The organism is Streptomyces sp. MK7 (genome assembly GCF_032658145.1).
In the GTDB taxonomy this organism is placed as follows: Bacteria; Actinomycetota; Actinomycetes; order Streptomycetales; family Streptomycetaceae; genus Streptomyces; species Streptomyces spiralis.
On record NZ_JAVACL010000004.1, the window covers coordinates 1 to 57,671 of the forward strand.

Here is a 57,671-nt window from a genome sequence, read left to right on the forward strand (position 1 = left end):
GAGGGTTCCGAGGCGCGGTGGGTGCGCTCGCGTCGCCTGGACCAGAGCCACTTCTGGGCGAGCAGCGTGAGCGTGCCGGCCAGGACGATGCCGAGCAGGTTCAGCAGCAGCTGCACGGTGGAACCCCAGGTCTGCCGGGGGTCGCCGTAGGCGAGTGCCACGGCCGCGTTGGCGGCGGCCGGGACGGTGGTCACCGAGATGGCGACGCCGACCAGGGCGCCGGACTTGGCCGAGGTCAGGGAGAGCGTGCCGGCGGCTCCGGCGAGGACCGCCACGACGAAGGAGAACCAGTCGGGGGCGTAGACGAAGCTGGTGTTGGGCCGTGGGGCCTCCAGCCTGCTCTCGCTGAACAGCCCGACGGCGTCCATGAAGACGCTGAAGCCCACCGTCACCGCCATCGCCAGCGCGAAGCCCACCAGCAGCGCGGTCAGCGACCGCAGCGCCGGCCGCGGGGCCAGCTGCACAAGTGCGGTGCTCAGACCCGCCAGCGGACCGAACTCCGGTCCGACGGCCATGGCGCCCACGATGAGGATCGCGTTGTCCAGCAGCACACCGCAGGCCGCGATCATGGTGGCGAGCGTGATGAACGCCAGATAGGTGACCGACAGCGTCGACTCCTCCTGCGTGGCGTCCGCCAGGTGCTCCCACAGCACCGCGTCCGCGCCCTCGCCGGGCGCCTCCTCCTCGGCCTTCTCGGCCCGCTTGGACAGCGACAGTTCGATGTTCTCCACGGCGATCGAACCGGTCTGCTCGATCCCCAGCCCCCGCAGGCCGGTGAGGAGTTCGTGACCCGCCTCGCGTGCGACGTCGCACATCACCACGTCACCGGCCGGGTCCCGGGCCGCGCCCCGCAGCACGACGAGGTGCGTGGCGCCCACCGTCCTCTCGATCAGCCGCACCACGGCATCGGTGCGCCCGGCGGGCGTGATCAGTCGCAGATGCAGCATGACGGCAGCGTAGAGGTCACAGCTTGCGCAGGCTCAGCCGCTGCACCTTGTGGTCCGGGCCCTTGCGCAGCACCAGCGTGGCGCGGCCCCGGGTGGGTGCGATGTTCTCCACCAGATTGGGCTTGTTGATCGTCCGCCACATGGTGCGGGCGTAGTCGAGGGCCTCGTCCTCCGACACCTGGGTGTACTTGCGGAAGTACGAGGAGGGGTCCTGGAAGGCGGTCCCGCGCAGCTTGCGGAACCGGTTCAGGTACCACTGCTCGATGTCCTCGGTGCGCGCGTCGACGTACACGCTGAAGTCGAAGTAGTCGGCGAGACCGACCCTGGTGCGGCCGTCCTTGCCGGGCAGGGCGGGCTGGAGGACGTTCAGGCCCTCGACGATGAGGATGTCCGGGCGGCGGACGGTGAGCTTCTCGCCGGGGACGATGTCGTAGATCAGGTGCGAGTAGACGGGCGCGGTCACCTCGCTCTTGCCGGCCTTGATGTCGGCGACGAACCGGGTCAGCGCCCGGCGCTCGTACGACTCCGGGAACCCCTTGCGGGACATCAGGCCGCGCGCCTGGAGTTCTCGGGTGGGCAGCAGGAACCCGTCGGTGGTGACCAGCTCGACCCGCGGGTGCTCGGGCCAGCGGGAGAGCAGCGCCTGGAGCAGACGGGCCACGGTCGACTTGCCGACGGCGACCGAACCGGCCACCCCGATGACGAAGGGGGTGCCGGACTGGGAGCCCTGCTCGCCGAGGAAGGTGTTCAGCGCGCCGCGCAGCCCGTCCGTGGCACCGACGTAGAGGTTGAGCAGCCGGGACAGCGGCAGGTAGATGTCCCGCACCTCGTCGAGGTCGATGACGTCGCCGAGGCCGCGCAGCCGCTCGACCTCCTCGGCGGTGAGCGGCAGCGGCGTCTTGTCGCGCAGCGCGCTCCACTCGGCTCGGGTGAGGTCGACGTAGGGAGTCGCCTCCGGCCGGGACCGGTGGGCGCTCCGGGGCATCGAGGGGACCGGAGAGATCACAGTCCATTGTTAACGGAGTTCGAAGGGGGCGGGGGGTGGGGTGTGTCACGCCGGCCCCGTTCCCCTCGTCACGCGCACGCGTGTGTGCCGCCGGTGATCACGTCGGCGTCACGGTCGGATACCGGGTGGTGAAAATGTTGATCATCTGTGCCCTGGCTGTGCGTAAAGTGCACGTAAAGCGCTGCGGAGGGGTTTCCGCAGATCCGAAGAGAAAGAGGCTTGCCCTCGTGAGTTCCCTGGTGATCCGCCGTACGGCCCTCGCCGCGTCCGCCGCCGCCCTCGCCCTGCTCGCCACCGCCTGCGGCGGCTCCTCCGACGACGGGGACAAGGGCGACGCGGGCAAGACGACTCAGGCCGACAAGACGGCGTCCGCCACGCCCGCCGTGGCGAAGCCGCTGACCGCCGCCGAGCTGGAGAAGGCCGCGCTGACGCAGGCGGACGTCAAGAGCGGGAAGGTCACCACCAAGGTCGCGGCGGGGGACAACGTCGCGCAGGACAAGGTGAAGGCGGAGGACGAGGCGTGCGCGCCGCTCGCCCTGCTCCAGGCCGGTACCTACACCGGCACGCCCTCGGCGACGGCGAAGCGCTCGTGGGCGAGCGACGCGAAGAAGCCCGAGCCGGGCGCCGACCCCGAGGACGCCATCATGACCGGCCTCGACCGGACGAAGGTCGTCGAGACGCTCTCCTCCTATGCGGACGGCGGCGCCGAGCAGGCGATGAAGGACCTGAAGGCGGCCGCGCAGAAGTGCGCCGGCGGCTTCGCCTACACGGCGCTCGGCACCAAGACCACGGTCGTCAAGGTCGCCGTCACCGACGCGCCGCAGGGCGCCGACGAGGCGCTGGCCCTGACCTCGACGGTGTCCGCCGACGGCGTCAAGTTCCCGATGAAGAGCGTCATCGTCCGCAAGGGCGCCACGCTCGCCTACTTCCCGGCCGTCAACCTCGCCTCCGGCGCCTCCGGCAAGGACTTCCCCTTCCCCGCCGAGCTCGTCGACGCCCAGCTCGCCAAGCTGAAGTGACGTGAGGTCATTCCCACCGGAGGCGTTCCTACCCCGGTGGGAATTTCCGATTTCGGGCACGGAGAGGCGGGTTTCGGCGGCTGACGGGCCGTAGGCTGCGGGCCATGTGCGGAATCGTGGGATACGTGGGGTCGCAGTCGGCGCTCGAGGTCGTGATGGCCGGGCTGAAGCGGCTGGAGTACCGGGGTTACGACTCGGCCGGTGTCGCCGTGCTCGCGGACGGCGGGCTGGCGGCGGCGAAGCGGGCCGGGAAGCTGGTCAACCTGGAGAAGGAACTGGTCGAACGGCCGCTGCCGACCGGCTCGACGGGCATCGGCCACACCCGGTGGGCCACCCACGGCGCTCCCACGGACACCAACGCCCACCCGCATCTCGACAACGCCGGACGTGTCGCCGTCGTCCACAACGGCATCATCGAGAACTTCGCGTCCCTGCGGGCGGAGCTCCAGGAACGCGGCCACGAGCTGTCCTCCGAGACCGACACCGAGGTCGTCGCCCACCTGCTCGCCGAGGAGTTCTCCGCGACCGCCGACCTCGCCGAGGCCATGCGGCTGGTGTGCCGGCGGCTGGAGGGCGCGTTCACGCTGGTCGCGGTGCACGCCGACGAACCCGGCGTGGTCGTCGGCGCCCGCCGCAACTCGCCGCTGGTGGTGGGGGTCGGCGAGAGCGAGGCCTTCCTCGCCTCGGACGTCGCCGCGTTCATCGCCCACACCCGCTCCGCGATCGAGCTGGGCCAGGACCAGGTGGTGGAGCTGCGCCGGGACGGCGTCACCGTCACCGGCTTCGACGGGCAGCCCGCCGAGGTCCGCTCCTACAACGTCGACTGGGACGCGGCGGCCGCCGAGAAGGGCGGCTACGACTACTTCATGCTCAAGGAGATCGCCGAGCAGCCCAAGGCGGTCGCCGACACGCTGCTGGGCCGCATCGACGGGGCCGGGAACCTGACACTGGACGAGGTGCGCATCTCCGCCTCCGAACTGCGCGAGATGGACAAGGTCGTCATCGTCGCCTGCGGTACGGCCTTCCACGCGGGCCTGATCGCCAAGTACGCCATCGAGCACTGGACCCGCATCCCCTGCGAGGTGGAGCTGGCCAGCGAGTTCCGCTACCGGGACCCGATCCTGGACGCGCAGACGCTGGTGATCGCCATCTCCCAGTCGGGCGAGACGATGGACACCCTGATGGCGCTGCGCCACGCCCGCGAGCAGGGCTCGAAGGTGCTGGCCATCTGCAACACCAACGGCTCGACGATCCCGCGCGAGTCGGACGCGGTGCTGTACACGCACGCGGGCCCGGAGGTCGCGGTCGCCTCCACCAAGGCGTTCCTGACCCAGCTGGTGGCGTGCTACCTGGTGGCGCTGTACCTGGGCCAGGTGCGGGGCACCAAGTGGGGCGACGAGATCCGGGCCGTCATCCGCGACCTGTCGCAGATCGGCGGCGCGGTCGAGCGGGTCCTTCGGACCATGGAGCCGGTACGGGCACTGGCCCGCTCCCTCGCCGGGAAGAACACGGTGCTGTTCCTGGGCCGGCACGTCGGGTATCCGGTCGCTCTCGAAGGCGCCCTGAAGCTGAAGGAGTTGGCGTACATGCACGCCGAGGGCTTCGCGGCGGGCGAGCTGAAGCACGGGCCGATCGCCCTCATCGACCAGGATCTGCCGGTGGTCGTGGTGGTGCCGTCGCCGCGCGGCCGCTCCGTGCTGCACGACAAGATCGTCTCCAACATCCAGGAGATCCGCGCCCGGGGCGCCCGGACGATCGTGATCGCGGAGGAGGGCGACGAGGCCGTCGTCCCGTACGCGGACCATCTGATCCGCATCCCGGTGACCCCCACCCTCCTCCAGCCCCTGGTCGCCACGGTCCCCTTGCAGGTCTTCGCCTGCGAACTGGCCACGGCCCGCGGCAACGAGGTCGACCAGCCCCGCAACCTCGCGAAGTCGGTCACGGTGGAGTGAGCGAACACGGCGGCGGCAGCCGGAGGGATCAGACCCGGTCCAGCGGCCGGTGCGGCCCTTCCGGCAGCTCCGCCTCGATCGCGTCGCCGGGGCGCACCACGCCGCCCTCTCGGACGACGCTCATGATCCCGGCCTTGCGCACGATGTTCCCGGCCGCATCGCGGCCGACGACCTGCTTCAGCAGCCCGTCCCGGAAGGCGTCGATCTGCACACAGGGGTTGCGCAGCCCGGTCACCTCCAGCACCGCTTCGTCGCCGATGCGCAGCAGGGTGCCGACGGGCAGGCCGAGCAGGTCGATGCCGCGGGTGGTGATGTTCTCGCCCAGCTGACCGGGAGCCACCTGGAACCCGGCTCCCGCGACCTCGGCGAAGAGCTCCGCGTGGATGAGGTGGACCTGGCGCAGGTTCGGCTGGGTGGGGTCCTGCGCGACACGCGAGCGGTGCTTGACCGTCACGCCGGCGTGGACGTCCCCCTCGACCCCGAGGCCGGCGAGCAGCGTGATGCTGTCCCGGTTCGGCTTGGTGAACGAGTACTCGGCATTGCTGCTGACCGCCGTCACTGTCGCGCCCATGACCCCGAATCCCCCTCTTCAGTCGGTGATACCCCCCCGGCAGCCTACGACGCGGCGCCGGGTGCCGTGCGCCGTCACGGTCCGGCGATCGCCGGAACCCGTCGGCGGCGGCACGGCCGTAGGGTGCTCGGCATGAGCATCATCGGGGTCGGAATCGACGTCGCCGAGATCGACCGGTTCGCGGAGTCGCTGGAGCGGACGCCCAATCTGGCCAAGCGGCTGTTCGTGGCGGACGAGCTGCTGCTGCCGGGCGGGGAGCGCCGGGGCATCGCCTCGCTGGCCGCGCGGTTCGCCGCGAAGGAGGCGGTCGCCAAGGCCCTCGGCGCGCCCGCCGGGCTGCTGTGGACGGACGCGGAGGTGTACGTCGAGGACAGCGGGCGTCCGCGGCTGAGGGTGAAGGGCTCCGTCGCGGCCCGCGCGGCGGAACTCGGGGTGCGGGCGTGGCACATCTCGCTCAGCCATGACGCCGGGGTGGCCTCGGCGGTGGTGATCGCGGAAGGATGACGGACCGTCACCGGCCGCCGATGCCGCTCTCCATGACGCGCATGGCGAGCACCGTGGCGTCGTCCTCCGGGTGGGGGCCGGTGAGCTGGTGGCAGGAGTCCCGGTCGAGGTCCGGGCCGCGGCGTTCGGTCAGGCCGTCCGAGTGGAGCAGGACCACGTCACCATGTGCCGGGGGCTTCTCCCTCCCCGCCTCTCGGTTTCCTCCGCATCGTCCGGTCTTCTCCTCCCGGTTCCCGTGCGATGACGGGCGTATGCGGGGCAGACTCGACCGCATGCGTACCGCGTACAGCGTCGAGACGGTCAGGACAGCCGAGCGCGCGCTCATGGCGCGGCTCCCGGACGGCGCCCTCATGCAGCGTGCCGCCGCCGGACTCGCCGCCGCATCGGCGGACCTGCTCGGGGGCGTCTACGGCCGCCGGGTGGTCCTCCTCGTCGGCAGCGGCGACAACGGGGGCGACGCCCTGTATGCCGGGGCCCGGCTGGCCCGCCGCGGCGCCGGGGTCGCCGCCGTGCTGCTCGCTCCCGACCGCACCCACCCGGGAGGCCTCGCGGCGCTGCGCCGCGCGGGCGGCACGGTCGCCCGGCCGGACGCGGCCGACCGGCTGATCGACCGGGCCGACCTCGTGATCGACGGGATCGTCGGCATCGGCGGCAAGGGGGGCCTGCGCCCCGACGCCGTACCGCTGGCCGAGCGCGCGGCGCGCTCCGGGGCCGTCGTCGTCGCCGTGGACCTGCCCAGCGGGGTGGAGGCGGACAGCGGCGAGGTGCGCGGAGCGGCGGTCCGCGCCGACCTGACCGTCACCTTCGGCACCCACAAGCCCGGACTGCTCGTGGACCCGGCCCGCGAGTACGCCGGGACGGTCCGCCTCGTCGACATCGGCCTGGGCCCCGAGCTGCCCGCCGAACCGGAACTGGAAGCCCTCCAGCACGCGGACGTCGCCGCCCTGCTGCCCAGGCCGGCCGTCGAGAGCGACAAGTACCGCCGGGGCGTCGTCGGCATCGCGGCCGGCTCGGCCCGCTACCCCGGTGCGGCCGTGCTCGCGGTGTCCGGCGCGCTGCGCGGCGGCGCGGGGGCCGTACGGTACGTCGGACCCGCCGGGCACGCGGTGATCGCGCGCTTCCCCGAGACCCTGGTGTCCGACCAGGGGCCGCACAAGGCGGGCCGGGTGCAGGCCTGGGTGGTGGGGCCGGGGGCGGGGGACGACGTGGCGACCGTCTCGGAGGTGCTGGACGCGGACGTCCCCGTCCTGCTGGACGCGGACGGCCTGCGCCTCGCCGACCGGGAGGCCGTACGGGCCCGCAGCGCGCCGACCCTGATGACCCCGCACGCGGGCGAGGCCGCCGCGCTGCTCGGTGTGGCACGGGAGCAGGTGGAGGCGGCCCGGCTGGCCGCCGCCCGGGAACTCGCCGCCCGCTACCGCGCGACCGTCCTGCTCAAAGGCTCGACCACGCTGATCGTCGACCCGGACGGCGGCCCGGCGCGGGTCAACCCGACCGGCACCCCGTGGCTGGCCACGGCCGGCAGCGGCGACGTCCTGTCCGGGCTCGGCGGGTCCCTGCTCGCGGCCGGCCTGTCCGCCCGTGACGCGGGCGGCGTGGCGGCCTACCTGCACGGCCTGGCCGGCCGCCTGGCCGCGAAGGGCGCGCCGATCGGCGCCCACGACGTGTCCGACACCATTCCCCGGGCCTGGCGCGATGTCCGGCGGACGCGGCCGGAGGCACGGGGGCGGTAGGAGCCGGTGCGAGGTGGCCGTCGGGCCGGGGCGGCGGTCTGACGAAGCCTGCAGTCCGTGGGAGCCGAGGTCCGGAGGCCGGTGGTCCGGGGGCGGTGGTTCGGGAGGCGGTGGTGCGGGGGGCGGTGGTCTGAGGGTGTCGGGGTTCGGGGGCCTGCGGGCTGTGGGAGTCGGTGGCCCGGAGGGAGTCGGCGGTCTGAGGAGGCCGGCGGCTGGAGGAAGCCCGCAGTCCGAGGAGGCCGGCGGCCGGAGGGAGTCGACGGTCCGAGGGAGTCGACGGTCCGAGGGAGTCGACGGTCTGAGGGGGCGTCGCCTCGAGGTCGTCGTGAGCCGCCCCGTCCCGGTCCCGGCCGAACGGTGCTGTGGGGCCGTCCGGGGCCTCTGAGACACTGGGCGCGATGAACGAGACAGCACACCCGCGGACGGCACCGCTGCGTGCCCGCGCCGAGATCGACCTGGCCGCTGTGCGCGCCAACGTCCGGGCGCTGCGCGAGCGGGCGCCCGGCGCGGCCCTGATGGCCGTGGTCAAGTCCGACGCCTACGGCCACGGCGCGGTGCCGTGCGCCCGTGCTGCCGTCTCCGCGGGGGCGACCTGGCTCGGCACCGCCACGCCCGAGGAGGCCCTGGCGCTGCGCGCGGCCGGACTGTCACCCGGCCGGGTGAGGATCATGTGCTGGCTGTGGACGCCCGGCGGGCCGTGGCGAGAGGCCGTCGAGGCGGACGTGGACGTGTCCGTGAGCGGGATGTGGGCCCTCGCGGAGGTCCGTGAGGCGGCCCGGGCCGCCGGCCGGCCCGCCCGCGTCCACCTGAAGGCCGACACCGGGCTCGGGCGCAACGGCTGCCAGCCCGCCGACTGGCCCGAACTCGTCGCCGAGGCCCTGCGTTCCGAGGCCGACGGGCTGGTCCGCATCGCCGGGCTCTGGTCCCACTTCGCCTGTGCCGACGAGCCGGGCCACCCCTCCGTCGCCGCCCAGCTCGACCGCTTCCGCGAGATGGTCGCGCACGCCGAGCGGAAGGGTGCGCGCCCCGAGGTGCGGCACATCGCCAACTCGCCCGCCACGCTCACCCTGCCCGAGGCCCACTTCGACCTCGTCCGGACCGGGATCGCCCTGTACGGCATCTCACCCAGCCCGGAACTCGGCTCCCCGGCCGACTTCGGGCTGCGCCCGGTGATGACCCTGTCCGCCTCGCTGGCCCTGGTGAAGCATGTGCCGGGAGGGCACGGCATCAGCTACGGCCACCACTACGTCACCCCGGGGGATACCACCCTCGGGCTCGTGCCCGTCGGTTACGCGGACGGCATCCCGCGCCACGCCTCCGGCACCGGGCCTGTCCTGGTCGGCGGCAAGTGGCGTACGGTGGCGGGCCGGGTCGCCATGGACCAGTTCGTGGTCGACCTGGGCGGCGACGAACCCGAGGTCGGAACGGAAGTCGTGCTCTTCGGCCCCGGCGACCGCGGCGAACCCACCGCCGAGGACTGGGCGCAGGCCGCCGGCACGATCGCATACGAGATCGTCACACGCATCGGAACGCGCGTTCCCCGCGTCTATGTGAACGAGGAAGAAGAACCGGAGCGGGGGCGGGAAGCGGGAGCGGAGCGCGACGCGTAGCGCGGACGGCCCACGCGGGAACGGGGCGGCGGTCCGGCCGCGCCGCGTCCCCGAACGCCAGTACGGTGCAGACCGTGACCGTCACGAGCAGCGGTACGGCACAGGACGGCACAAGGCATCAGCACGGCGCAGGACGACAGCACGGCGCAACGCGTCGGCACGGCAGCACGAGGAGGAGCGGTACGTGAGCGAGAGCAGTGCGGTGGCCGCCGCCTCCGCCGCGATGACGTCCGGCGGCTGGCGCCGGGCCACCGGTATCGCGGGCGCCGCGCTGGGCGTGGTGGCGGCGGGCGCGGCCGCCACCGTCGCCATCGAGCGGATGACCGTCGGCCGCGACATGCGCAGGAGGGCCCGGCTGGCCCTGGACTCGGCCGGTCCCTACGGCACCCTGCGCGGCACCCCGGGCAGGGCGTACGCCGACGACGGCACCGAGCTCTACTACGAGGTCGACGACGTCGACCCCGAGACCGCCGTGGACCTCGGCCCGCGCCGCCGGAGGCTCTTCGGGCGCCGGACACCCGCACCCGTCACCGTCGTCTTCAGCCACGGCTACTGCCTCAGCCAGGACTCCTGGCACTTCCAGCGGGCGGCGCTGCGCGGCGTCGTACGGACCGTGCACTGGGACCAGCGCAGCCACGGCCGGTCCGCGCGGGGAGTGGGCCAGATACGCGACGGCGTGCCGCTGACCATCGACCAGCTGGGCCGCGATCTGAAGGCCGTGATCGACGCCGCCGCGCCCGAGGGGCCGATCGTGCTGGTCGGGCACTCCATGGGCGGTATGACCGTGATGGCCCTGGCCGCCCAGTACCCCGAGCTGATACGGGAGCGGGTCGTCGCCACCGCCTTCGTGGGGACGTCCTCCGGACGGCTCGGCGAGGTGAACTTCGGGCTTCCCGTCGCCGGCGTCAACGCCGTGCGGCGGGTGCTGCCGGGCGTGCTGAAGGCGCTCGGGCAGCGCGCCGAGCTGGTGGAGAAGGGGCGGCGGGCCACCGCCGACCTGTTCGCCGGGATCATCAAGCGGTACTCCTTCGCCGGGCGTGACATCGACCCGGCGGTCGCCCGGTTCGCCGAGCGGATGATCGAGAGCACGCCGATCGACGTGGTCGCCGAGTTCTATCCGGCCTTCACCGACCACGACAAGACGGAGGCGCTCGGCCTCTTCACGGACCTGCCGGTGCTGGTCCTGGCGGGAGTGGACGACATGGTCACGCCCAGCGGGCACAGCGAGGCGATCGCCGACCTGCTGCCCGAGGCGGAGCTGGTGCTGGTCCCGGACGCCGGGCACCTGGTGATGCTGGAGCACCCGGAGGTCGTCACCGACCGGCTCGCCGACCTGCTCGCCCGCGTCGGCGCGGTCCCGGCAGGCATTACCGTGGGTGGCTATGGAAGCACCAGCAGCACCGCACAGCCCGGCTGACCGCGAGCCCGTCGAGATCACCGTCACCTCTCCCGAGCAGATGCGGGAGCTGGGCCGCCGTCTCGCCAAGCTGCTGCGCGCCGGTGACCTCGTGATGCTCAGCGGTGAGCTGGGCGCGGGCAAGACCACGCTGACCCGGGGGCTCGGCGAGGGCCTCGACGTGCGCGGCGCCGTCACCTCCCCGACCTTCGTGATCGCCCGCGTGCACCCGTCCCTCGGCGACGGCCCGCCCCTCGTGCACGTCGACGCCTACCGGCTGTCCGGCGGGCTCGACGAGATGGAGGACCTGGACCTCGACGTCTCGCTGCCGGACTCCGTGATCGTCGTGGAGTGGGGCGAGGGGAAGGTCGAGGAGCTGACCGACGAGCGGTTGCAGGTCCTGATCCACCGGGCCGTCGGGACTGCGCCCTTCCGGGGGGAGACCCCCGGACCCCCGGGAACGGACGAGGTGCGCCATGTGACGGTGACCGGGATCGGCGACCGGTGGGCGGCCGTGGACCTGGACGTCCTGACCGCCTGAGCACCGGCGGGGCGGGCTCCGGCCAGGGAGCCGGCATGCCTTGCGCCGCGCGCCCGGACGTGGTCACATGGTGCTCAGCTCGAAGTTAGGTTTACCTAACTTCGCCCGCTCCCGAGCCCAGGAGGGCGACCATGCCGACCTCCCAGCCCACCGAGCCGAACGAGCCGCCCACCGACCGCCGGCCCGGCCCGCACGCGGTCGCGGGGGTGCCCATGGCCGATCTCCTGGCCTCCTGTGCGGCAGCGGCCGCCGTCTCCCGCCCGCCACAGCCCCCGGCCCCCGCGGACGCCCGCCAGGCCGCCCACCCGGCCCGCCGCGCCGGGAAACGGCGGCGGCAAGCGGTGTAGCCCTGTCGGACGGCGTAGCCCTATCGGATGACGACGACCTTCTGGCCGATCGTCGCGAACATCCACATGGCCTCGCCGTCCGTGCGGGACTCGCGGATGCCGCCGGTTTTCACCGAGGTGTCGGGGGTGGGGGCGGAGCCCGAGCTCGAGGGCACCGCCGCGCTGAAGCCGATCACCACACCGTTGACGGTGGTGAAGCGCACGACGTGTTCGACCGGGATGCCGTCCGTGCCGGTGACCGCCTTCGAGCGCGAGGTGACCGCGTAGGTGCCCGGGAGCGGGTCGACGCTGCCCGGGCTGACCGTGAAGGTGTTCTCCACCCGGCCGCTCTCACTGACCAGCCACACCCGGTCGTCGTCCACCGAGTACACCACCCGCTCACCCGTGCCCGAGCCGGCGGGCAGTGCGGCCGGGTGCCGTTGGTCGCGGGGCGCCTTCGTGGGGGCCGGGGTGGGCGAGGCCGTGGCGCCGTGCGCGTCCCTCAGGCTCGGGGGCACGCTCGCCCGCGCCTGGTAGGCGAGGAAGCCGACCGTGGCGACGGCGGCCGCGGTGAGCCCGGCCACGAATCCCGAGCTGCTCCTTGCCACGGTCGTCCACCTCTGCGCCAGTCGCTGTACCCGTGCCGCCGCACGGCACGCTCGCGACGGTAGCAGCCGCGGCGCCCCCGACCCGGACGGCCGTGCCGACCCCGCCGGAGCCGTAGGCTGTTTGCGTGCTCTTGCTCGCTCTGGATACCGCCACCCCCGCCGTCACCGTCGCCCTGCACGACGGCACGGCCGTCATCGCCTCGTCCAGCCAGGTCGACGCCCGCCGGCACGGAGAGCTGCTGCTGCCGGCCGTCGACCGGGTCCTCGCCGAGGCCGGGCTGGGACTGGACGCCGTCACGGGCATCGTGGTCGGCATCGGCCCCGGCCCCTACACCGGGCTGCGCGTCGGCCTGATGACCGCCGACACCCTCGGGCTCGCGCTCGGCGTCCCCGTGCACGGCGCGTGCACACTCGACGGCCTCGCCTACGCCGCCGACGTCCCCGGCCCCTTCGTCGTGGCCACCGACGCCCGCCGCAAGGAGGTCTACTGGGCGCGTTACGCCGACTCCCGCACCCGTCTGACCGACCCGGCCGTCGACCGGCCCGCCGACATCGCCGACGAGGTCAAGGGGCTGCCCGCGGTCGGCGCGGGCGCACTGCTCTACCCGGACACCTTCCCGCAGGTGCACGAGCCGGAGCATGTGTCGGCCGCCGCCCTGGCCCGCCTGGCCGCCGAGCGGCTGGCCGCCGGCGAGGAGCTGCCCGCGGCCCGGCCGCTGTATCTGCGCCGGCCGGACGCCCAGGTGCCCAAGAACTACAAGGTGGTCACCCCCAAGTGACGGATCAGACGAAGAACGGGAACGGGACCGCGGCCTGCGCCCTGCGGGAGATGCGCTGGTGGGACATCGACCCGGTGCTGGTGCTGGAGAAGGATCTGTTTCCCGAGGACACCTGGTCGCGGGGCATGTTCTGGTCCGAGCTGGCGCACTCCCGCGGCGGGCAGGCGACCCGGCGGTACGTGGTGGCCGAGGAGAACGGCCGGATCGTCGGCTACGCCGGTCTCGTCGCCTCCGGTGACCAGGCCGACATCCAGACCATCGCGGTCGCCCGCGACCACTGGGGCACCGGCCTCGGCGCCCGGCTGCTGACCGAACTGCTGCGGGCCGCGAGCGCCTTCGAGTGCTCCGAGGTGATGCTCGAGTGCCGCGTGGACAACGTCCGCGCCCAGCGGCTCTACGAGCGCTTCGGCTTCGAACCCATCGGCTTCAGGCGTGGCTACTACCAGCCGGGGAACGTGGACGCCCTGGTGATGCGCCTGTCCGATCCCGCGACCCCCCGTAACCCCGTCAACGGCGTACAAGGAACTTGAGACCCATGGCTGACACCCGGGACGAGCCGCTCGTCCTCGGCATCGAGACCTCCTGCGACGAGACCGGCGTCGGCATCGTCCGCGGCACCACGCTGCTGGCCGACGCGGTCGCCTCCAGCGTCGACGAACACGCCCGTTTCGGCGGTGTCGTCCCGGAGGTGGCGTCCAGGGCCCACCTGGAGGCGATGGTCCCCACCATCGACCGCGCGCTGAAGGAAGCCGGGGTGAGCGCGAAGGACCTGGACGGCATCGCGGTCACCGCCGGCCCCGGCCTGGCGGGCGCGCTGCTGGTCGGTGTCTCGGCGGCGAAGGCGTACGCCTACGCGCTCGGCAAGCCGCTGTACGGCGTCAACCACCTCGCCTCGCACATCTGCGTGGACCAGCTGGAGCACGGCCCGCTGCCCGAGCCGACGATGGCGCTGCTGGTCTCCGGCGGCCACTCCTCCCTCCTGCTGTCCACGGACATCACCTCCGACGTACGCCCCATGGGCGCGACGATCGACGACGCCGCAGGCGAGGCCTTCGACAAGATCGCGCGCGTGCTGGACCTGGGGTTCCCCGGCGGTCCGGTGATCGACCGGTACGCGCGTGAGGGAGACCCGGAGGCGATCGCGTTCCCGCGCGGCCTGACCGGCCCGCGCGACCCGGCGTACGACTTCTCCTTCTCCGGCCTGAAGACGGCGGTGGCCCGCTGGATCGAGGCCAAGCGGGCGGCCGGAGAGGAGGTCCCGGTGCGGGACGTCGCGGCCTCCTTCCAGGAGGCGGTGGTGGACGTCCTGACCCGCAAGGCCGTACGCGCCTGCAAGGACCAGGGCGTGGACCATCTGATGATCGGCGGTGGCGTGGCCGCCAACTCCCGGCTGCGCGCCCTGGCCCAGGAGCGCTGCGAGGCGGCCGGCATCCGGCTGCGCGTGCCGCGCCCCAAGCTGTGCACGGACAACGGCGCGATGGTCGCCGCGCTCGGCGCCGAGATGGTCGCCCGGGGCCGGGCCGTCTCCGGCTGGGACCTGTCGGCCGACTCCTCCCTGCCGGTCACGGACCCGCACGTCCCCGGCGACCTTGGTCATGCGCACGACCATGTGCACGAGATCAGCAAGGAGAACCTGTACTCGTGACCGTCGCGCTGATGTGGGAGGCCCGGGCGGCCGGGGGCCGGGGCGCCGAACTGCTCGCCTGGGTGCGCGAACAGCGCCTGGCCCGGGAGCCGTTGCGCCGGGAGACCTTCCGCGCCGCGCAGGACCGGGTACTGGTCATCACCTGGTGGGACGCCTCCTACGACGCCGAGCTGCCGGAACTGCCCGAGCCCGACGCCGGGTCGGTCACCCGGCCCGTGCACCGGTGGCGTTTCGAGTCGCTGGGCGAGGACGCGGATCACTGAGTGGTGCGCCGGGCCGCCGATGCGCTATGATCATCACACGCGAGCGGGTGAACGAGGGCCCGCGAGCAGTGCGTTGGTGGTCCAAGGAAAGACGTCCCGCTTCCTGCGGGGAGATGCAGGTGCAAGGCCTGCCCGGCGCTCGACTAAACCCCGCTCCGGCTCTGCCGGGGCGGGGTTTTCCGTGTCCCGTACACGGCGTTCCGTACACGGCGTTCTCCCAGCGGCGTTCTCTGTGGACGTCACGTCGAAGGCCCGCCTCCCCGAGGGAGACGGGCCTTTTCCGTCCGGTGCTCGGCCGGTTCGGTGCTCGGCCGGTCCGGTGCTCAGCCCTCCTGCGAGATCTCCGTCTCGCAGCGCAGCCGCCGCTCCAGCCCGACTTCCCGCACGGGTCCGGTCAGGGTCAGGCGGGTGGTGTGGCGGACGTCCGCCGCGGAGGCCGCCAGCCGCAGTTCCAGCGCGCCGGGCTCGACCACCCGGCGGCCCGACCGGTCGGTGAACGCCGACAGGTCCGCGTGGAAGCGGAACGTCACGCGGCTCGACTCGCCCGGGGCCAGCTCGACCCGCTGGTAGCCGATCAGGCGCACGTCCGGCCGGGTCACCGCCGCCACCGGGTCGTGCAGGTAGAGCTGGACGACCTCCGCGCCCGCCCGGTCACCGGTGTTGCGGACCGTCAGCGAGAGGTCGTGGCCGCCGTCCGTGCCGATCTCCGTGCGCTCGCCGCCCTCGAAGTCCTCCCACGCGAAGGCCGTGTAGGAGCGGCCGTGCCCGAACGCGTACAGCGGTGTCGGGTCCAGGTTGCTCACCTCGCCCGCCAGGCCCAGCGGCGGCTGGAGGTACGTCCACGGCTGGCCTCCGGGGCCCCGCGGCACGCTGACCGGGAGGCGGCCGGAGGGGTTCACCCGGCCGGAGAGGACGCCGGCCACCGCGGGGCCGCCCTCCTCGCCGGGGAAGAACGCCTGCACCGCCGCGGCCAGGCGGCCGTCCCAGCGGCCGAGCGCGTAGGGGCGGCCGGTCAGGAGGACCAGGACGACGGGCACGCCGGTGCCCACCAGCGCGTCCAGCAGCGCGCCCTGCACCCCGGGCAGCGCCAGGTCGGCCACGTCGCAGCCCTCGCCGGACGTGCCCCGGCCGAACAGTCCGGAGCGGTCGCCGAGCACCGCCACGCACACGTCCGCCTCGCGGGTCCGGGCGACCGCCTCCTCGAAGCCGGAGGTGTCCGGGTCCGAGACGCCGCAGCCCTCGGTGTACGTCACCTTCGTGTCGGGGAGCTCGGTGCGCAGGGCGTCCAGCACGGTGGGGATCTCGATACCCATGGGGGTCTCGGGGTGCTGGGTACCCACGTGGGAGGGGAAGGAGTAGCAGCCGAGCATCGCCAGGGCGTCCGCGGCGCGGGGGCCGACCACGGCGATACGGGTGTCGGGGGAGAGGGGGAGCACGCCGTCGGGGTTGGCCAGCAGGACCACCGACTCCTCGGCCAGACGGCGGGCCACGGCCCGGTTCTCGGCCGAGTCCAGGTCGATGGACTCCGTGGGCAGGTCCGGGTCCCAGTCCTCGTCCAGCAGGCCCAGTTCGCACTTTTGGACCAGGACGCGGCGGGCCGCGCGGTCCACCAGCTCCTGCGGGACCGTCCCGGCCCGTACCGCCGCCGCCAGGTCCTTGCCGTAGCACTTCAGGGTGGGCAGTTCGACATCGATGCCGGCGGCCAGGGCCAGGTGCGCGGACTCGGCGGGACTGCCGGCGACCCGGTGCAGGGTCTGGAGGAAGTCGATGGCGAAGTAGTCGGCGACCACCGTGCCCGTGAAGCCCCACTGCTCGCGCAGGAGTTCGGTGAGCAGTTGCGGGTCCGCGGAGGCCGGGACGCCGTCCGTCTCCGTGTACGCCGCCATCACCGAGCGGGCTCCGCCCTCGCGCAGCGCCATCTCGAACGGCGGCAGCGTGACGTCGGCGAACTCGCGGGTGCCGGCCCGGACGGGGGCCAGGTTGCGGGCGCCCGCGGAGGAGGCGTACCCGGCGAAGTGCTTGAGGGTGGCGACGATCCCGGCGGACTCCAGGCCCCGCACATACGCGCTGCCGATGGTGCCGACCAGGTAGGGGTCCTCGCCGATGGTCTCCTCGACCCGGCCCCAGCGCAGGTCGCGGACCACGTCCAGGACGGGGGCCAGGCCCTGGTGCACGCCCACGGAGCGCATGTCCCGGCCGATCCGCGCGGCCATCGCCTCCACCAGGGCGGGGTCGAAGGTCGCGCCCCAGGCCAGCGGGACCGGGTAGGCGGTGGCGCCCCAGGTGGTGAAGCCGGCCAGGCACTCCTCGTGGGCGACGGCGGGGATGCCGAAGCGGCCGGCCTCGGCGATACGGCGCTGGGCGCGGGCCAGCGCCTGCGCGCCCAGCGCCGGGTCCACGGGGGAGGTGCCGAAGGAGCGGGTGAGCTGGCCGAGGCCCTGGGTGATCAGCTCGTCCCAGTCGTAGTCGGTGTTCATGTGCTGCTGGTGCGGGGCGACTCCGTCGCCGTCCGTGGCGGCGCCCACCCACACGCCGTACAGCTGGGCGATCTTCTCCTCGAGGGTCATCCGGGAGATCAGGTCGTCGACGCGGGTGGCGGCGGGCAGGGCGGGGTCACGCCAGGGGGCGGTGGTCATGGAACTCCTGTCAGAGTCGTCGGGGAAGGGTGCGTTCACTTGCCGCCCACGCCCATCAGTCCGCCGACGAGGGCACGCCGGGCCACCAGATAGACGGCGAAGATCGGGATTCCCGAGAGGACGACCGAGGCGAGCAGGGCGGGGATGTTCACCCCGAACTGGCTGACGTAGTTGAACAGGCCGAGGGTCAGCACGCGCGGGCCGTCGGACTGGGTGAAGATCAGCGGGAAGAGGAAGCCGTTCCAGGCCTGGAGCGCCGAGTAGATGACGACGGTGCTGATACCGCCCTTGGTCATCGGGATGACCAGCTGGAAGAGCATGCGGGTGGTGGAGGCGCCGTCCAGGGACATCGCCTCGTACATCTCCTCGGAGATGTCCCGCATGGTGCCGGTGAGGATCAGCGTGGACACGGGCATGGCGAAGGCCGCGGTGGGCAGGATGATCGCGAGCAGGCTGTCGTAGAGGTTCAGCTTGGCGATCATCAGGTAGAGCGGGACCACGACCGCCTGCGCGGGGATGGCCACGCCGAGCAGGAACAGCCGGAAGGTCGCGCCCGACCAGAAGGTGCGGGAGCGCACGGCCACGTAGGACAGCGGGACGCACAGCGCCAGCACGATCACGACGACCGCCGCCGCCACGAGCAGCGTGTTGAGCAGGAAGTGGCCGAAGCCGTTGTGCAGGACGGTGTTGTAGTTGTCCAGCGTGGGGTGGCTGGGCGGCTTGAGGGCGTTGTTGCCCAGCGCCTGGTCCTGGCGGGTCAGCGAGACCGAGATCATCGCGTAGATCGGGATGATCACCACGACCAGCCACAGCACCGACCCCGCACCCGCGAGCGGGTTGGGGCGTCGGGTCCAGTGCCGCCGGCGGCGGCCGGGGTCCGCGGCGGACGGGCGGGCGGAGGTCTTCACAGGACGCGGACGTCGCAACGTGTCGTGTGACATCTCGTCACATTCCTTCCCTGGTGCTGCGCATGTTCCCGAAGCCGGAGAGCCGCACCAGCAGCAGCGACAGCGCGGTGGCGGCGACGACGAGGAAGGACGCGACGGCGCTCGCGTAGCCGAAGTCGTAGTTCTTGAAGCCCGCCTGGTACATCAGGTACGGCAGGATCGCGGTGTCCGTGCCCGGACCGCCCTGGGTCAGGATCAGCACGGTCTCGAAGTACGTCAGCGAGCCGACGATCATCAGCACGCTGGACGTGGTCGCCGTGTTGCGCAGCTGGGGCAGGGTGATGGAGAAGAACTGGCGGTAGCGGCCCGCGCCGTCCATCGCGGCCGCCTGGTAGAGCACCTCGGGGATCTGCCGGGCCCCGCCCTGGTAGATCAGGGTGTGGAAGGGGATGAACTGCCAGCCGCCGACGAACACGATCGCCAGGAAGGCGCCGGAGGTCGTGCCGAGCGTGTCCCCGTGGATGATGCCGAAGTTCGGGTCGAGCAGGGCGTAGAACAGCAGCGAGATCGCCGTCGAGGACAGCAGGAACGGCACGAAGAAGACCGCGGACAGGAACGCGCGGTTGCGCTGGCGGCCCGCCGCCCAGACTCCGAGCAGCAGCGACACCACCGTCTGGAAGGCCCAGCTGACGAAGGTCAGCAGGACGGTCACCGTCAGCGACTGGGTCAGCCGCGGGTCGTCGAACAGCTTCTGCCAGTTGGCGAGGCCCACCGGCTCGGGGTCGCCGAGGCCGTTCCACTTGGTGAAGGAGAGGTAGAACGCCAGCGCCATGGGGGCGACGGCGAAGAACGTGAAGAACAGGACGGCGGGCAGGGCCCAGACGGCGCTCGGGCGGCCCGCCCGCACGCCCCTGCCGGGCCTGCCCTTCGCCCGGGTGGTGACCGACGAGCTCACTTCAGCCCCTTGAGCGCCGAGACGAACTGGCTCGGCGACGACTTGCCCACGAACAGCTTGTTGATCTCGGTCAGCATCGGCTGCGACACGTTCGGGTCGACCGCCTGGTCCCAGCTGAGGGTGAACGCCGGGGCCTGCCGCACCATCTGGTACTGGAACGTGGCGAACTCCGGGTTCGGGGAGGCGTCCAGCAGTTTCTCCGCGATGGTCGTGGTCGGGACGTCACCGTTGGCGATCAGATCCTTGGTGTACGCCTCGGAGGCGCAGTCGCGCAGGAAGGCTATGGCCGCGTCCTTGTTGGAGACCCGGGCGTTGACCGACCAGTAGTTGGTGGGGTTGCCGACGACGTTGCGGATGTCGCCGGCGCCGCCGTCGTAGCTCGGGAACGCGAACCAGCCCAGGTCCTTCTTGGCGAAGTCCGGGAACTTGCCGAGCTGCGTGGGGTACTCCCAGGAGCCCATCAGGTGCATGGCCGCCTTGCCCTTGGCGAGCATCGCGGGCGCGCCGCCGTTGGTGTACGCCACCGAGCTGAAGCCCTTGCCGAAGGCGCCGTCGTCGATGAGCTGCTTGACCGTCTCCGCGGCCTTGAGCACGGCCGGGTCGCCCCAGGCGGAGGCGTCGCCGTCCTTGATCTTGGCGAAGACCTGGGGGCCGCCGATGCGGTCGACCAGGTACTCCAGCCACATCAGCTCGGGCCAGATGTCGGCGCCGCCGAGCGCGAAGGGGGTGATCTTCGCCTTCTTCAGCTTGGCGTTGAGGTCGAGCAGCTGGTCCCAGGTCTTGGGCTCCTGGAGCTTGTGCTCGGCGAACAGGGTCTTGTTGTAGAACACCAGCACGGGCTGCATGCCGCGCATCGGGATGCCGTACATCTTGTTCTCGAGCGCCCCGGAGGCGAGGACGGAGGGCAGGAAGCCGCCCTTGAGGACCGAGTCGGACTGGATGGTGTCGGTCAGGTCGATCAGCTGGTTGGCTTCCTTGTACGCCTTGATCGAGCCGCCGCCCCAGTTGAAGAACACGTCGGGGGCGTTGGGCGAGCCCATCGCGGTGCGCAGCTTGGCCGGGTACTCCGAGCCGGGCACCTTCTGCAGCTTGACCTTGCCCTTGGCCGTCTTGGCCGCCGCGGAGGCGTTGAACCGGGTGACCGCCTTCTCCTGTACCTTGACGGCGTCGTCGCCGTACACCATCGCGTTGACGGTGCCGCCGCCCGAGCCGCCCGAGCCGCTGCCGGAACCGCAGGCGGTCAGTCCGGCGGCGGCGACGACGCCCGCGCCCGCACCGAGGAACCAGCGTCTGCTGTAGGACTCCATAAGGCGGCACCTTTCAAAGATCACTCGGGCAGGACGCTGTGTCGGTTACCCGAATGTTTCGGATGTTACTTCGAATGTTCCGGGAACGTAAGACGTTCTGGGGGGTTCGTCAAGAGGTCTCGCAGAGATACGATCTCGGACCATGAAGCCGATGAAGACCGCAGAAACCCGCACAGCGACACTTGCCGAGATCGCCCGCGAGGCAGGCGTGTCGGCTCCGACTGTTTCGAAGGTCCTCAACGGCCGTGCCGATGTCGCCCCGAGCACGCGCAGCCGGGTCGAGGAGCTGCTGCGCGCCCACGGCTACCGGCGCAGACGAGCCGAGGCCACCCGCTCACCCCTGATCGACCTGGTCTTCCACGAGCTGGAGAGCGCCTGGGCGATGGAGGTCATCCGGGGCGTGGAGAACGTGGCCCGGGACGCGGGCCTGAGCGTGGTGCTCTCCGAGAGCGCGGGCCGGCTCACCCCCGGGCGGACCTGGGCCGACCAGGTCGCCGCCCGCCGCCCGCACGGCGTGGTGCTCGTGCTGTCCGGGCTCGACGAGTCCCAGCGGGCGCTGCTGACCAGCCGGTCCATCCCGTTCGTGGTGATGGACCCGGCCGGCGACCCCGGCACCGACGTGCCCTCGATCGGCGCGACCAACTGGCAGGGCGGCCTCGCCGCCACCCGGCACCTGGTCGAGCTCGGCCACACCCGTATCGGCGCGCTCAGCGGGCCCTCACGGATGATGTGCAGCCGCGCCCGGGTCGACGGCTACCGGGCCGCGCTGGAGACGGCGGGGCTGCCGGTGGACCCCTCGCTGATCGTCACCGGCGACTTCCACCACGAGGCCGGCTACCGGCTGGGCCTGAAGCTGCTGGGCCGCGAGGACCGGCCGACCGCGGTCTTCGCGGGCAACGACCTGCAAGCGCTCGGCCTGTACGAGGCGGCCCGGGAGCTGGGGCTGCGCATCCCGGAGGACCTGAGCGTCGTCGGCTTCGACGACCTGCCCGTGGCCCGCTGGGTGGGGCCGCCGCTGACGACCGTGCGGCAGCCGCTGACGGAGATGGCCGAGGCGGCGGCGCGGCTGGTCCTGGACCTCGGGCGCGAGGAGGAGACGGCGGTGGCGACCCGGGTGGAGCTGGCGACGAGCCTGGTCGTCCGCAGCAGCACGGCGGCGCCGGCGGCGTGAGAACGGTGCCCGCGGAAGGCTTCGAAAGTTTCGAAGACGCGGATCGAGGGCGCGCTCACCCGTTCGGATGATCATCCGGCGTCCGGGCGTGCGCCGGTCCGCGACTTCGTAGCGTCACCGCTGTCGCTTGTGCCGTAGTGGCGCTCCCGCCCACACTTGAAGGAGGAGGCGCTTCACGATGACCGCTCTCGCAGAAGAGGTGGCCCCGGTGGTGGCAGACGAGCCGGTTACCGAGCCGGGTTCCGGCCTGGACGAGGTCCTGTGGCAGGCGTGGAAGGCCATGGATCTCCCCGAGGGCTACCGCGCCGAGATCATCGAGGGGACCATCGAGGTGTCGCCTACCGGTCGCCGTCGTCACACTGTCCTCATCGGCCGCATTCGCCGTGCGCTTGACGCTCATCTGGCGAACAGCGGCTATGCGGCTCATCATGACGGCAATGTCATCCATCGCCACAAATCCTGGATTCCCGACCTCTTCGTGGCTCCTGTCGACCTCGACGAGATCCCCGACGAGGAGGGACTCGGCGTCGACGCCTCCGGGGTCAAGATGGTGATCGAGGTCACCTCGCCGGGGCATCGCAACCTCCAGCGCGACCGCGTCCGCAAGCGCCGGGAGTACGCCCGGGCGGGGATCCCGGTGTACGTGATCGTCGACGACTTCGACGACGAGGGTGCTGTGGTCGTGCTGACCTCTCCCGACCCCAGGAAGGCCAAGTACGCCGACGAGCACCGCGTGCCCTACGGCACCGACGCGGTGATCCCGGAGGGACCGGCCAAGGGGTTCGCCGTGGGCAAGGCGATCGTGGCATCCTGACCGGTCGCGTGGCCGGTCGGGTCAGCCCGCCGGGTGCCCGAGCAGCATGGTGGGGGCGCCGGCGACGCGCGTGAGGAACACCGTCGCCACGCCTCTCCCGTGCGGCTTGGGCAGCACTTTGCGGCGCAGCTCCTCCGGCTCGACGGCCGAGCCGCGCTTCTTCACGGTCAGAGCGCCGACCTCGCGCTCCCGCAGCAGCGCCTTCAGCCTCTTGACGTTGAAGGGGAGGCGGTCGGTGATCTCGTAGGCGGTGGCGTACGGGGTGGGCCGGAGCTCGTCGGCGGTGACGTACGCGATCGTCTCGTCGAGCAGGCCGCCGTCGAGGTCCGCGGCGACCTCGGCGACGAGGTGGGCGCGGATGACGGCGCCGTCGGGCTCGTACAGGTAGCGGCCCAGCGGGCGGACCGGGGGGTTCGCCAGGCCCCGGCCGCGCAGGCTGTGCGGGCCGGGGAGCAGCGTCGCCCGCACCAGGCCCGGCTCGGTGCCGAACCACAGCACCGCCTCCTTCACGTCCCCGCCGTCGGAGATCCACTCGGCCTCGGCCTGCGGCGGCACCGCCTCGTGCGGGACACCGGGGGCGATCTTCAGGGCGGCGTGCGGGGCCTTGAGGGCGGTCTCGACCGCCCAGGAGAGCGGCGGCGAGTAGGCCTCCGGGTCGAAGATCCGCCCGCCCGTCGCCCGGCCACCGCCCCTCAACGACGCGCTGCGCGCGGCACCCGCTGGTCTGCCGCCCCTTCGGGCCGGGTCGACGAACACCGCGTCGTACGGGGCGGTGTCGACGTCCGTCACGTCCGCCTCCCGCACCTCGATCAGGCCGGAGAGCCCGAGGGCCTCGGCGTTCGCGCGGGCCGCGGCGGCCGTGACCGGGTCGCGGTCGACCGCGAGGACCCGGATCCCGGCGCGGGCGAGGGCGATCGCGTCGCCGCCGATGCCGCAGCACAGGTCGGCGAGCGAGGTCACGCCCAGTCCGGCGAGGCGCGCGGCCCGGTGGGCGGCCACGCTCGCCCGTGTCGACTGCTCGACCCCGTTCGGCGTGAAGAACATCCGCCGCGCGTCCTCGGCCCCCAGCTTCGCCGCCGCCCGCTGCCGCAGCCGTGCCTGACCGAGCGCCGCCGACACCAGTCCGGCGGGGTGGTCGCGGCGCAGGCGGGTGGCGACGGCGAGTTCGTCGGCGGGGTCGGTGTCGCGCACCTCGTCGAGGAGGGCACGGCCCTCGGGGGTGAGCAGGGCGGCGAAGGCGTCGAGCGGGGCCTGTGGGTCGTTCACGGGCTCATTGTCGGCCAGTCGGTGGACGGTGTGCCCGGCGGCCGCGGTGTCGTCGCGGGTCGGGGCCGGTGGCCTGCGAGGATCCGGCACCATGAGAGCAGTCGTACAAAACGATAAAAAGCGCCCCCCGGTGGTCCGTTCTCCCCGGCGCAGGGCGGGTGTCCGCGCCGGGCTCGCCGTCCTCGCCGTCGCCGCCCTCGCCTCCGGCTGCTCCGAGCCCGACGCACCGGTACCGCCCGCCCCGGGCCAGCAGCTCGGCCAGGCGCCCGCGGCCCGCGCCCTCGACTCCTACGCCACCCGGCTGCGCGCCTCCTACACGGCCCGGGTCGCCGCCGCCCGGCGCTGGGGCCTAAGGCAGGTCCCCCTCACACCTCCGAAGCCCCCCGCCGTGAAACCGAGGATCACCGCCCGCCCGGGCTTCGAGGTGAGCCGTCAGAAGGACTGGTACCTCCCCCCGGTCTTCACCACGGTCCCCACCGAGGACAAGGTCGTCTTCCTCACCATCGACGACGGCGCGGAGAAGGACCCCGCCTTCCTGCGCATGATGAGCGACCTGAGGATCCCCTACACGGCGTTCCTCACCGACTACCTCATCAAGGACGACTACGCGTACTTCCGGAAGATGCAGGCCTCGGGGGTCACTCTCAACAACCACACCCTGCACCACCCCTATCTGCCGGGTCTGTCCTACGAGCAGCAGCGGCGCGAGATCTGCGACATGCAGGACATCATGGAGGACCAGTTCGGCAAGCGCCCGAAGCTCCTGCGCCCGCCCTACGGCAACTACAACCAGGACACCCTGGCCGCCGCCAAGTCCTGCGGCATCGAATACGCCCCGATCTGGAACGAGGAGGTCTTCGTCGACCACTGGGAGTTCCGCGAGGACGACCAGCGGCTGCGCCGCGGCGACATCGTCCTCACCCATTTCCGGGGCCGCAAGGAGTGGAACGGCACGATGGCCGACGACATGCGCCGGTTCCTGAACTACGTGACGGCCAAGGGGTTCGCGGTGGCCCGGCTGGAGGACTACCTGTGACGCTGCGGCCGTGGCCCCGGCGCACGGCCGCGCTCCTGCTCGCGGCCGCACTGCTGCTCCTGGCCGGCTGTGCGCCCTCCGTCGACCCGATCGAACGGCTGGGCCGCAAGGCGGCACAACGGGTACGGCCCGAGACGCCGGCCGCCGGGGAGGCGTACCGCCGCTGGGGCCTCGCGGCCCCGCTGTCCCCGCCTCCGCACCCGCCGGCCCGCCCGCTGCGCCTCACCACGCGGGCCTCCGCCCTGCCCCCGGTCCTGGACCACGTCCACACCTCCGACCGGGTCGTCTTCCTCACCTACGACGACGGCGCCGAGCGGGACCCGCGATTCGTCGACATGGTCCGCGAACTGCGGCTGCCGGTCGGCATGTTCCTCACCGACAGCGTCGTCGGGCCGGGCTACGGGCACTTCGGGCGCCTGCTCTCGGCCGGCGCGGACCTGGAGAACCACAGTCTGGACCACCCGTCGCTGCGCGGCCTGCCGTACCGGGCCCAGCGCGCGGAGATCTGCGGCCAGCGCGACAAGCTCCACGGCCGCTTCGGCGTCCGCGCCCGCCTCTTCCGCCCGCCCTACGGCGCGTACGACACCACGACCCTGAGCGCCGCCGCCCACTGCGGGGTCTCGGCGGTCGTCCTGTGGCGCGCGTCGATGAAGGAGACCGACCTGCACTTCACCCACGGCCGCCACTCCCTCCGCCGCGGCGACATCCTCCTGGTCGCCGCCAACGACGACGACCTCGACGGCCCGCCCCTCCACACCCGCACGACCCGCCTCCTGCGAAGAATCCAGGAGGAGGGCCTGACGGTGGGGAGGCTGGAGGACTACCTGTGACGAAACACCCCGTCCGGGGGCTCCGGGGGGGGATCGAGGACGAGGCCGTTCAGGCCGGAGCGGGGGTCTGGGGGCGGCAGCCCCGAGGGCCGGTCACCACAGGACGCAGCACCTCGCACAGACGACTTGGAGAACGAGCCCCCGGCCGACGCGCCGCGAGGCAATTGGCACTCCGCTTGACCGAGTGCTAACGACGGTCATAGTCTCGGCTCTGGCACTCCCCCCTGGAGAGTGCCAACACAGCGACGGGCAGGTCCGGCACCCGCGACGACGGATCGACCTGGTCGCCACCTCAGACAGTTAACCCCGTGAGATCTCCGAAGGGGGAGGTCGGATCGTGACGACCGCCAGCTCCAAGGTTGCCATCAAGCCGCTCGAGGACCGCATCGTGGTCCAGCCGCTCGACGCCGAGCAGACCACGGCCTCGGGCCTGGTCATCCCGGACACCGCCAAGGAGAAGCCCCAGGAGGGCGTCGTCCTGGCCGTGGGCCCGGGCCGCTTCGAGGACGGCAACCGCCTTCCGCTCGACGTCAAGGTCGGCGACGTCGTGCTCTACAGCAAGTACGGCGGCACCGAGGTGAAGTACAACAACGAGGAGTACCTCGTCCTCTCGGCTCGCGACGTCCTCGCGATCATCGAGAAGTAATCGCCTCGATTCCTGCTCAGAGCTGCGCCCCTGGCCCCCGCGACCGATAAGAAGCCGGGCGCCCGGGGCGCAGCGCCTTTTCCACCCAGATTTCCGAGAGGGCTCCCGCTGCCATGGCGAAGATCCTGAAGTTCGACGAGGACGCCCGTCGCGCCCTCGAGCGCGGCGTCAACAAGCTCGCCGACACGGTCAAGGTGACGATCGGCCCGAAGGGCCGCAACGTCGTCATCGACAAGAAGTTCGGCGCTCCCACCATCACCAACGACGGTGTCACCATCGCCCGCGAGGTCGAGGTCGAGGACCCGTACGAGAACCTCGGCGCCCAGCTGGTGAAGGAGGTGGCGACCAAGACCAACGACATCGCCGGTGACGGCACCACCACCGCCACCGTGCTCGCCCAGGCGCTCGTGCGCGAGGGCCTGAAGAACGTCGCCGCCGGCGCCTCCCCGGCCGCCCTGAAGAAGGGCATCGACGCCGCCGTGGCCGCGGTCTCCGAGGAACTGCTGGCCTCGGCCCGCCCGATCGACGAGAAGTCCGACATCGCCGCCGTCGCCGCGCTGTCCGCCCAGGACCAGCAGGTCGGCGAGCTCATCGCCGAGGCGATGGACAAGGTCGGCAAGGACGGCGTCATCACCGTCGAGGAGTCCAACACCTTCGGTCTGGAGCTGGACTTCACCGAGGGCATGGCCTTCGACAAGGGCTACCTGTCGCCGTACTTCGTGACGGACCAGGAGCGCATGGAGGGCGTCCTCGACGACCCGTACATCCTGATCCACCAGGGCAAGATCTCCTCCATCGCGGACCTGCTGCCGCTGCTGGAGAAGATCATCCAGGCGAACGCCTCCAAGCCGCTGCTGATCATCGCCGAGGACGTCGAGGGCGAGGCCCTGTCGACCCTGGTCGTCAACAAGATCCGCGGCACCTTCAACGCCACCGCCGTCAAGGCCCCCGGCTTCGGCGACCGCCGCAAGGCGATGCTCCAGGACATGGCGATCCTCACCGGCGCCACCGTCATCTCCGAGGAGGTCGGCCTCAAGCTCGACCAGGTCGGTCTGGACGTCCTCGGCTCCGCCCGCCGCGTCACCGTCACCAAGGACGACACCACGATCGTCGACGGCGCCGGCAACAAGTCGGACGTCGAGGGCCGCATCGCCCAGATCAAGGCCGAGATCGAGAACACGGACTCCGACTGGGACCGCGAGAAGCTCCAGGAGCGCCTCGCGAAGCTGGCCGGCGGCGTGTGCGTGATCAAGGTCGGCGCCGCCACCGAGGTGGAGCTGAAGGAGAAGAAGCACCGTCTGGAGGACGCCATCTCCGCGACCCGCGCCGCGGTCGAGGAGGGCATCGTCTCCGGTGGTGGCTCCGCGCTCGTCCACGCCGTGAAGGTCCTGGACGGCAACCTCGGCAAGACCGGCGACGAGGCCACGGGTGTCTCGGTCGTCCGCAAGGCCGCCGTCGAGCCGCTGCGCTGGATCGCCGAGAACGCCGGCCTGGAGGGCTACGTCATCGTCTCCAAGGTCGCCGAGCTGGAGAAGATGAGCGGCTACAACGCCGCCACCGGCGAGTACGGCGACCTGGTCAAGGCCGGCGTCATCGACCCGGTGAAGGTCACCCGCTCCGCCCTGGAGAACGCCGCCTCCATCGCCTCCCTCCTGCTGACGACCGAGACTCTGGTCGTCGAGAAGAAGGAAGAGGAAGAGCCGGCCGCCGCGGGCCACGGCCACGGCCACGCCCACTGAGCGCTGCGCCGAGCGTCGACCGACGGTGCCCAGTCCCCTGCGGGGGGCTGGGCACCCGGCGTTGTACGGCGGGGTCTGCCTCTGCTGTGACAGGTTCGTCGCCGGGTGCGGCTTCGTCGTGCCGTACGCATGCCGTGGTGAGGGTCACGCCGTCACGGGCCCGTCCTCGCCCCGCACTCGGTGGGTACGACGGCCCAGACGGTCTTGCCCGGAGCACCGGCGCGTGACGTCACGCCCCACTCCTTGGCGAGGGCGGCGACCAGGACGAGGCCCCGCCCGCCGTCCTCCTCGCCCCCGGCGTCCCGCGCCACGGGCAGCCGCTCACCTCGGGTGTCGCTCACATCCACCCGCACCCGCCCCGGCTCTGCGCTCAGCCGCAGCTCGGCGTCCCGGCCCGGCACCCGGCCGTGTGTGACGGTGGTAGACCATGAGACCCGGGATTTCCGCGGCACGCTCCAATTCCTCGTGCCGGGCCGGCCGGGCGCCGCGGGGGTGGCGGTGAAGCGGAGGGCGAAGGTGGTCACGGCTCGGCGACGACCAGCTCGACGGTCTCGTGGACCGGTGTGCCGTACGGCCACCCCCACGCGTCCATCTGCTGGGAGGCGAGCCGTCCGACGAGACGCGGGAAAGAAATTCACCGAGCTCTTGGGCGGCTGCGGCGAGATATTCCCCGGGGTTCCCGTCGAGGTAGTCGTCGAGAGCCTCTCGATGGGACGCCTTGTCGCTCTCGTCGCTCGCTCCCATGGTGTGCATGGTGCCAGGGGCTGCTGACGAGGGGGAGTCATGCGCGGACTGGGGGCACCGGTGTGGCCGGCGTGCTTCGACTGTCCGGGGGCGTGGGCGAGTTGAGGCGGTGGCGGCACAGTGTCTCGTCGCCGAGCGGCCGGAAGAGGGTCGCCGGCCCGCCCCGCCTGATCGTCCCCACGTGCGTCTTCCGGTGAAGACCTCGCGGACCGGAGCGAACGGGGCCATCATCGTCAGGTCCGGTCGACGGTGATCGACGGACGCGGAACGAGGGGCCCGCACCCGGCGGGGGCGTGGTGTGCGTATCGGGGGGGTGGGGTCAGTGCGGCCTTCGACGAGAGGCAGGGTGCCGGCCGCGACGCCGCTCAGAGTGGGCGCCGCCCTGTTACTGACCCTGATCTGCCTGTGCCTCTCGGGTGTCGGCCGAGCCGCCGCTGCCGACGGAGGGAAGCCGAAGGAACATGTGGGCACCATCACCATGAGGGTCGGCTGGGACCGGTCCCGGCAGGAAGTGGTGGTCAGCCGGAGCTGCTCGTACACGCTCCCGGCGCGGAGCAGCGCACTGGCGCAGGTGCGGAAGAACGGTTACGGACACTGCGGCACTTTCGGCGTCTATCGCAATGGCAAGGTGCCGTACTTCGACGGGAACAGGACCCGGCCGCTCAGGGTGACCCAGCGTTCGGCCGACGCGCCGGCGCTGGTGCAGTCCTTCTACGCCGTCAATCTGGACCGCAAATCCGGCGAGCAGAAACTGAGACTTCCGCTCTGCCCGCTGTCCGGGATGGAGATGACAAGTGGCGGCAGTGACTATCCCGCCGTCTGGCTGGTGACGGTGAGCGCGCCGAAGTGGTCGTTCACCGGAATACTCGGGCCTGTCGAGTCGCAGTCCCAGGGTTCCGTCACCTGGCGTGTGGACACCGCGACGGCAGCGGGGAAGAAGGGCCCGCCGATCAAATGCTCTGTGGACCTGACCCGCACCGTGAAGACCACCAGACTGCCGAGAGCGCGCCACCAGACCAGAAGCGAGCTGCTGATCTCGTTCGCGGTCGCCGTCGGCGGGATCGGTGCCGTCGCCGCCGCCCTGGTGGCGAAGCTGGCGGGACCCGCCGTCCCGCGCAGGTGGGGGAAGGCCGGCCTGATGTTCGCGGCGGCCCTGTGCCCCTGCGCCCTCGTCGCCCTGCCGATTCCGCTCGTGCAGCCAGGCGACACCCGCCTCAATCTGTTCGACACCAGTCTCCCGATTCCCCCGGCCTACCTCTGGACGCCACAGGCCGTCCTCGGCCTGTGGCTGTGGTACGTCCTGCCGGTGTCGGCATGGTGGTTCACTCACCGGGTGCTGACCGGCCGGCCACCGCCGGGCCGGACACTCGTCGCGAGCTGTGTGCCTCCGCTTCTCTCCTTGGCCCTCATGTCGGCCGGCGGGACGGTACTGAACACCAGCCTCTGGATCCGACTGGCAGCGGCTGCGCCGCTCAGCCTTCTCCTGGCCGTCGCCGGCCAGGTGCTGAAGAAGGGCGCCGCGGCACGCAGATGGGCCCCCACCGCCGGAGCACTGCTCTGGACGATTCTCGTCACCTACGAACTCGGCCGGACTCCCGTCATCGCCCTGGAAGGACTGAGGGTGACCGGATGGAACGCGGCCGCCGTGCTGATCTGTACGTGGCCCGCCGCAGCCTGGCTCGGTTCGCTGCTGGCGCCCGTATCGCGCCGCACTCTGAAGCCGGTGGTCCGTGTGACCTGCTTCCTGCTTCTCTGGGGGACGATGATGGCGCCCTTCGTGATGGCGTATCTGGCGGGGTCCCGGTACGACATGTACGGCAACCAGTTGGAGGACGACTACTGGGGCCGGTACCGGGTGCCTCTCTTCACGGGCTACACGGCGTGGCCGTTCTTCGTCATGACCGTCTGCGGCATCTCCCTCCAGATCGCCTACCTCTGGCGGCGCGGCGCCCTCGGTGACACCGGGCGAGCTGTGGAGCCCGTCGGCAGGGTCCTGTTGCTGTGCGCGGCACTCACGGCGTTCGGCGCCCCCAATCTGCGCACGCTGACGATGTGGGGAGAGGGGCTCGCTGTATTCCTGGTGGCGATCGCCTCCCTGATACTGCTCCCGCTCGGATCGGACGGCTCGCTGGCCAGACTGCGGCGGGTCAGCCGTCGGGGGCACGCCCGCTTCATGGACAGGTGGCTCACCACCCAGCTGATCTGGGACACCCGGGCCGACTTCCAGCGGTCCGCCCGGTCCGCCCTCGCGGAGGACATGACGGTGTCGGACTTCTCCGACCGCTGGCGTGGACTGGCCGTGCCCGGGCGCCACGACGACCCGGAGTCGCGGCTGCGGCGGGCCAAACGGTTCGCCCTCGGCACGAACGCGGGGCGCAGCCCCTGGGCCGCGGGGCTCGCCGGCGCGGCCTGCGCCCAACTGCTGGCCCTGCCCTGGGCCGTGTACAAGGCCGCGACCAGCGGCACCGTGGGGGCGGACTACTTCATGCCGTTCCACCTGGACGTGATGTTCCAGGTGCTCCGGTTCACCCACTGGGCGCTGTACGGGTTCGTCTACGGTTACTTCTACGCGATGCTGCGCGGTCTCACACCCGTGGGCAAGGCGGCCTGGCTCATGCTGGCGATCCTGCCGGCCGAGGTCCTCCCGATGGCGACCCTCACCGTGGATCCGCAGTACACGCGGGATCCCTCCGTGAGCGACCTGGTGACGGGGTGCGCCGGTGTCGCCGGGCAGGCGCTCGTCCTGTGCATGCTGCTGGGGCTCTGGTGGGAGTGGTCGCTGGCCCGGGCCGCCGGGATGAAGTGGTCGCAGGTCAGGAACTTCCGCCGGCTGTCGTCGATCACCGTCCCCGCGGGCACGGTGCTCGTGGCCGGCGCCACCGCCTTCGCCACCACGATCGCTGGGACCTGGGCGCAGCCGGAACTCAAGCCGCCCGGCGACGTGCAGTCCTCCCCGTCGGCGCACCCCTCCGAACCGGCACCCTGAACGGCGGCGAAGAAGCCCGGCACGGCTCGCCGCCGCACGCCGTGACGGGGATTCCACCGGACCTGCCGAGGGAGGGTCAGGTGAGGCGGAACGAGGAGGTGAACGGGCCGGGGGACAGCCCCTCCGTATGACGCCGGGGAGCGTGCAGACGCCACCCGCCGGGACCGGACGAGGTCGAGCGGCCCGGGATCGGGAGGGACATGAACCGCTGGGTGGGGATCGTGTCGTCGCGGGAGCCCGTACACCGCATCGCGCTCGCCGTCGAGGCCGCGCGGAAACGGACGTCGTACAGCCTGGGCGGACGGCAGGTCTCGTACGAGCGAATGCGCCGCGCGCTGCGCCGGGTGGGCCGGACGTACGCGGCACGGTCGGAGTCGGGCCGGTCGTCGTACTGCGTCGACCTGGCCGGTGGCTTCTTCGCCGGCCGTGCGCCCGCGGTCGAGCCGCCCCGCTGGCTCGTCGGCGAACTGCGGGTCGAACTCGACGGGGAGGCCGGCCGGACCGGCGGGCGAACTCGGCCGCACAGTCCGCACACTGCGCGCCCCGGGAGCCGTCGGCCCGGTCCGTCACGGCCGAAAGAGACCACGCCTGGCGAGCCCGGCCGAACAGTACCCGCGCGCCCGTCCCGTACCGGCCGACGGCCGATGACGGAACCGCCGCGACCGTACGTCCGGGTTCAGCGGCAGCGCGTCCTGCGGGACGTCATCCATCCGCCGCTTGACACTCGGTCCGGGCCCGGCAAGAGCGTGAAGGCAGCCGTGCGCAATGAGACGCCCAGTCATACGGAAGTCCCCGATGCCGGGGACTTCCGGCGTATCTCCTCTGCGTCTCCTAGGTCTCCAGCTCGTCCAGCGCCCCCAGTTGTTGCAGCAGGCCCAGGTGGTCGTGTTGCCACCACAGCTCGGTGATCTTGCCGTCGGCGCCGAAGTGGAAGAGGGTCGTGCCGGTCATGGTGACCTGCCTGCCGGTGGGGGCGATGCCCAGGAACTCGCCCTTGTGGGTCGCCTTCCAGGACCAGCGGGCGCAGGCCCGGTCGTCCTGGGCGAGGACGTCCTGGAGGGTGAAGGCGGAGTCGAAGGCGTCGCGCCACATGCGGAACTCGCGCCGGATCGTGTCCAGGCCGATGGTGGTCTGCGGGTTGATCGGGTCGTGGCTGTGGCAGTCCTCGTCGATCAGGTCGTTGAGCGGGGGCAGTTCTCCCGCGCCGGCGAGCGTGCGGAAGAAACGCCGCACGGTGTCGTCGCAGAGCCGCTCGTCCCGTACGACCTCCAGGTCGATGAAGGTGGGCATCTCGTCGCACAGGGCGACCATGCCGCGGAAGATCTCGTCGGTCTCCGGGAGGTTCGAGTTCCGCATCGCCTCCTCGTACGACGGGAACTCCACCATCTCCACGATGTGCGCTCTGTCCGAGCGGTCCTTGCCGACCAGCGCGTGGGTGGCGGTCCGTTTTCCGCCGGTCTGTTCCAGCCAGGTGTCGATCAGCCGGTTCATCTCGTCGAACCGGCTCGTCCTGCACTCGATGAGCTGTACGAAGGTCATGACGCCCCTCCGGCCCCCCTGGCCCGGTTCCGTCACGGCCATTTTCCCACCAGGGGGACGACACCACCTCCTTGACGCCCTCTCCTGCTCGAGGGCAGGAGATTCCGGTCCGTACCGGCTACGCGGTACCACCTCGGGTTCCTGTTTCACAGGCCACTGCCGACCGGTGAGGGTCGGTCTTACACGGCCTCCGCAGGCCTGACTTCCCGCCCGTCCGGCGGTAGGTCCGACAACTCCTTGGTCGGACAAGGCGATCTTAGTCATGCCGCTGCGCCCCTTCGGGCCGCTACGGGCAGGATGCCCTACACCTCCACCCTGAAGGGGTGGAGCACTGGGCAAGTGTTCGGTAGCGCGCTCGGCGGCGGTCCGGGCCGGCGCGGGTCGTACTTTCCGGGCTACTGCGGGCCGTACTTGCGGCCCGTCTTCGACGTGATCCCGCCCAGCAGCGCCCGGGGGGTCACCTTCACCAGGCCCATCAGCGCCTTGTAGCGCGGGTCGGGGATGGAGATGGTCTTGCCGCGCGCCAGGTCCGCCAGGGCCGCCGCGACCAGCTTGTCCGCGTCCAGCCACATCCAGTTCGGGATGTTGTCCGTGCCCATGCCGGCCCGCTGGTGGAACTCGGTGCGCACGAAGCCCGGGCACAGCGCCATCAGGCGTACCCCGCTGCCGGCCAGGTCGCGCGCGGCACCCTGGGTGAACTGCACGACCCACGCCTTCGACGCCCCGTAGGTGCCGCGCGGAACGAACGCCGCCACCGACGCCACGTTCACCACTCCGCCCCGGCCGCGCTCACGCATCGCCGCCGTCGCCGCCGCCGTCAGCCGCAGCACGGCTTCGACGTGCACCTTGAGCATCGTCAGCTCGTCGGCCATCGGTACCTCGAGGAAGCGGCCCTTGTTGCCGAAGCCCGCGTTGTTGATCAGCAGGTCGACCGGGCTGCGGCGGTCGCCCAGCCGGGCGGCGACCGCCTCGATGCCCGCCTCCGTCGACAGATCGGCCGTGAGCACCTCCGCCTCGATGCCGTGCCGGTCGTGCAGCTCGGTCGCCTGGTCCGTCAGGCGCTTGGTGTCGCGTGCCACCAGGACGAGGTCGTGCCCGTCCGCTGCCAGCCGCCGCGCGAACGCGGCGCCGATGCCCGCGGTGGATCCCGTAATCAGAGCCGTTGTCATGGCGAAAGATTAGTGGTCCGGGCGCCCGCTTCCCGATCTGTGCACAGGCCCTCCCGATCAGTGAGGATCAGGTGTCGTCCCGACGTCCACGGCCCGTCGACCCGAGTAGGTCTCCTGGTACTTCCGGGCCGCCGCCAGGGCCTCCGGGTGCAGCGCCTCCCCGGCCGCCAGCAGCCGCGGCAGCAGGGAGCGCTCGGTGGTGCCGGCCCGGAACTCCATGGCCACCGTCACGTCGTGGTCCGGGCGGTGCACGATCTCGACGGGATCGCCGGAGCGGATCTCACCCGGCTCGATCACCCGCAGATACGCCCCCGGCGCACCCTTTCGCGTGAACCTCTTCACCCACCCCCGCTCGCCCATGTGGCCCTGGAAGGTCCGGCACGGGATCCGCCCGCTGGTGACCTCCAGCAGCACCGACGGGCCGGCCGGCGAGCCGATGCGCCAGCGCTCGCCGATCAGGGCGCCGGACACGTCCAGGCCCACCGTGGTGAGGTTCTCGCCGAACGCGCCGTTCGGCAGCGTCCGGCCCAGCTCGCGCTCCCAGTCGTCCATGTCCTCGCGCGCCATGGCGTACACCGCCTGGTCGTCGCCGCCGTGATGCCGCGTGTCGCACACCGCGTCCCCGGCGAGCCCGCTCGCGCCGGCCCCCTTCGGCCCGGGCGCCACCACCCGCACCGGGTGGTCCACCGGGCGCTTGTCGATCCCGGTCACGCCCTCCGGCTGGTCGGTGTACGGCACGGCCCGCGGACGGCCCAGATTGACGGAGAGAAGCTTCATGCGAGCACGGTAGGGGAGCCGTCGTCAAAGCGTCGACGCATTATTGGGCGGCCGATCCAAGGATCGCTTATGCTCAAGGGGTGATCGAGGCTCGTCATCTGCGCGTGCTGCGCGCCGTGGCCACCAGCGGGTCGTTCTCGGCGGCGGCGCGCGAGCTGGGCTGCACCCAGCCCGCCGTCAGCCAGCAGATGAAGGCCCTGGAGACCAATGTCGGCACCCCGCTGCTGGTCCGCACCGGCCGTGAGATGCGGCTGACCGAGGCCGGCGAGGCGCTGGTGCGGCACGCGGGCGGCATCCTCGCGGGGCTCACCGCCGCCGAGGAGGAGGTCGCCGCCATCGCCGGTATGCGGGCGGGACGGGTACGCCTCGTCTCCTTCCCGAGCGGCAGCTCCACGCTCGTGCCGACCGCGCTGGCCGCGCTGCGCGCCGCGCACCCCGGCACCCGGGTCTCCCTGGAGGAGGCCGAGCCGCCGAGGTCCGTCGAACTGCTGCGCGAGGGCGACTGCGACATCGCGCTCGCCTTCCGCTACGAGGGCGCCGCCGGCGAGGGCGCGGCCGACGGTGAGGAATGGGCGGACCTGGTGGTACGGCCGCTGCTGACCGACCGGCTCGTGGGCCTCGTGCCCGAGCGGCACCCGCTGGCCCGCGCGGGGTCGGTCGGCATCGCGGAACTGGCGGACGAGCCGTGGATCGCGGGCTGCCCGCGCTGCCGCGGCCAGCTGGTGCAGGTGTGCGCGGGCGCCGGCTTCACGCCGCGCATCGACTTCGCCACCGACGACTACCCCGCGGTGGTCGGACTGGTGGGCGCGGGGCTCGGGGTCGCCGTGCTGCCCCAGCTCGCCATCGAGTCCGTACGTCCCCGGGGCGCGCGCACCGTCGAACTGGAGCCGACGGTACGGCGGGAGATCGTGGCGCTCACCCTGCCCGACCTGGCCCAGGTGCCCGCGGTGTCGGCCACGCTGGACGAACTGGTGCGCGCCGGGGACAGGTGAGACGGCCTGGGGCCACCGCGGACGGCCACCGCGTGCACGGCAGCGTGAACGGCAAGGGGAGGGCACGCCTGCGCGTGCCCTTGATGATCGTGTCCGAATAAGAAGAAACGTTCCTTCAGTTATCCGAGGCGGTATCCCCGCTGGGGGACGAGGCCGGCACCAGCCGGTTGCGTGCCCGCCCCATGAGCTCCTCGCGCTCGTCCTCGGTCAGTCCACCCCACACTCCGTACGGTTCGCGCACCGCCAACGCGTGCGCCGCGCACTCCGCACGGACCGGGCACCTCATGCAGACCTCCTTGGCCGAGTTCTCTCGAGCGCTCCGAGCCGCCCCGCGCTCGCCCTCCGGATGGAAGAAGAGCGAGCTGTCCACCCCGCGGCAGGCAGCCAGCAGCTGCCAGTCCCACAGGTCCGCATTCGGTCCGGGAAGGCGGGAGAAATCTGCCATTGCGTGACCCCTTGTAGCCGTTCGGTGGCGGATACGGTGCCAACGACCGTACATCTCCGATCTAAGGAGATGAAAATATGACTCATTGCGAATCTAGCCCTAGACACCTGGAAACGGGAAGAAAAGGGGCCGAATGGGGCATAGCTTGTGATGAAAAGTTGAGGGTATGACGTCTGTGTCTGCACTGTGTCCGCTCCCTCACGTAGAGTGCCGAAAACGGCGTACGGCCCCGTAACTCTTTCGAGTGACCGTCGTTGAGAGTGCGGAGGCGGTTGAAAACACAAGTGCTCGGGCAGGCGTCCGAGACGGTCGACCGCACAGGTGACGATTTCGTACCAGCCTGGAGGCTCAAGGTGACGCGCATCAGCTGCGGAGGGCGGCCATGACATCCGTCCTCGTCTGCGACGACTCCCCGCTTGCCCGAGAGGCGCTCCGCCGCGCGGTCGCGACCGTGCCCGGCGTCGAGCGTGTGACGACGGCGGCCAACGGCGAGGAAGTTCTCCGCCGCTGGGGTGCCGACCGCTCGGACCTCATTCTCATGGACGTGCGCATGCCCGGCCTGGGCGGCGTCGAGACGGTCCGGCGCCTGCTCTCCGCCGACCCCGGTGCGCGCATCATCATGCTCACGGTCGCCGAGGACCTCGACGGTGTGGCACTCGCTGTCGCCGCCGGCGCCCGCGGCTATCTGCACAAGGACGCCTCCCGCGCGGAGTTGCGCGCCACGGTGACCCAGGCCCTCGCCGATCCCACCTGGCGGCTCGCCCCGCGCCGGCTGCGCTCCGCCGAGATGGGCGCCGCGCCCACGCTCACCGCGCGCGAGATCCAGGTCCTGGAGGGCATGAGCCACGGCCGTTCCAACGCGGAGATCGGCCGCGAGCTGTTCCTCTCCGAGGACACCGTCAAGACGCACGCCCGCCGGCTGTTCAAGAAGCTCGGCGCCTCGGACCGCGCGCACGCGGTGGCGCTCGGCTTCCGGTGGGGCCTGGTCCGTTAGGTCCGCCGGGTCCGGCCCGGACCGGCGGACGTGTACGGCGCCCCCACGCGCGGGATCGAGCGTGGGGAGCGTCCTGTGGAGCGCCCGCCGTGTCCGGACGTACGACATGCGCCTGGACGTACGACATGTGCCCGGAGGTACGACACCGGACGTACGACAGGGGAGCGCACGCGCCGCGCCTCGCTCCCGCTGCCGATACGTATCTGCGCGGTCCGGTCCGCGCGGTCGGACGGGCCGGTGAGGACGGGCTCCGTGCGGCCGAGCGGGCGGTGGGCACGGGCCGTTCCGCCACGGCGCGGCCCGAGCGGGACGACCCCGCGAGGCCGTGTCCGGGGCCGGGGCAGGGCCGCCCCGGGGCCGTACGAGCCGCCGCCTACCGCATGCCGGGGGCCGGTGGCAACGCGGCCCGCCGGACGGCCGCTGCTCGTTTCGCGGCGGATGCCGCATCCTTGAGGTGTGGAGTTCCTCGGGGACGAGTCGGTCGAGCGGAATGGGAGGGCGCAGGGGATGGGTTCCGGCGCACCCGCTCATAACGCTTCGGTGCACAACCACGAAGGCGGTGCCACGGAGCGTACGACGCCAAGGCACCATGGACCGATGCGGGACGACGAGGCGGCAGTTGCCCAAGGGGCGATCGGTGCCCTCGTCCACCGTGCCGTCGACGGCGACGAGCAGGCCACCCACGATCTGCTCGCCCGTGTCCATCCCCTGGCGCTGCGCTACTGCCGCACCCGGCTCTCCCGGCTGCCCGGCGACGCGCGCCACTTCGTCGAGGACCTGGCCCAGGAGGTCTGCGTGGCCGTCCTCCTCGCCCTGCCGCGCTACCGGGACACCGGACGCCCGTTCGAGGCGTTCGTCTTCGCCATCGCCTCCCACAAGGTCGCCGACCTCCAGCGCGCGGCGATGCGGCACCCCGGTTCGACGGCGGTCCCCTCCGACGAGATGCCCGAGCGCCCGGACGACTCCCTCGGCCCGGAGGAGCGCGCCCTGCTCAGCAGCGACGCCGAGTGGGCCAAGAAGCTGCTCGCCAGCCTCCCCGAGAACCAGCGGGAGCTGCTCCTGCTGCGCATCGCCGTGGGCTTGACCGCGGAGGAAACGGGACAGATGTTGGGAATGTCACCAGGGGCGGTCCGGGTGGCCCAGCACCGGGCGCTGAGCCGGCTGCGCGCCCTCGCCGAGCAGTAGCCCCGCCGCAGTTGGACCGGTGGTGAGCGGGCGGCACGCCCGTTCCGTACGAACATACGAAGCCCGTGACGTCCCCGCATCGTGGAATGAGACGCCTCCGCTTCCCGTTAGCATGGACATCCGCACCGATCAAGGCCATTTGGGGAAGGTGTCATGACTGCAAACGTCGACGGAGTGCCCGAGAAATTCGCGACACTCGGGCTGACCTACGACGACGTGCTGCTGCTGCCGGGCGCATCCGAGGTGCTGCCGGGCGTGGTCGACACCTCGTCCCGCATCTCCCGCAATGTCCGGGTCAACATCCCGATGCTGTCGGCGGCCATGGACAAGGTGACCGAGTCCCGCATGGCGATCGCGATGGCCCGCCTCGGCGGTGTCGGCGTGCTGCACCGCAACCTGTCCATCGAGGACCAGGTCAACCAGGTCGACCTCGTCAAGCGGTCCGAGTCCGGCATGGTGGCCAACCCCATCACCATCCACCCGGAGGCCACGCTCGCCGAGGCCGACGCGCTGTGCGCCAAGTTCCGCATCAGCGGTGTCCCCGTCACCGACCCGGCCGGCAAGCTGCTCGGCATCGTCACCAATCGCGACATGGCCTTCGAGTCGGACCGCAGCCGCCAGGTGCGCGAGGTCATGACGCCGATGCCGCTGGTCACCGGCAAGGTCGGCATCTCCGGCCCGGAGGCCATGGAGCTGCTGCGCAAGCACAAGATCGAGAAGCTGCCGCTGGTGGACGACGAGGGCGTCCTCAAGGGCCTGATCACGGTCAAGGACTTCGTCAAGGCCGAGCAGTACCCGAACGCCGCCAAGGACGCCGAGGGCCGCCTGCTCGTCGGCGCCGCCGTCGGCGCGAGCCCCGAGGCGCTGGAGCGTGCCCAGGCGCTCGCCGAGGCCGGGGTGGACTTCCTGGTCGTCGACACCTCGCACGGCCACAACAGCAACGCGCTGAGCTGGATGTCGAAGATCAAGTCGAGCGTGTCCGTCGACGTGATCGGCGGCAACGTCGCCACCCGCGACGGCGCGCAGGCGCTGATCGACGCCGGTGTCGACGGCATCAAGGTCGGCGTCGGCCCCGGTTCGATCTGCACCACGCGCGTGGTCGCCGGCATCGGCGTCCCTCAGGTCACCGCCATCTACGAGGCCTCCCTCGCCGCCCGCCCGGCCGGCATCCCGCTGATCGGCGACGGTGGCCTGCAGTACTCCGGCGACATCGGCAAGGCGCTGGCCGCCGGTGCCGACACGGTGATGCTGGGCAGCCTGCTGGCGGGCTGCGAGGAGTCGCCGGGCGAGCTGCTGTTCATCAACGGCAAGCAGTTCAAGTCCTACCGCGGCATGGGCTCGCTCGGTGCCATGCAGTCGCGCGGCCAGGCCAAGTCGTACTCGAAGGACCGCTACTTCCAGGCGGACGTCGCCTCCGACGACAAGCTCGTGCCCGAGGGCGTCGAGGGTCAGGTGCCCTACCGCGGCCCGCTGGCCAACGTGCTGCACCAGCTGGTCGGCGGTCTGCGGCAGACCATGGGCTACGTGGGTGCCGCCACCGTCGCGGAGATGGAGTCCAAGGGCCGCTTCGTCCGCATCACCTCGGCGGGTCTCAAGGAGAGCCACCCGCACGACATCCAGATGACGGTCGAGGCGCCGAACTACAGCAGCAAGTAGGCGGCCGGCCTCGAGGGGCGGCCCCGGACTCCTCCGGGGCCGCCTTTGTCATGGGCGTCGGCGATACTGGAAGACGCTGAAACGCATCAGGGAAAGGCCACCAACGTGACTGAGATCGAGATCGGGCGCGGCAAGCGCGGCCGCCGGGCGTACGCCTTCGACGACATCGCCGTCGTCCCCAGCCGCCGTACGCGGGACCCGAAGGAGGTCTCGATCGCCTGGCAGATCGACGCCTACCGCTTCGAGCTGCCGTTCCTGGCCGCGCCCATGGACTCCGTCGTCTCCCCGGCCACCGCCATCCGCATCGGCGAGCTGGGCGGCCTGGGCGTGCTGAACCTCGAGGGCCTCTGGACGCGCCACGAGGACCCGCAGCCGCTCCTCGACGAGATCGCCGAGCTGCCCGCCGAGGCCGCGACCCGCCGCCTCCAGGAGATCTACGCCGCTCCGATCAAGGAGGAGCTGATCGGCGCGCGCATCAAGGAGGTCCGCGACTCCGGCGTGGTCACCGCCGCCGCGCTCTCCCCGCAGCGCACCGCCCAGTTCTCCAAGGCGGTCGTGGACGCGGGCGTGGACATCTTCGTCATCCGCGGTACGACGGTCTCCGCCGAGCACGTGTCGTCCTCGCACGAGCCGCTGAACCTGAAGCAGTTCATCTACGAGCTTGACGTCCCGGTGATCGTCGGCGGCTGCGCCACCTACACCGCGGCCCTGCACCTGATGCGCACGGGTGCCGCGGGCGTCCTCGTCGGCTTCGGCGGCGGCGCCGCCCACACCACGCGCAACGTGCTGGGCATCCAGGTCCCGATGGCGACGGCGGTGGCGGACGTGGCGGCGGCCCGCCGCGACTACATGGACGAGTCCGGCGGCCGGTACGTGCACGTGATCGCGGACGGCGGCGTCGGCTGGTCCGGCGACCTGCCCAAGGCGATCGCCTGCGGTGCCGACGCGGTGATGATGGGCTCCCCGCTCGCGCGCGCCACGGACGCGCCGGGCAAGGGCCACCACTGGGGCATGGAGGCCGTGAACGCCGAGCTGCCGCGCGGCCAGAAGGTCGACCTGGGTACGGTCGGCACGATCGAGGAGGTCCTCACGGGTCCGTCCCACACCCCGGACGGCTCCATGAACTTCTTCGGCGCGCTGCGCCGCGCCATGGCCACGACCGGCTACAGCGAGCTGAAGGAGTTCCAGCGGGTCGAGGTGACGGTGGCGGACTCGCAGCACAAGCGGTAAGCGCCGAGTTCGAGCGAGACTGAGAAGGGCCGGTCGCCCCGGGTGGGGCGGCAGGCCCTTTCGCATGCCCAAGTGTCCCTGGTCAGGGGCGTGTTGTGCGTGAGGGGGCGCGTGGTTGCGTTCGGGGCGAATGCGGGCTGGACGGGCGTTGTGGGGCGGTAGTGTCCGTGATCGGCGACCCGGTTGTCCGGGGCGCCCCCTTCCAAGGACACGGCCGGACCCCGCCCCTCGGGGCCTGGCCCGAATTCCGACGGACCTTCCACCAGGCCGCTGGGCGGCATCGTGGAAGGGGGCGCGCCCATGGGCCGTCACCGCAAGCCGACCCGCTGGGACCGCATTCGGCTTCGGCTGGTTCAGTTCCGGAGGAGGTGGATCTTGCGGATTCACGGCCGCTGAGCGGCCACCCCTATGGCAACTAGGGGTGGACACTCTGCCTAGCGGCTTGGAGCTCACCGCAGTGGCCTCTGCGGTGGGCTCCGCCTTGGTGAGTGTCCGCCCCTATGAGAACTAGGGGCGGACACTCCGTGAACCATTCAGGAGCCTGCCGCAGCACCGGCTGCGGTGGGCTCCGCCTTTTTGTACGGCACCGGATCCGCCATCGGGCAGCACGGCACCGAAGGGATGAGCGGCCGCCCCCTAAGGACACCAGGGGCGGACACCCGTGACGTCGAAGCCCGCCGCCGGGCCGGCGAACTCCGCGCCCGTACGCTACCGGCGCTGGGAACCCCTCGCCACCAGCCCCAGCCGCCCAAGCACCGACGCGCCCCCTCTCACAACCGATGCGCCGCCCCCAGCGGCGCCGCCCCCCGCGTGTCCAGCAGCAGTTGCGCCTTCACCGACAGCCCCTGAAGGTCGTACGTCCGGTGGTGCTGCAGCAGGATCGTCAGGTCCGCGTCCGCCACCGCCTCGTACAGCGCGTCCGCGCGCGGGACCGGACGGTCGAGGATGCTCCAGGCGGGCACGTAGGGGTCGTGGTAGCTGACCGAGGCGCCGAGGCCCATCAGACGGACGGCGATCTCCTCGGCCGGAGTGCCCTGGAGGTCGGCGAGGTCGGGCTTGTAGGTGACACCCAGAAGGAGTACGCGGGCGCCTCGCGCCGACTTGCCGTGCTCGTTCAGGAGCGTGGCGGCGCGCTGGATGACGTAGCGGGGCATGCGGCTGTTGACCTGCTGGGCGAGCTCCACCATGCGCAGGCCGCGGCCCGAGGGGCCGGTCAGGTCCTGAGGGACGCCGTGGCCGCCGACGCCGGGGCCGGGGCGGAAGGCCTGGAAGCCGAACGGCTTCGTCTCCGCGCAGCGCACGACGTCCCACAGATCGACGTCCAGTTCGTGGCAGAGCACCGCCATCTCGTTGACGAGCGCGATGTTCACGTGCCGGTAGTTGGTCTCCAGGAGGTGGACCGTCTCGGCCTCGCGCAGCCCGCGCGCGCGGACCACCTTGTCGGTCAGGCGGCCGTAGAACGCGGCGGCCGACTCGGTGCAGGCCGGGGTGAGACCGCCGATCACCTTGGGCGTGTTGGCCGGGGTGAAGGCGCGGTTGCCGGGGTCGACGCGGCTGGGGGAGTGGGCGAGGTGGAAGTCGCGTCCCGCGCGCAGCCCGGACCCCTGCTCCAGGAGCGGGCGCAGGAACCCCTCCGTCGTCCCCGGCGGCACGGGCGACTCCAGGATGACGGTGGTGTGCGGACGCAGGTGTTCGGCGAGGGCGCGGGCGGCGGTCTCCACCTGGCTCAGGTCGATTCCGCCGTCGACGCCGCCCGGGGTCGGCGCGCAGATCACCGCGGTGCGGACCCGGCCCAGTTCTGCCGGGTCGGTGGCCGGCCGGAAGCCCCCCGAGAGCATCCGGCGCAGTTCGGCGGCGCTGAGGGGGCCGGATTCGTCCCCGGTGCGGTATCCGAGGGTGGTGACGCCGGCGGCCACGGCTGCCTGGGCCAGGGGCAGGCCGAGAGGGCCGAGTCCGATGACGGCGAGATCTGCGGGCATGGCGTGGGCCGTCCTTCCCAATAACCGAGGCATGGCGGGCACGCAAGTCCTGTGGACAGGACGAGCGAGTGCAATGTCAGACTAGGAGTAAATATGACCGTTTTGCGGGATTGACCAGCGTGTTTCGCGGCGAACCGCCGGGAGTTGTCCACAGACTGGGGGTGACTGGTGGCTGAAGACGGGCAAGCCGGTCAGAATTTGGGCAGGAGGAGATGGCGGGGGACACGGGGCGGACGGGACACGGGCTTCGCCCGACGGGTGCGGCCGGCGCGACGGACAGCGGGAGGCGCAGTGAGGACAGCGACACTGGGGCCGGCGCAGCGCGCCGAGTCACTGGCCAGGATGGCCGAGCGCGAGCTGGACATCCTGGTCGTGGGCGGTGGGGTGGTCGGCGCGGGCACGGCCCTGGACGCCGTCACCCGCGGCCTTTCCACCGGCCTGGTCGAGGCCCGCGACTGGGCCTCCGGCACCTCCAGCCGCTCCAGCAAGCTGATACACGGCGGACTGCGCTACCTGGAGATGCTCGACTTCGCCCTCGTCCGCGAGGCACTCAAGGAGCGCGGCCTGCTGCTGGAACGCCTCGCCCCGCACCTGGTCAGGCCCGTGCCGTTCCTGTACCCGCTCCAGCACAAGGGCTGGGAGCGCTGGTACGCCGGGACGGGCGTCGCGCTCTACGACGGCATGTCGATGGCCCGCGGCCACGGCCGGGGCCTGCCCGTGCACCGCCACCTGAGCCGCCGTCACGCCCTGCGCGTGGCCCCCTGTCTGAAGAAGGACGCCCTGGTCGGCGCGTTGCAGTACTACGACGCCCAGGTGGACGACGCCCGCTTCGTGGCCACCCTGGTGCGCACCGCCGTGTCCTACGGCGCACTGGCCGCCAACCGCGCCCGGGTCACCGGGTTCCTGCGCGAGGGCGAGCGCGTGGTCGGAGCGCGTGTGCAGGACGTGGAGGGCGGCGGCGAGTACGAGATCCACGCCAAGCAGGTCGTCAACGCCACCGGGGTGTGGACCGACGACACCCAGGCCATGGTGGGCTCGCGCGGCCAGTTCCACGTCCGGGCGTCCAAGGGAATCCACCTCGTCGTGCCCAGGGACCGCGTCAACTCCACCACCGGGCTGATCCTGCGCACCGAGAAGTCCGTGCTCTTCGTCATCCCCTGGGGCCGGCACTGGATCATCGGCACCACCGACACCGGCTGGGACCTGGACAAGGCGCACCCGGCCGCCTCCAGCGCCGACATCGACTACCTGCTGGAGCATGTGAACTCGGTGCTCGCCGTGCCGCTCACCCGGGACGACGTGGAGGGCGTGTACGCGGGACTGCGGCCCCTGCTGGCCGGCGAGTCCGACGCCACCAGCAAGCTCTCGCGCGAGCACACCGTGGCCCATCCGGTGCCGGGCCTGGTCGTCGTCGCGGGCGGCAAGTACACCACGTACAGGGTGATGGCCAAGGATGCCGTCGACGAGGCGGTGCACGGCCTGGACATGCGGGTCGCCGACTGCGTCACCGAGGAGATCCCGCTGTACGGCGCCGAGGGCTACCGCGCGCTGTGGAACGCGCGGGCGCGCATCGCCGCCGCCACCGGCATTCATGTGGTGCGGGTGGAACACCTGCTGCACCGCTTCGGCTCGGCCGCGCAGGAGATCCTCGCCCTCATCGCCGAGGACCCGGCGCTCGGCGCCCCCCTCCAGGCCGCCGACGACTACCTGCGCGCCGAGATCGTCTACGCCGCCTCGCACGAGGGGGCACGGCACCTGGACGACGTGCTCACCCGGCGCACCCGCATATCCATAGAGACCTTCGACCGGGGCACCCGCAGCGCCCGGGAGGCCGCCGAACTGATGGCGCCGGTGCTGGGCTGGGACAAGGACCAGATCGAACGCGAGGTCGAGCACTACGAGAAACGGGTGGAGGCCGAACGGGAGTCGCAGCGCCAGCCCGACGACCTGACGGCCGACGCGGCGCGGCTGGGGGCGCCGGACATCGTGCCGCTGTAGGGATCGCTGCCGGTCCGAGGCCGGTCCGAGGCCGATCCGAGGCCGATCCGGCACGGTCCGAGGGCGGTGAGGCCGGCCCCATTGGAGGGGAAGTGTCCCGGAGCGCCCGCACACCTGGCTGCGTTTCTGTCACGGCCCGTCATCCCGTCGCCACGGCAGCGCTGTTCAGCCGCCTGCCCGGGTGACTTCAGGGGCACCCTGGGCGTTGGGCACTTGTCGGGTGAGAGACAATGGAGGCTCTGTCAGGGCGGGTTGCATGAGGGGACGCATGTCGGAGGCGGAGCGGGCGGGGGCATCCCGTCAGGACACTCGTCAGGACAACAGCGAGCGTCTTCTCGCCGGGCGGTACCGGCTGGGGGACGTGCTCGGCCGTGGTGGCATGGGCACGGTGTGGCGGGCCGAGGACGAGACCCTGGGCCGTACGGTCGCGGTCAAGGAACTGAGGTTCCCGTCGAACATCGACGAGGACGAGAAGCGGCGCCTGATCACGCGCACGCTGCGCGAGGCCAAGGCGATCGCACGGATCCGCAACACCAGCGCGGTGACCGTCTTCGACGTGGTCGACGAGGACGACCGGCCGTGGATCGTGATGGAGCTGGTCGAGGGCAAGTCCCTCGCCGAAGTCATCCGCGAGGACGGCCTGCTGGAGCCCCGGCGGGCCGCGGAGGTCGGTCTCGCGGTCCTCGACGTGCTGCGCTCCGCGCACCGCCAGGGCATCCTGCACCGCGACGTGAAGCCGTCCAACGTGCTCATCGCCGAGGACGGCCGGGTCGTGCTCACCGACTTCGGCATCGCCCAGGTCGAGGGCGACCCGTCCATCACCTCGACCGGCATGCTGGTCGGCGCCCCCTCCTACATCTCCCCGGAGCGGGCCCGCGGCCACAAGCCCGGCCCCGCGGCCGACCTGTGGTCGCTCGGCGGCCTGCTGTACGCCTCGGTCGAGGGCGCTCCGCCGTACGACAAGGGCTCGGCGATCGCCACGCTGACCGCGGTGATGACCGAGCCGCTGGAGGAACCCAAGAACGCCGGCCCGCTCCGGGACGTCATCTACGGCCTGCTCACCAAGGATCCGGCCAAGCGCCTGGACGACGCGGGCGCCCGGGCGATGCTCAACGCCGTCATCAACGCGCCCGAGCCGAAGGCGGCCGAGCCGGAACCGCCCGCCGACGCCACGAAGGTCGTGCCGCTGCCCGCACAGCCGGGCCGGCGCGCGGGCAAGGGCGGCTCGGCGGCCTCCGGCTCCGGCAACGGGTCCGGATCCGGTTCCGGTTCCGGCTCCGGCGGCACGGGCAAGCGGGGCGAGGAGGCGGCCGACCGGCTGCGCGGCGCGCTGCGTTCCGTGCGCAAGGCCGCCGCGGCGGCCGGAGCGGCGACCTCGGCGGCCACGGCCCGCACCAAGCCGGTGACGGCCGACACGGGTGCGGATCGGTCGGCGGGCGCAGCTTCGGGGCCGGCCTCGGGCTCCGGGGCGGCTTCGGGCTCGGTCACCGGGACCGGGACCGCGGGCACCGGCACTATTGCCGATGCCGATGCCGGGGCCAGAGCAGGCGTCGGCACCGGAAGCGGAGCCGGGGCAGCGACCGGTGCCGGTACCGGTACCGGGAGCGGTGCGCAGGCCGGTCGCAGCGGTTCCGGGTGGCCGGTCGTGCCGCCGCCGGACATGGATCTGCCGCCGCGGCCGGTGCCACGGGCGCCGCTCACCGATGTGGTGCCGAAGCGCACGCTGGTGATCGTCGCGGTGGTCGTGGTGCTCGCCGTGATCGGCACCGTCCTGGCCCTCACGCTCGGGGGCGGCGACGACAAGGGAGCCAAGGGCGGCGGCAACGGCACCGGCTCCCATGCGTCGGCCAGTGCCGACGCGAAGGCCTCGGCCAAGGAGGACACCGGCGGCGGCACGGACGGCGGCACGGCGAACGGCGAGCAGGCCGACTCCACGACGGGCACGGCCGGTTCGGCCGATGCGAACGGCTCGCCCGCCGCGGGCTCCGGCACGGGCACGTCGGACGACGACTCCGGCTCCGGTTCCGGCCCGGGCTCCGACGACTACGGTTCAGCGCCACCGGTCTCGACGTACAAGGGCAGCCCGAAGTTCACGATCGGGCTGCCCAAGGGGTGGAAGTACACGCGCACCGACTCCGCCGGGGCCCGCTTCACCGGCCCCGACGGGCAGCGGCTGCTGGTCGCCTGGACCTCGGAGCCCAAGGACGACCCCGTGGCCGACTGGAAGCGCCAGGAGGGCGACATGATGCGCCCGGAATACCACCGCATCCGGATCGAGAAGGTGGGCTACCGCGGCTGGAACGCGGCCGACTGGGAGTTCACCTACGCCGACGGCGGGACCAAGTACCGGGTGATCGACCGCGGGTTCGTCGTCGACGGCGATCACGGGTACGCCCTGATGTACACGGCCAAGGCGGACAACTGGGGCACCGACCTGCGCAAGGACACCTGGCGGACGCTGACGAAGACTTTCGAACCCAAGTGAGATAGCGCATCCGTACTTTGCGGGTTGTCTCCGGCACGTATCGTGAGTGGTTGCGGACCGTAAGCATCGGGAACGGGACGCGTGGCGAACGGATTTGACCGACCGTGCGGCCGGGGGAGGCAACGTGGACGACTATGCGGGCCGGGTTCTCGCCGACCGCTACCGCCTGCCGCTGCCTCCGTCCGACGAGTACGAACTCACCGAGACCCGGGCCTTCGACACCTACAGCGGTCAGGAGGTCCTGCTCCGGCAGGTGCCGTTGCCGGAGGTCGTCGAGGCGGAGGTGCTCGACGCGGACGGGCTGCCCGAGGGCTTCACGGCGCGGGACGGCGCCCTGCGCGGACCCGCGGCGCGCGGGGGACGGGCGGGAGGAGCGGGCCGTACGGCGGGGTCGGCGCGAGCGGCCCGTACGGCGACGCGGCGGCCCACCGATCCGGCCGTACGGCGGGCGGTCGAGGCCGCCCGGGCCGCGGCGCGCATCCCCGACCACCCTCGGCTCGACCAGGTCTTCGACGTGTTCGTGGAGGGCGGTTCGCTGTGGATCGCCAGTGAGCTGGTCGCCGCGCGGCCGCTGGCGGCGCTGCTGGCCGAGAAGCCGCTGACGCCGTACCGGGCGGCCGAGGTCGCCTCCGACATCCTCATGGCGCTGCGGGTGCTGCACGGCCACGGCTGGGTGCACCGCAACATCACCGCTCGCACCGTCCTCGTCTGCGACGACGGCCGGGTCATGCTGACCGGCCTCGCGGTCGGCGCGGCCGAGGAGGCCCTGTGCGGGTACGACCCGGTGCCGCTCCAGGACGACCAGGACGACCGGGACGACGAAGGCGGTGACGCGGGCGCGGGCGCGGGCCGGGGTGGGAACGGCGGACCCCCGGACTCGGCCGGCCACGGCGGCGAGGCTGCCTACGGTGGCGGGGCTGCCAACGGTGGCGGCTCCGGTTCGCCCGTCGCGGATCCCGAGGCCGCGCGGCGGGCCGCGATCGAGGCGCGGGCCGCCGGTGCGTTGCCGCTGCCGGGAGCCGGCCCGGCGAACGCCGCGGGAGCGCCCGGAGCGCTCGCCCGGCACGCGCCGCAGAGCGGCGACGACGTGCGGGCGGCGCGCGCCGGAGCGATCGCCGCGTATCGCGCTGGTGCGCGCGCGGCGGCCCGCGTTCAGGAGGCGCAGCAGAGTGCGCGCGCCGCCCTGCCCGGCGCCCGGCCGCCCGCCGACGGCGAGGGCCGCATCGGCCCGCCGGGACAGATCGTCGACCCGTACGGCGTCCGCGCGCCCTCCTGGAACAACGGCACGCCACCACGCCCCTCATCCGCAGGAACCGGAACCGGCGGGACGGCTCCGGCCCCCGGACGGGACGTGCCCGCCCTCGGCGCCGGGGCCCTGCCCGAGCAGTCCGGAGCGAGTGCGCCCCCGGCCCGCTGGGACGACCCGGTCGCCGGTGCGCCCGTACGACGCGGACCGGCCACCGCGCTGGCCGCCGAGCGGGCGCGGCAGGCCCGGATGACCGTGGTGGGTCCGGTGACCGAGCGCTGGGCGCCGGAGCAGGCCGGGCCCGTGCACGAGAACTGGCAGCTGGCCGCCCCCATCGGCCCCGCCACCGACCTGTGGGCACTGGGCGCGCTGCTCTTCCGCGCCGTACAGGGGCACGCGCCCTATCCGGAGGAGTCGACCGCCGAGCTGGTGCAGATGGTGTGCGCCGAGCCGCCCGCCTTCGCCGAGGAGTGCGGCCCGCTCCGCCCGGTCGTGGAGTCGCTGCTCCGTCAGGACCCCACCGAGCGACCGGACTTCGAGGAGCTCAGCGGATGGCTGCGCTCGCTCGTGCGGTCGGCACCGGAACCGGAGGCCGGCGCCCACGTCGTGGCGGCGCCGCCCGCCGACACCAACCGGCTGCCGGTCGTCCGCCGCCGCGGCGAGCTGGTACGCAGGGGGCGTGCCGGGCTGCCCGCCCATCACGGGCGGCACAAGCGGGCCCGGGAACAGGCCCGTTCGCCGCGCAGCCTCGGGCGCACCCTGCTCCTGCTGGTCCTGCTCCTGCTGGCCGCGGCGGTCGCGTACGCGATGCTGTTCATGCCGAAGGCCGGGCACAGTGGCGCGACGGGCGGCGACCGCACGGGAGCGGCAGGCGAGGCGAGCCCGGCCCCGTCCGGCCCGGGAGCGGACAACAGCACCGGCCGGCCGACCGGTTCCGCCGACCACTCCGGCTCGCCCGGCTCCACCGACGCATCAGGCTCGTCCGGTTCCGCCGGTTCGTCCGGTTCCGCTGGTTCGTCGGGGTCGACCGAGACGCAGACCACCGGGGCGGACGTCGCCGAGGGCTTCACCCTGCGCAAGGACTCCGCCGGGTTCCGGATCGCCGTACCCAAGGGCTGGAGCCGTACGCCGAAGAACGACCGGGGTCAGGTGGTCTACACGCACGGCGAGTTCGAGCTGATCGTGGTGCCGGGCCGGGACAGCGCCGCGGAGTTCGGCAGCGACCCGATGGCGTATCAGCGGGAGAGGGAGAGCGAGCTGGCGGGCTACCGCGACTCCAGCTGGGCGACCTCCTCCGGTATGCGGACCATCCAGGTGGGCGGAAGGACCATGGCCGAGGGACAGTTCACCTGGACCGACGCGGGCGGGCGGCAGTTGTTCGTGCGCAACGTCGCCATCCTCCTCGGCGGCCGCTACCACGTGGTGCAGGTGCGGGGCCCGGAGTCGCAGCGGGACGAGGTGAGCAGACTGTACGAACAGGCGTCGGCGACGTACCGGTTCACGGGCTGAGCTTCCAGGCGTCCAGGAGATATCGGGAGTTCCCAGAAGTTCCCGCGGGCACCGGGAAGCGACAACCGTCACAGTGCTGTCTCCATGGCACCCCGCTGGTTCCCTGTCAGGGGGCCGGTCCTTACTCTGACCCTGTCAAGAACATTGCGGGGCAACGTGAATCAGATGCAGGGCCTGCTCCTCGCGGGCCGCTACCGGCTCGCCGACTCCATCGGCAGCGGCGGCATGGGCCGGGTGTGGCGCGCGCACGACGAGGTGCTGCACCGGGCCGTCGCCATAAAGGAGTTGACCGCCGCTCTCTACGTCTCCGAGAGCGACCGGGCGGTCCTCCTCGCACGCACCAGGGCTGAGGCCCGCGCGGCCGCGCGGATCAACCACTCCGCCGTCGTCACCGTGCACGACGCGCTGGAACACGACGGCCGCCCGTGGATCGTGATGGAGCTCGTCGAGGGCCAGTCGCTGGCGGACGCGGTCAAGGAGCAGGGCCGCCTGGAACCGCAGGAGGCGGCCCGGATCGGACTGTGGGTGCTGCGCGCCCTGCGGGCCGCGCACGCCGCCGGGGTGCTGCACCGCGACGTCAAGCCCGGCAACGTCCTGCTGGGCCAGGACGGCCGCGTCCTGCTCACCGACTTCGGCATCGCCCAGATCGAGGGCGACACCACCATCACCCGCACCGGAGAGGTCGTCGGCTCGGTCGACTACCTGGCGCCCGAGCGGGTCCGCGGCCACGACCCCGGCCCGGCCTCCGACCTGTGGGCGCTCGGTGCCACGCTGTACACGGCGGTGGAGGGCCTGTCGCCGTTCCGCCGCACCTCGCCGCTGAGCACCATGCAGGCGGTCGTCGACGAGGAGCCGCGCGATCCGGCGCACGCCGGTCCCCTCGGGTCCGTCATCACCTCACTCCTGCGCAAGGATCCGGCCGCACGACCGGACGTCACGACGATCGAGCAGATGCTCGCCGAGGCCGCCGAGGGGCGCCAGCCTCGCGACGCACAGGCGTATGTGCCCACGCAGCAGGTCGGTCACCACACGGACCCGGGGACGCAGTCCGGGAGCACGTATCCCGGCGCGCAGGCCGGAACGGGTGCGTATCCGGGTGCGCAGGCCGGCACGGGTGCGTATCCGGGTGCGCAGGCCGGAACGGGTGCGTATCCGGGTGCGCAGGCCGGAACGGGTGCGTATCCCGGCGTGCAGGCCGGCACAGGTGCGTATCCCGGTGCGCAGCCGGGCCCGCACTCCGGCGTCGGCGCCCCCGCCCCCGGCTCTGTCGGCACGGGCGCCACGACGCCGTACCACCCGATGACGGCGCCGACGGCCGTCGGGCCCGTGCACGGTGCCGCGAGCGGAGCGAGGCAGCCCAGGCGCCGCCTGCGCAATGTCGTCCTGGTGGCAGTCCTCGCCGCGCTCATCGGCGGCGGCACCGCGGTGGTGCTGCAGAAGTGGGACTCCGGCCGGCGGCACGATGCCGGTCCGTCCGTCACCACGCCGCCCGTCACCTCCCCGGGGCCCAGCCCGACCGGGACCGGCAAGGCCCGTGCGTCGGGCGGCCTCCCGGCCGGCTGGGTGCGCAAGAGAGATCCCTACGGCTTCAGCATCGCCGTGCCCGACGCGAGCTGGCAGCGGGCGAATCCCGACGAGGCGCTCCACCAGGTCGATTACACGCCCGACGGCGGCAAGCACTTCATCCGTATCGCCGTCGACGACTCGCCGGACTTCCCCACCGCGCACGATCACCAGCTCGACCTGGAGCAGCAGTTGCACCGGCTGGTCGACTACAAGCGGGTGACCCTCCAGGCCAACACCTTCCGTGACCGTCCCGGCTCCCTGTGGGAGTACACCTGGACCGCGCTGGCCCAGGACCCGGGCTTCCCCGGACCGCGCCACGCCGTCGAGGAGACGTACTTCTCCCGTGAGGGCGTCGAGTACGCGATCTACATGTCCGGGCCCGCCGACGACTGGACGACCACACAGAAGCAGTTCAGGACGGTCCTCCAGAGCTGGCGGCCCGGTTCGGACTGACGACCGGCAGGCCGGCGCGCTTGGCCGGTCGGCGCCCCGGAAGCGGGCGGGCCGATGCGGCATGATGGGGCGCATGGGGACCGAGGGGGCCGACCTCCGTGTGATCGCGGGCCGTTACCGCCTGGAGGCGCGGATCGGGCGCGGCGGCATGGGCATCGTGTGGCGGGCGACCGACCGGTTGCTCGGCCGACGGGTCGCGGTCAAGGAACTCCCGTTCGACGAGACACTGTCCGCCGAGGAGGCCCGGCAGCAACGGGACCGGACGCTGCGGGAGGCGCGCGCGGTCGCCCAGTTACGCCACCCGCACGTCATCGTCGTCCACGACATCGTGGAGCAGGACGAACGGCCTTTCATCGTCATGGAGCTGGTCGAGGGCGGTTCGCTCGCCGACCGGATCGCCGCGCGTGGCCCGGTGGACGCCGCCGAGGCCGCCCGTATCGGCATCGCCCTGCTGAGCGCGTTGCGCACGGCGCACGCCGCCGGGGTGCTGCACCGGGACATCAAGCCCGCGAACGTCCTGGTGGAGTCCGGCACCGACCGTGTCGTCCTCACCGACTTCGGCATCGCCCAGGTGGCGGGCGCCACCACGCTCACCGAGACCGGCTCCTTCGTCGGCTCGCCGGAGTACACCGCGCCCGAGCGGATGTCCGGCAGCGGTGCGGGCCCGCAGTCCGACCTGTGGTCGCTGGGCGCCCTGCTGTGCACGGCGCTGAGCGGTGAATCGCCCTTCCGGCGGGACTCGTTGGGCGGCATTCTGCACGCGGTCGTCATGGACGAGATCCGGCCGCCCGCGCAGGCCGGGCCGATCCTGCCCGTCGTACGCGGACTGCTGGAGCGCGATCCGGACCGGCGGCTGGAGGCGGCCGAGGCGGAGCGCATGCTGCGGGCCTTCCTGGAGACGGGGCGCACGCCGCAGCCGTCGCGGCCGTCCTCCTCGCCGTCGCGCCACACCCCGACGCAGCGGAACCTGCCGCAGGTGCCCCCGTCGACGGATTCGGCCCCGCCCACCCGGTCGGGCCGGTCGGGTCGGTGGGGCCGGCCGGGGCCGGTCACTTCCGTGTCGGCGGGCGTCCCGGAGGGCTCCTACGGTTCCAGTGGGCAGGCCGCGTCCGGAGGGCACGTCGCCTCCGGCGGGCCGAGCAGTTCTCAGGGCCCGGGCGTGCCCGGCGCAGCCGGTGGTGCGCAGGAGGCGCCCGGCCCGCGCTCCACGCGGGGTGTGCTGGCCGCGGCGTTGCTCGTCGCCGCGCTGGCCGGAGCGGGTGTGTCCGCGGCGGCGCTGCTGATGAACGTGGGTGGCACCGGCGGGCACCCGCCGGTGAGTTCGGCTCCGGGTACGGCCGTGGGCGTCTCGGGGAGCGACCCCGCGGGTACGGCGACCGGGTCGGCGTCGCCCACGCCCTCTGCGTCGCTGTCGCCGTCGTCCACGGTGCCGTCCGGCCCGGCCGCCGCGGTCACGGAGACCCGGTCCGCCCCGGCCGCCGCCGGCGGACCCACCGCGCCCTCGGGCTACCACCTGGTGCACGACCGGGCCGGCTTCTCGGTCGCGGTGCCGGACGGCTTCACGCGCAGCCCGCAGGGTGTGCGGATCTTCTACATGTCACCGGGGGAGACCTTCCGCCTCGGTATCAAGAGCGCCGAGCCGGAGACCGGCGGGCCCCTCGCAGTGATGCGCCGTGCCGACGCCGCGGGCCCGGACACCAACCCCGGTTATCACGACGGCCGGGTCACCGGCACCTCGCACCGCGGACACCCCGCCGCCCTCTGGGAGTTCACCTGGAACGGGTTCAGCGCGGCGGAGGGGCCGCGGCACACCTACGACCTGTGCTGGGAACAGAACGGGCGGATGTACGACGTATGGGTGTCGGCACCGGTCGGGAAGGTGCGGGAGGCGAAGGAGTACTTCGACGTCGCGGTCGACACGTTCAACCCGGCGTGAGTGGCAGGCGCGTCCGCCGTAGGTCACGGGTCTGTGACCGCCCGCGCCCGCAAGTGGAGCCCCGGGCGTGGGTCGCGATATGCATGGAACATGAGCAACAACGGGGGAGCCCACCACGGGGCCGAGGAGCCGACGAGTTTCGTCCTGCGACCGCCGAACGCGCAGCCGCGGGTGCCCCACCCGCAGAACCCTTACGCCGCACCGGCGCAGGCCCAACCGCAGCCCCCGATGCAGCCGCAGGCCCAGCCCCAGGTCCCGCCGCAACCCGAGGCCCAGCCCCAGCTCCCGCCGCAACCAGAGGCGCAGCCCCACACCCAGGCGCAGTCCCCGGCCCAGGCGCAGCCTCACGCGCAGGCGCAGCCCCCGGCCCGGACGCAGGTCCAGCCCCAACCGCCGGACCCCGGTGCCGGGCGGCTCATCGCCGGCCGCTACCGGCTGCTGGCCAAGCTCGGGCACGGCGGCATGGGCACGGTGTGGCGGGCCAAGGACGAGACGGTGGACCGCGAGGTCGCCGTCAAGGAGCCCCGGGTCCCCGACCACCTTCCCGAACGGGAACGCGCCAACGCCTTCGAGCGGATGCGCCGCGAGGCCCGCGCGGCGGCCCGGCTCGATCACCCGGCGGTCGTCAACGTCCATGACGTGGCCGTCGTGGACGACCGGCCGTGGATCGTGATGGAGCTGGTGCAGGGACGCTCCCTCGGCAGCGTTCTTCAGGAGGGCACGCTGGACGCCCGCGAGGCGGCCCGTGTCGGCCTGGAGGTGCTCGGCGCGCTCCAGGCCGCGCACGCCGCGGGCGTCCTGCACCGGGACGTCAAGCCCGACAACATCCTTCTCGGACGGCACAACCGGATCGTCCTCACCGACTTCGGCATAGCCCAGATCGAGGGCGAGACCAATCTGACCGACACCGGCGGCTTCGTCGGCTCGCCCGAGTACATCGCGCCGGAGCGGGTGCTGGGCCGGCGCCCCGGCCCGGCGAGCGACCTGTGGTCCCTCGGAGTGGTCCTGTACGCGGCCACGGAGGGTGTCTCGCCGTTCCGCCGCAGCAACACCCCGGCCACCCTCCAGTCGGTCCTCAACGCCGTCCCGGCGCCTCCGGCCACCGCGACCGGTCCGCTCGCCGAGGTCATCACCGGCCTGCTGCAGAAGGACCCCGCGCACCGTCCGGACGTCGCCCGTGTGCGCACCCTGCTGGAGGCCGCGGCGACCCCGCCGCCTCCGGCGCCCACACAGGTGGTCCAGTACGTCGAGGGCGGCAGGCGCTCCCTGCGGCTCGGCCGCCGTGCCTGGCTCGGGATCGGTGCCGCGGCCGTCGCGGCGGTGGTGGTGGCGTACGTCGGTATCGCGCACCCGTTCGCGGGCCCGCTGCCCGGCGGCTGGACGACGCACCACGAGAAGGACGTCGCCGCGACGCTCGCCGTGCCCGAGCACTACAAGCGCACCGGGCCCGACCGGAGTTCGGACGACACGCACTGGGTCACCTACAGCGATGTGAGCGGCAGTGTCTGGATCACCCTGTCGCTCGAGAAGAAGACCGATGACGACAACGGCGACATCGCGGACTCGGCGGCGGCCGAGATGTACGACGACGACGCCAAGTTCAAGCAGCGGGGCGACTACGACCTCGACATGCCCTCGGGCAAGGACACCAGGACCAGTCCCGACGACAACGCGACGTTCCACGGCCGCAAGGCCGCCGAGAACACGATCACCTACAAGACGGACGACTCGGAGAACCCCCGTCCGCGCGCGGTGCGGATCTTCTACTACAAGACGTCCAAGGACGACATGTACAAGCTCACCATCGGCTATCCCGGCAAGGACAGCGACTTCGAAGAGCGCGGCATGGAAGTGGCGAAGACGGCGATCGACAACCTGGACGTCGACGACCTGTGAGCCGGGCTGCGGGAATCCGTGCGCCGGGCTGCCGCGCTCGTGATCGGATCAAGACAGAAAGTGCAAGAAGAGAGCCCTGATCAGCGTGTTTGTTGCCACTGATCACTGGCGCCGTGTGAGCACTCGGTGAATCCCCGTTACCGACGGGTACACAAAGCCCCGGCCGCGTCATACCCTGCGCTTCATGACGGACGCGCAGGCCCCGGCACAGACCGGCACGAATCCTCTCGCCCCCGCCCCGGCGGGTGCCCGCACCGCGGCCGACGTGGTGACCCCGGAGCTGGTCGCCCAGCTCACCAAGGGAGTCGTCGGGTCCGGCCGGACCGCCAACCACACACCGTTCACCGGTGAGAAGCTCGCCGACCTGCCCGAGTCCACCCCCGAGGACGTGGCCCTCGCCTTCGAGCGGGCCCGCGCCGCCCAGACCGTCTGGGGGAAGGTCCCCGTACGGCAGCGCGCCGCCGTCCTGCTCCGCTTCCACGACCTGGTGCTCGAACGGCAGGCCGAGGTCCTCGACCTCATCCAGCTGGAGACCGGCAAGGCCCGTCTGCACGCGCACGAGGAGGTGCAGGCGGTCGCCGTCGCCGCCCGGCACTACGGCCGCCGGGCCGCCGCCTATCTGAAGCCGAAGCGGCACACGGGCGCCGTACCGACCCTGACGAAGGTCGTCGAACTGCGCCACCCGCGCGGCGTCGTCGG

General features: G+C 72.2%; 47 protein-coding genes (1 of these 47 running past the window's edge). 31 read left to right on the forward strand and 16 right to left on the reverse strand.

Annotated features, from left to right (window positions below):
• Both R2S09_RS06790 and coaA read right to left on the reverse strand, forming a co-directional pair.
• On the reverse strand, positions 1-947 hold a 947-nt coding region (locus R2S09_RS06790; RefSeq protein WP_316740144.1), incomplete at its 3' end, for a DUF389 domain-containing protein.
• Between the two features lie 16 nt (positions 948-963).
• On the reverse strand, positions 964-1,932 hold the full coding sequence (coaA, locus tag R2S09_RS06795) for a type I pantothenate kinase (RefSeq protein ID WP_306190433.1): 969 nt from the start codon (positions 1,930-1,932) through the stop codon (positions 964-966).
• A 248-nt stretch (positions 1,933-2,180) separates the two neighbouring features.
• Between coaA and R2S09_RS06800 the strand changes: the two genes are divergently transcribed.
• Positions 2,181-2,972: a hypothetical protein gene (locus tag R2S09_RS06800; RefSeq protein WP_316740145.1), complete on the forward strand. Its 792-nt coding sequence runs from the start codon at positions 2,181-2,183 to the stop codon at positions 2,970-2,972.
• Between the two features lie 104 nt (positions 2,973-3,076).
• A complete protein-coding gene (gene glmS, locus R2S09_RS06805; RefSeq protein WP_316740146.1) occupies positions 3,077-4,924 on the forward strand; it encodes a glutamine--fructose-6-phosphate transaminase (isomerizing) in 1,848 nt (615 codons plus the stop codon).
• Positions 4,925-4,952: 28 nt separating this feature from the next.
• Here glmS and R2S09_RS06810 read toward each other — a convergent pair whose 3' ends face one another.
• Positions 4,953-5,495 (reverse strand): MOSC domain-containing protein, encoded by a 543-nt coding sequence (locus R2S09_RS06810; RefSeq protein WP_316740147.1) that lies wholly within the window; start codon positions 5,493-5,495, stop codon positions 4,953-4,955.
• A gap of 132 nt (positions 5,496-5,627) precedes the next feature.
• Between R2S09_RS06810 and R2S09_RS06815 the strand changes: the two genes are divergently transcribed.
• Positions 5,628-5,999 carry a holo-ACP synthase gene (locus R2S09_RS06815; RefSeq protein ID WP_306190437.1) on the forward strand — a complete coding sequence of 124 codons (372 nt, stop codon included), beginning with the start codon at positions 5,628-5,630 and terminating at the stop codon, positions 5,997-5,999.
• Between the two features lie 7 nt (positions 6,000-6,006).
• Here R2S09_RS06815 and R2S09_RS06820 read toward each other — a convergent pair whose 3' ends face one another.
• Positions 6,007-6,156, reverse strand: coding sequence for a hypothetical protein (locus R2S09_RS06820; RefSeq protein ID WP_316740148.1), 150 nt, complete (start codon positions 6,154-6,156; stop codon positions 6,007-6,009).
• A 115-nt stretch (positions 6,157-6,271) separates the two neighbouring features.
• Between R2S09_RS06820 and R2S09_RS06825 the strand changes: the two genes are divergently transcribed.
• From R2S09_RS06825 to R2S09_RS06845, 5 genes are all read left to right on the forward strand, one after another.
• On the forward strand, positions 6,272-7,732 hold the full coding sequence (locus R2S09_RS06825) for an NAD(P)H-hydrate dehydratase (RefSeq protein WP_316740149.1): 1,461 nt from the start codon (positions 6,272-6,274) through the stop codon (positions 7,730-7,732).
• A 398-nt stretch (positions 7,733-8,130) separates the two neighbouring features.
• Positions 8,131-9,342, forward strand: a complete 1,212-nt coding sequence (gene alr, locus R2S09_RS06830) for an alanine racemase (protein ID WP_316740150.1) — start codon at positions 8,131-8,133, stop codon at positions 9,340-9,342.
• A gap of 184 nt (positions 9,343-9,526) precedes the next feature.
• Positions 9,527-10,759 (forward strand): alpha/beta fold hydrolase, encoded by a 1,233-nt coding sequence (locus tag R2S09_RS06835; protein ID WP_306190441.1) that lies wholly within the window; start codon positions 9,527-9,529, stop codon positions 10,757-10,759.
• Positions 10,725-11,279, forward strand: coding sequence for a tRNA (adenosine(37)-N6)-threonylcarbamoyltransferase complex ATPase subunit type 1 TsaE (gene tsaE, locus R2S09_RS06840; protein WP_306190442.1), 555 nt, complete (start codon positions 10,725-10,727; stop codon positions 11,277-11,279). Before R2S09_RS06835 ends, tsaE begins: the two co-directional genes overlap by 35 nt.
• Positions 11,280-11,410: 131 nt before the next feature.
• Positions 11,411-11,626 (forward strand): hypothetical protein, encoded by a 216-nt coding sequence (locus tag R2S09_RS06845; RefSeq protein ID WP_306190444.1) that lies wholly within the window; start codon positions 11,411-11,413, stop codon positions 11,624-11,626.
• Positions 11,627-11,646: 20 nt separating this feature from the next.
• Here R2S09_RS06845 and R2S09_RS06850 read toward each other — a convergent pair whose 3' ends face one another.
• Positions 11,647-12,213 carry a hypothetical protein gene (locus R2S09_RS06850; protein WP_316740151.1) on the reverse strand — a complete coding sequence of 189 codons (567 nt, stop codon included), beginning with the start codon at positions 12,211-12,213 and terminating at the stop codon, positions 11,647-11,649.
• Positions 12,214-12,338: 125 nt separating this feature from the next.
• Here R2S09_RS06850 and tsaB point away from each other — a divergent pair, with 125 nt between their 5' ends.
• The 4 genes from tsaB to R2S09_RS06870 are packed head-to-tail and all read left to right on the forward strand — an operon-like array spanning position 12,339 to position 14,900.
• A complete protein-coding gene (gene tsaB, locus R2S09_RS06855; protein WP_306190446.1) occupies positions 12,339-12,992 on the forward strand; it encodes a tRNA (adenosine(37)-N6)-threonylcarbamoyltransferase complex dimerization subunit type 1 TsaB in 654 nt (217 codons plus the stop codon).
• Positions 12,993-13,042: 50 nt separating this feature from the next.
• On the forward strand, positions 13,043-13,522 hold the full coding sequence (gene rimI / locus R2S09_RS06860; RefSeq protein ID WP_316740332.1) for a ribosomal protein S18-alanine N-acetyltransferase: 480 nt from the start codon (positions 13,043-13,045) through the stop codon (positions 13,520-13,522).
• Between the two features lie 5 nt (positions 13,523-13,527).
• A complete protein-coding gene (gene tsaD / locus R2S09_RS06865; RefSeq protein WP_316740152.1) occupies positions 13,528-14,637 on the forward strand; it encodes a tRNA (adenosine(37)-N6)-threonylcarbamoyltransferase complex transferase subunit TsaD in 1,110 nt (369 codons plus the stop codon).
• Positions 14,634-14,900, forward strand: coding sequence for a hypothetical protein (locus R2S09_RS06870; RefSeq protein WP_306190448.1), 267 nt, complete (start codon positions 14,634-14,636; stop codon positions 14,898-14,900). The genes tsaD and R2S09_RS06870 overlap by 4 nt, the downstream gene beginning before the upstream one ends.
• 323 nt (positions 14,901-15,223) lie before the next feature.
• Here R2S09_RS06870 and R2S09_RS06875 read toward each other — a convergent pair whose 3' ends face one another.
• The 4 genes from R2S09_RS06875 to R2S09_RS06890 are packed head-to-tail and all read right to left on the reverse strand — an operon-like array spanning position 15,224 to position 20,685.
• Positions 15,224-17,536, reverse strand: a complete 2,313-nt coding sequence (locus R2S09_RS06875) for a glycoside hydrolase family 3 N-terminal domain-containing protein (RefSeq protein ID WP_306190449.1) — start codon at positions 17,534-17,536, stop codon at positions 15,224-15,226.
• Positions 17,537-17,571: 35 nt separating this feature from the next.
• Entirely contained in the window at positions 17,572-18,477 is a 906-nt protein-coding gene (locus R2S09_RS06880) for a carbohydrate ABC transporter permease (protein ID WP_306190450.1), read from the reverse strand.
• A gap of 4 nt (positions 18,478-18,481) precedes the next feature.
• Positions 18,482-19,378: a carbohydrate ABC transporter permease gene (locus tag R2S09_RS06885; RefSeq protein ID WP_306190451.1), complete on the reverse strand. Its 897-nt coding sequence runs from the start codon at positions 19,376-19,378 to the stop codon at positions 18,482-18,484.
• Positions 19,375-20,685 (reverse strand): extracellular solute-binding protein, encoded by a 1,311-nt coding sequence (locus tag R2S09_RS06890; RefSeq protein ID WP_316740153.1) that lies wholly within the window; start codon positions 20,683-20,685, stop codon positions 19,375-19,377. Before R2S09_RS06890 ends, R2S09_RS06885 begins: the two co-directional genes overlap by 4 nt.
• A gap of 142 nt (positions 20,686-20,827) precedes the next feature.
• Between R2S09_RS06890 and R2S09_RS06895 the strand changes: the two genes are divergently transcribed.
• Together R2S09_RS06895 and R2S09_RS06900 are read left to right on the forward strand one after the other, a co-directional pair.
• On the forward strand, positions 20,828-21,856 hold the full coding sequence (locus R2S09_RS06895; RefSeq protein WP_306190453.1) for a LacI family DNA-binding transcriptional regulator: 1,029 nt from the start codon (positions 20,828-20,830) through the stop codon (positions 21,854-21,856).
• A 178-nt stretch (positions 21,857-22,034) separates the two neighbouring features.
• Entirely contained in the window at positions 22,035-22,670 is a 636-nt protein-coding gene (locus R2S09_RS06900) for a Uma2 family endonuclease (protein WP_316740154.1), read from the forward strand.
• A 21-nt stretch (positions 22,671-22,691) separates the two neighbouring features.
• Here R2S09_RS06900 and R2S09_RS06905 read toward each other — a convergent pair whose 3' ends face one another.
• Positions 22,692-23,936 carry a THUMP-like domain-containing protein gene (locus R2S09_RS06905; RefSeq protein WP_316740155.1) on the reverse strand — a complete coding sequence of 415 codons (1,245 nt, stop codon included), beginning with the start codon at positions 23,934-23,936 and terminating at the stop codon, positions 22,692-22,694.
• A gap of 91 nt (positions 23,937-24,027) precedes the next feature.
• Between R2S09_RS06905 and R2S09_RS06910 the strand changes: the two genes are divergently transcribed.
• The 4 genes from R2S09_RS06910 to groL all read left to right on the forward strand — a co-directional run bounded on the left by R2S09_RS06910 (position 24,028) and on the right by groL (position 28,187).
• Positions 24,028-24,972, forward strand: a complete 945-nt coding sequence (locus R2S09_RS06910; protein WP_316740156.1) for a polysaccharide deacetylase family protein — start codon at positions 24,028-24,030, stop codon at positions 24,970-24,972.
• The gene (locus tag R2S09_RS06915) at positions 24,969-25,802 is read left to right on the forward strand and encodes a polysaccharide deacetylase family protein (protein ID WP_316740157.1); all 834 of its coding nucleotides are present in this window, start codon (positions 24,969-24,971) and stop codon (positions 25,800-25,802) included. The genes R2S09_RS06910 and R2S09_RS06915 overlap by 4 nt, the downstream gene beginning before the upstream one ends.
• A 337-nt stretch (positions 25,803-26,139) precedes the next feature.
• A complete protein-coding gene (gene groES / locus R2S09_RS06920; protein WP_009190181.1) occupies positions 26,140-26,448 on the forward strand; it encodes a co-chaperone GroES in 309 nt (102 codons plus the stop codon).
• A gap of 113 nt (positions 26,449-26,561) precedes the next feature.
• Positions 26,562-28,187 (forward strand): chaperonin GroEL, encoded by a 1,626-nt coding sequence (gene groL / locus R2S09_RS06925; RefSeq protein WP_306186493.1) that lies wholly within the window; start codon positions 26,562-26,564, stop codon positions 28,185-28,187.
• Between the two features lie 152 nt (positions 28,188-28,339).
• On the opposite strand, the gene R2S09_RS06930 is transcribed toward groL, so the two are convergent.
• Positions 28,340-28,528 (reverse strand): hypothetical protein, encoded by a 189-nt coding sequence (locus R2S09_RS06930; protein WP_316740158.1) that lies wholly within the window; start codon positions 28,526-28,528, stop codon positions 28,340-28,342.
• 866 nt (positions 28,529-29,394) lie between these two features.
• Between R2S09_RS06930 and R2S09_RS06935 the strand changes: the two genes are divergently transcribed.
• Positions 29,395-31,917: a hypothetical protein gene (locus tag R2S09_RS06935; protein ID WP_316740159.1), complete on the forward strand. Its 2,523-nt coding sequence runs from the start codon at positions 29,395-29,397 to the stop codon at positions 31,915-31,917.
• Between the two features lie 831 nt (positions 31,918-32,748).
• Here R2S09_RS06935 and R2S09_RS06940 read toward each other — a convergent pair.
• The 3 genes from R2S09_RS06940 to R2S09_RS06950 form a co-directional block, all read right to left on the reverse strand.
• The gene (locus R2S09_RS06940; protein WP_306186488.1) at positions 32,749-33,456 is read right to left on the reverse strand and encodes an ester cyclase; all 708 of its coding nucleotides are present in this window, start codon (positions 33,454-33,456) and stop codon (positions 32,749-32,751) included.
• A gap of 395 nt (positions 33,457-33,851) precedes the next feature.
• On the reverse strand, positions 33,852-34,625 hold the full coding sequence (locus R2S09_RS06945; protein ID WP_306186485.1) for an SDR family oxidoreductase: 774 nt from the start codon (positions 34,623-34,625) through the stop codon (positions 33,852-33,854).
• 57 nt (positions 34,626-34,682) lie between these two features.
• Positions 34,683-35,402, reverse strand: coding sequence for an MOSC domain-containing protein (locus R2S09_RS06950; RefSeq protein WP_316740160.1), 720 nt, complete (start codon positions 35,400-35,402; stop codon positions 34,683-34,685).
• A gap of 80 nt (positions 35,403-35,482) precedes the next feature.
• Between R2S09_RS06950 and R2S09_RS06955 the strand changes: the two genes are divergently transcribed.
• Positions 35,483-36,394 (forward strand): LysR family transcriptional regulator, encoded by a 912-nt coding sequence (locus R2S09_RS06955; protein WP_316740161.1) that lies wholly within the window; start codon positions 35,483-35,485, stop codon positions 36,392-36,394.
• 115 nt (positions 36,395-36,509) lie between these two features.
• Here R2S09_RS06955 and R2S09_RS06960 read toward each other — a convergent pair whose 3' ends face one another.
• Positions 36,510-36,839, reverse strand: a complete 330-nt coding sequence (locus R2S09_RS06960; protein WP_030174031.1) for a WhiB family transcriptional regulator — start codon at positions 36,837-36,839, stop codon at positions 36,510-36,512.
• 382 nt (positions 36,840-37,221) lie between these two features.
• On the opposite strand from R2S09_RS06960, the gene R2S09_RS06965 reads away from it, so the two are divergent.
• The 4 genes from R2S09_RS06965 (at position 37,222) to R2S09_RS06980 (ending at position 41,904) form a co-directional block, all read left to right on the forward strand.
• The gene (locus R2S09_RS06965; protein ID WP_003948568.1) at positions 37,222-37,833 is read left to right on the forward strand and encodes a response regulator transcription factor; all 612 of its coding nucleotides are present in this window, start codon (positions 37,222-37,224) and stop codon (positions 37,831-37,833) included.
• 597 nt (positions 37,834-38,430) lie between these two features.
• Positions 38,431-39,018 (forward strand): sigma-70 family RNA polymerase sigma factor, encoded by a 588-nt coding sequence (locus R2S09_RS06970; protein ID WP_030174033.1) that lies wholly within the window; start codon positions 38,431-38,433, stop codon positions 39,016-39,018.
• A gap of 153 nt (positions 39,019-39,171) precedes the next feature.
• Positions 39,172-40,674, forward strand: a complete 1,503-nt coding sequence (gene guaB / locus R2S09_RS06975; protein WP_306186477.1) for an IMP dehydrogenase — start codon at positions 39,172-39,174, stop codon at positions 40,672-40,674.
• A 105-nt stretch (positions 40,675-40,779) separates the two neighbouring features.
• Positions 40,780-41,904 (forward strand): GuaB3 family IMP dehydrogenase-related protein, encoded by a 1,125-nt coding sequence (locus tag R2S09_RS06980; RefSeq protein WP_189895686.1) that lies wholly within the window; start codon positions 40,780-40,782, stop codon positions 41,902-41,904.
• A 770-nt stretch (positions 41,905-42,674) separates the two neighbouring features.
• Here the strand turns inward: R2S09_RS06980 and R2S09_RS06985 are convergent.
• Positions 42,675-43,883 (reverse strand): nucleotide sugar dehydrogenase, encoded by a 1,209-nt coding sequence (locus tag R2S09_RS06985; protein ID WP_306186474.1) that lies wholly within the window; start codon positions 43,881-43,883, stop codon positions 42,675-42,677.
• Positions 43,884-44,174: 291 nt separating this feature from the next.
• Here R2S09_RS06985 and R2S09_RS06990 point away from each other — a divergent pair, with 291 nt between their 5' ends.
• The 7 genes from R2S09_RS06990 to R2S09_RS07020 form a co-directional block, all read left to right on the forward strand.
• Positions 44,175-45,881: a glycerol-3-phosphate dehydrogenase/oxidase gene (locus R2S09_RS06990; protein WP_316740162.1), complete on the forward strand. Its 1,707-nt coding sequence runs from the start codon at positions 44,175-44,177 to the stop codon at positions 45,879-45,881.
• A 268-nt stretch (positions 45,882-46,149) separates the two neighbouring features.
• The gene (locus R2S09_RS06995; RefSeq protein WP_316740163.1) at positions 46,150-48,366 is read left to right on the forward strand and encodes a serine/threonine-protein kinase; all 2,217 of its coding nucleotides are present in this window, start codon (positions 46,150-46,152) and stop codon (positions 48,364-48,366) included.
• A gap of 124 nt (positions 48,367-48,490) precedes the next feature.
• Positions 48,491-51,121, forward strand: a complete 2,631-nt coding sequence (locus tag R2S09_RS07000; RefSeq protein WP_316740164.1) for a protein kinase — start codon at positions 48,491-48,493, stop codon at positions 51,119-51,121.
• Between the two features lie 165 nt (positions 51,122-51,286).
• Positions 51,287-53,140: a protein kinase domain-containing protein gene (locus R2S09_RS07005; protein ID WP_316740333.1), complete on the forward strand. Its 1,854-nt coding sequence runs from the start codon at positions 51,287-51,289 to the stop codon at positions 53,138-53,140.
• Between the two features lie 73 nt (positions 53,141-53,213).
• A complete protein-coding gene (locus R2S09_RS07010) occupies positions 53,214-55,076 on the forward strand; it encodes a protein kinase domain-containing protein (RefSeq protein WP_316740165.1) in 1,863 nt (620 codons plus the stop codon).
• Between the two features lie 90 nt (positions 55,077-55,166).
• Positions 55,167-56,972 carry a serine/threonine-protein kinase gene (locus R2S09_RS07015; protein WP_306186465.1) on the forward strand — a complete coding sequence of 602 codons (1,806 nt, stop codon included), beginning with the start codon at positions 55,167-55,169 and terminating at the stop codon, positions 56,970-56,972.
• 184 nt (positions 56,973-57,156) lie between these two features.
• On the forward strand, positions 57,157-57,671 hold the beginning of the coding sequence (locus R2S09_RS07020; RefSeq protein ID WP_316740166.1) for a succinic semialdehyde dehydrogenase. 1,099 nt of this gene lie beyond the right edge of the window; the window shows 515 of its 1,614 coding nt (coding positions 1-515); it begins with the start codon at positions 57,157-57,159; its stop codon lies beyond the right edge, outside the window.

Excerpts from the sequence above, each read along its gene's own strand:
- R2S09_RS06900 (WP_316740154.1), top strand. The coding sequence starts at position 22,035 with ATGACCGCTCTCGCAGAAGAGGTGGCCCCGGTGGTGGCAGACGAGCCG.
- glmS (WP_316740146.1), top strand. The coding sequence starts at position 3,077 with ATGTGCGGAATCGTGGGATACGTGGGGTCGCAGTCGGCGCTCGAGGTC.
- R2S09_RS06970 (WP_030174033.1), top strand. The coding sequence starts at position 38,431 with ATGCGGGACGACGAGGCGGCAGTTGCCCAAGGGGCGATCGGTGCCCTC.
- alr (WP_316740150.1), top strand. The coding sequence starts at position 8,131 with ATGAACGAGACAGCACACCCGCGGACGGCACCGCTGCGTGCCCGCGCC.
- R2S09_RS06945 (WP_306186485.1), bottom strand. The coding sequence starts at position 34,625 with ATGACAACGGCTCTGATTACGGGATCCACCGCGGGCATCGGCGCCGCG.
- R2S09_RS06890 (WP_316740153.1), bottom strand. The coding sequence starts at position 20,685 with ATGGAGTCCTACAGCAGACGCTGGTTCCTCGGTGCGGGCGCGGGCGTC.
- R2S09_RS06960 (WP_030174031.1), bottom strand. The coding sequence starts at position 36,839 with ATGGCAGATTTCTCCCGCCTTCCCGGACCGAATGCGGACCTGTGGGAC.
- R2S09_RS06965 (WP_003948568.1), top strand. The coding sequence starts at position 37,222 with ATGACATCCGTCCTCGTCTGCGACGACTCCCCGCTTGCCCGAGAGGCG.
- R2S09_RS06815 (WP_306190437.1), top strand. The coding sequence starts at position 5,628 with ATGAGCATCATCGGGGTCGGAATCGACGTCGCCGAGATCGACCGGTTC.
- R2S09_RS06875 (WP_306190449.1), bottom strand. The coding sequence starts at position 17,536 with ATGACCACCGCCCCCTGGCGTGACCCCGCCCTGCCCGCCGCCACCCGC.
- guaB (WP_306186477.1), top strand. The coding sequence starts at position 39,172 with ATGACTGCAAACGTCGACGGAGTGCCCGAGAAATTCGCGACACTCGGG.
- R2S09_RS06810 (WP_316740147.1), bottom strand. The coding sequence starts at position 5,495 with ATGGGCGCGACAGTGACGGCGGTCAGCAGCAATGCCGAGTACTCGTTC.
- R2S09_RS06825 (WP_316740149.1), top strand. The coding sequence starts at position 6,272 with ATGCGTACCGCGTACAGCGTCGAGACGGTCAGGACAGCCGAGCGCGCG.
- R2S09_RS07015 (WP_306186465.1), top strand. The coding sequence starts at position 55,167 with ATGAGCAACAACGGGGGAGCCCACCACGGGGCCGAGGAGCCGACGAGT.
- R2S09_RS06985 (WP_306186474.1), bottom strand. The coding sequence starts at position 43,883 with ATGCCCGCAGATCTCGCCGTCATCGGACTCGGCCCTCTCGGCCTGCCC.
- groL (WP_306186493.1), top strand. The coding sequence starts at position 26,562 with ATGGCGAAGATCCTGAAGTTCGACGAGGACGCCCGTCGCGCCCTCGAG.
- R2S09_RS06950 (WP_316740160.1), bottom strand. The coding sequence starts at position 35,402 with ATGAAGCTTCTCTCCGTCAATCTGGGCCGTCCGCGGGCCGTGCCGTAC.
- R2S09_RS06910 (WP_316740156.1), top strand. The coding sequence starts at position 24,028 with ATGAGAGCAGTCGTACAAAACGATAAAAAGCGCCCCCCGGTGGTCCGT.
- rimI (WP_316740332.1), top strand. The coding sequence starts at position 13,043 with ATGCGCTGGTGGGACATCGACCCGGTGCTGGTGCTGGAGAAGGATCTG.
- R2S09_RS07005 (WP_316740333.1), top strand. The coding sequence starts at position 51,287 with ATGCAGGGCCTGCTCCTCGCGGGCCGCTACCGGCTCGCCGACTCCATC.
- tsaE (WP_306190442.1), top strand. The coding sequence starts at position 10,725 with ATGGAAGCACCAGCAGCACCGCACAGCCCGGCTGACCGCGAGCCCGTC.
- R2S09_RS06845 (WP_306190444.1), top strand. The coding sequence starts at position 11,411 with ATGCCGACCTCCCAGCCCACCGAGCCGAACGAGCCGCCCACCGACCGC.
- coaA (WP_306190433.1), bottom strand. The coding sequence starts at position 1,932 with ATGCCCCGGAGCGCCCACCGGTCCCGGCCGGAGGCGACTCCCTACGTC.
- R2S09_RS07010 (WP_316740165.1), top strand. The coding sequence starts at position 53,214 with ATGGGGACCGAGGGGGCCGACCTCCGTGTGATCGCGGGCCGTTACCGC.
- R2S09_RS06995 (WP_316740163.1), top strand. The coding sequence starts at position 46,150 with ATGTCGGAGGCGGAGCGGGCGGGGGCATCCCGTCAGGACACTCGTCAG.
- R2S09_RS06940 (WP_306186488.1), bottom strand. The coding sequence starts at position 33,456 with ATGACCTTCGTACAGCTCATCGAGTGCAGGACGAGCCGGTTCGACGAG.
- R2S09_RS06895 (WP_306190453.1), top strand. The coding sequence starts at position 20,828 with ATGAAGCCGATGAAGACCGCAGAAACCCGCACAGCGACACTTGCCGAG.
- R2S09_RS06880 (WP_306190450.1), bottom strand. The coding sequence starts at position 18,477 with ATGTCACACGACACGTTGCGACGTCCGCGTCCTGTGAAGACCTCCGCC.
- tsaD (WP_316740152.1), top strand. The coding sequence starts at position 13,528 with ATGGCTGACACCCGGGACGAGCCGCTCGTCCTCGGCATCGAGACCTCC.